Origin of the sequence: Synechococcus sp. W60.3 (assembly GCF_047502615.1) — a bacterium.
Lineage (GTDB): Bacteria > Cyanobacteriota > Cyanobacteriia > Thermostichales > Thermostichaceae > Thermostichus.
The window spans coordinates 1-56,284 of record NZ_JANSHJ010000010.1; the positions used below are offsets into that span (position 1 = coordinate 1).

Consider the following 56,284-nt stretch of genomic DNA (forward strand, 5'->3'; position numbering starts at 1 on the left):
ATCGCTTCACCGCTGAGCAGTAATGCTCAGCAGTGTTCAGCGTAAATGTATCAGAGCAGATAGTTGTTCATGATGGCGGCATCTTCGGTATAGCTGGCCGGGTTCCACAGCACCGCCTTGGCCACCTCTTCCTGCAGGGATCCCATGAACTCCCGCACATGTTGCGCCCCCACCGCCGGCGGGACGTCGAATTGCCCCACCTTTTGCAAAGCTGCCTGCAGGCGGAGAAACACCTGGCGTTGGCGGCGGCTGTGGAGATTGGCGCGAATGATGCCCTCGGGCTTGAGGACTTTTTTCATCGCCCGCAAGCCCTCAGTGGGATCCGCCAACAAATACAAAACATCGTTCAGGCTGATGAAATCGAACTGGATCCCCAGGCGATCCAGCTCCAGCACGTTGAGGACGTAGCACTGGACATCGGTGAAGCCGTGGTGCCGCAGGCGTTCCTCGGTGAGCTTGACCGAAGCCGGCGACAGATCACAGGCCACGATCTGGGCGCCCGGATTGGCCTCCGCCATCATCAGCGTCTCCCAGCCGGAGCCACAGCCGGCGTTGAGCATCACCTTGCCCTCGGACGGGACGAGGGCGTGGGTGCGTAGGTACTGGGCGGTGGTATAGCTCATCTTGAACATCTCCCCCAGGGCATTGCGGGCCGACTGCGAGAGGGGCACGTTGGGGTAGGGCAGAGCCTCGTAGAGGCTGAGGGCCCGGTCTGCAGCCGAGAGGGCGGATCTGGTCATACGCAGAGGAAAAGCTCAACAGAGAGCGAGAGAGCGGTCGATGCAAAGGCAGGATGAATTTATGATTGAGTGTAGCCGTTGAGGGATCCGCTCAGAACTGGCTATGACTGCTGCTGCTTTGCCCCGTCGCCGCTCCCGTTTCTCCCTGGCAGGCACCCTGGCCGCCGTGGGCGGGGCGCTGCTGTGCGGGATCCTGGTGGTGCGGCTGCAGGTGCCGATGCTGGAGCGGATCAACCTAGAGGCCCTGGAAAATGCCGAGGCCCGCAAAAACCGCAACATCGCCCTGGCCACCACCCTGGGCTGGCTGGGCTACCGCAACCTGGGCGCCTCCTGGCTGTGGCTGGAGCTGATCCAGTACTACGGCGACGCCCCTGCTCGTGCCCAAACCGGCTACGGCCTCGCCTACGAGTACTTCGACCACATGCTGCGACTGGATCCCAACTTTTTCTTGGGCTACCGGCTGTCTAGCTTGGTGTTGGCCTATCGGGCCGGCCAGCCGGAAAAAGCTGTCGAGATTTTGGATCGCGGCCTGCAGCAGTTTAACCCCCAAAACAATCCCGACGCCTGGCGGCTCTACGTGGATCGCGCCTTGATCAACTTCATGTTTTTGGGGGATGCGGAAGCGGGCCGCCGCGACTACTACCAAGCTGCCGCCTGGCGGGAACAGGTGGGCCTGCCCGGCGACGACTTTCGCCAACTGGGGGACAACATCGCCCGCAGCCCCCTCAGCCGCCGTTCCCGCTTCGATGTCTGGCTGAGCGTGTTCAATGCCACCAGCGACCGGGATACCCGCCAGTTTGTTCTGGAACAACTGACCCAATTGGGGACGGTGCTGCGGACGCTGCCCACCGGCGAGATCGAGATTCTCCCACCTCCTCTGCCCGATTTTCCCGAGGAAGAGCCCTACCGCTTGCGCCTGTAATTCCAATCCCCTAACTGGGCAAAGATTGCGCTCTAGGGTTGTGACGTTGCCCCAAGAGGTGAGCTAAACTCTAACCCAAATTGTCATCCTGGAAGCCGTCTTCTTCACAGGACCGATCCCTGCGTCAGAGAATCTGCTCTCTCTGGCGCAAGCGAAGTGTTGCTCCCGCTGCCTCTCCTCGAAGAAGGGGCGGCTATCGTTCTTGCTTCCGGTTCGTGAAGACGCTCCAGGCTTTCGGTAAGTTCCCGCAGCTTCCCCATTTCTTATTATTTCTTAACTTTTGTTGTTCTGCACAATAGGAGTGATCCCCATGGCCTCAAGAACTTCTCTCCTGATGATGGCGGCTGTCCTTTCGGGCAGTTGGTTTGTCCTCCCTGCAGCGGCCCAATCTTCTGGGACAGCGCGAGTACGGTCGGTGGTGGATGGGGACACCTTTTGGGCAGACTTGAACGGCAGGCCAACCCGTTTTCGTCTTGCCTATGTGGATGCCCCAGAGCTGACGCAAGGGCGCTGGGGGCGGCTCTCGCAGGAAGCTTTGCAAAGCCTGCTGCCGCCGGGATCCCTGGTGCAGGTGGATACTCTCTACGTCACGCCAGAAGGGCTGCACATTGCCCAGGTGTACAACGCCGAGGGTTTGGTGAATTTGGAGATGTTGCGCCAGGGGCAGGCGGTGGTTTATGAGCGCTTTTTGTACGGGGCCAACCGGGAGCGCTACTTGGAAGCTCAAGAATTGGCCCAGGCGGCGCGACGAGGTTTTTGGCAGCAACGCAATCCGGTGATGCCCTGGGAGTTTCGGGAGACAGCCGCGCAAACCTCAGCCTTTGCGGGATCCAACGTTTTGGACGGCTCCTTCCTGCGGGAAAACCCGGCAGCGGCTGCGGGCGTGGGCATTGCCACCGCGGTGGTGATGGTGGGCTTGAGCAAGCTGCTGTGGAGAAAGCCCAGCCGGCAGAGGGTGAGCATCCGCCAGATGGAGCGGGATCTCAAACAACTGCAGCGCAGCCTGGCCACAACGCTGGCCAGCCGCAAGCAACTGGAACGGCAGTACGATCAACTGCTGCAAAAGGCCGAGGATTGGTTTGTCAGAGCCCAAAAGGCCAGCCAACATGACCAGGACGAGCTGGCGCGCCAGGCTTTGGTGCAGCGGAACCAACACATGAGTGCTGCAGAGGCGGTTCGCAAATCTTTGGATGAAGTTGAAGCGCAGGCGGCAACCCTCCGCGAAGGCATTTCTCGCCTGGAAAGCCAGATCGCGCTGGCCAAGCTGGAACGGGAGATGAACAACTAAGCCTGGGGCGGCGGCTTAAGATGGGGGAGCATCTACCTAGTGAGCCAACTGGCAATGGCGATGAAGGCAAGAGTATCCCCTCTTTTAGCTGCCCTGCTGTTGGTGCTGCTTTGGCTTGGGATCCCCCTTGGATCTGAGTCAGCGAATGGGGCAGCGGCGGCGAGTGCCAAGATCGATCCTGAGATTGACCGGCTGTTTGAGGAAGCCTTTGCTGCCACCAACCGGGGAGATTTTGCCCGGGCAGAGGCCTTTTGGAGCCAATTGTTGCAGCGCCAGCCCGACAACCCGGCCCTGTGGAGCAACCGAGGCAACGCCCGCGTCAGCCAGAACCGCTTGCAGGAGGCTTTGGAGGACTATGCTGAGGCCATTCGCCTGGCTCCCAACGCACCAGATCCCTATCTAAATCGGGGGACGGCTTTGGAGGGGCTAGGGCGCTGGCAGGAGGCCATTGCCGATTACGAGCGGGTGTTGCAGTTGGATCCCAACGATGCGGCAGCCTACAACAACCGGGGCAATGCCGAGGCAGCGCTGGGAGAGTGGCAGCAGGCCCTGGCCGATTACCGTCGCGCCACGGAGCTGGCTCCTGACTACGCCTTTGCCCAGGCCAACTACGCCCTCTGCCTTTATCAGGTGGGAGAAACGGAAGCTGCCTTGCGCCTGATGCGGGCTTTGGTGCGCAAGTACCCGAAGTTCCCGGATATGCGGGCTGCCCTCAGCGCTGTTCTTTGGGTGCAAGGCCGGCAGGGAGAAGCAGAAAGCCAATGGGTGGCTGTGCAAGGGCTGGATCCCCGCTATGCCGACCTGGAGTGGGTGAAAACCGTCCGTCGTTGGCCACCGGCGATGGTGGCAGCCCTGGAGCGCTTCCTTTCTCTGCGTTGAAGAGCTGTCAGCAGACTCCCCTGCAACTCTGGATCGCAGCAATTCTTAATCTCATCTCAATTGAGAGGAGACATCGATCCTAGAAAGGAAAAGCCCCCACGACTCCCTCAAAAGAGGAAACGGGGCGGGCGCAGTGCCTCAGTCTAAATCGAAATAACAACATTGCCATCTTTGAGTTATGGTTTCGAACTTGGCTCTGCGCATTGGCGAAGCGGTTGCTAGGGATCCCCGCAGCCAGAGGCTCAGGTTGCAGCCTGTCTGGGGGGGCGGGGATTGCCTAAATTGGGATCAGGACAACTGAGGATCCCGGCAGCCAGCTCAACCCAAGCCCAAGAGAACGCGAAGGGATCCCGACGGTTTCGATAGACTGTGAGAGGGACAGTGTAAAAAATTGCTTCCTCGAGCTTCCTCCCGCTCTCCTGTGTTTCAGTTCTATCGCGGCGTGTGGTACTGACGTGAGTGCAATGGCCTTTTTCTCTCGCTATTCTTTCCTCTCTCCTGGTTGGAGGAGGGCACTACGAGCTCAGGGGAGCTGGGCAGGGCTGTTGCTCATGGCTCTACAGCTTGGGCAGCCCGCCGTGGCTCAGACAGAGACCCAAGTTTGGAGTGGCACTGGCCAGATCTTGAGCGGTCAGGGGCAAGGGGCCACGGTGCAACTGGTTCTGGAAACCGGTGGCGGACGCATTTGGACGCAGTCGGGGCCGGCGTTGGATGCGCCCTTTTCCGGCGGGCAGATTTCGGTTACCAGCGGCGACGGCACCTGGCAGATCCAACCGCAAGGGGATCAGTTGCTGGTGACCTTTTACCGCGGCGAGCAGATCATCCGCTGGCAACTGCGCCCCGTCGGCGAGGTTCCAGCCTCTTCTCCTCCTGTGCCATCCAGCTCCTTGATCGGCGACACCGCCCAACCGCTGGCTCTGCCTGTGCAAGAGCTGGTCGTTCCCATCCAGAATTTGCCTAACAATCGCTGAGGGATCCCGCGGGCAGGTCTCCCGGTTCAGACATAAGTAAACTACCCGGCTCCGACCGCCCCCCTTCCAGCCCCCTGCCCCTGCCCCCCTGCCCCCCCGATAACGGGGGCAGGGGGGGGGGGGGGGTGGGGGGTTTACAGCAGCCCCCAAAAGCGCAATTACATTTGCCCCGTTGTAGTCTGCGTCCCCTTCCCAACCACAAGCCGGGTTGACACAACGGAAGCGCTTCCTTTCCCGTTGCCCAATCCACAGGCACTGGTGGCAGGTCTGTGAGCTGTAGGCAGGCGGCACCAACACAACCCGGATCCCTGCTCTTGCTGCCTTGTACTGCACAAACTGCCGCAACTGGTAGAACGCCCAACTATTCGACCGCCGGCGCTCCGTCTTGCTACGCGGCTGTTGGTTGACACGCTCCCGGATCCCGGTCAGGTCTTCCAAGGCAATAAAGCTGTGGGTTGCCTGCACCCTCGACACAATCGCTTTGGAGATGCAGTGATTAACCCAGGTTTGGAAGCGTCTCTCCCGGCCAGACAACCGTTGCAAGAGCTGCCGGCACCGCCGCCGACTAGACCTTGTGCCCTTACTGGCCTTGCGTTGGAGAACCGCTCTCAACCGGGAGTAGTGGTCTCTGACCCGGCTCAACTGCTGTCCACTCCAGTTATCCCCCTCTGAGGTGTGTGCAATATCTGTTCTGCCCAAGTCCACTCCAATCGCCTTGGGGGTGTTCTGGGGCTCCGGCAGGTATGCTCGACGCAAATCTGGATGTAGTAGGAACCGTCCTGCCGTTTGACCAGGGTGGCCGCTTTTGGGTGGGTGCCGGCCAGCATGCCCCGTTGGTAGTTACCCATGGCCAGCTCAAACCGTTCCTGCCCCTCAACCGTAGTTAGCGATACCGTCCAGTCTTTTTCACGGAACGAGAAGATGCGGGCATCGTAGGTGACGAAGCCCGCCTTGAACGCCTTGACTGGACGGTTCTTTTGCTTGGCAACCTTGCGCGACCCCGCCACCCGCTTGCATACCTGCCCCGCCAGATTACTGGATAACCCAAAGCGAGCGCGTATCTCGTAATAGCAAAGGGAATGGAGTTTGACTGCGTTAACGACTTTCTCTGGTGTGCTTTGGTTGACCCAGTTCAGTGCCTGCGCAAAGGCGTCCAGAGTCGCATCCAACTTGGCGGCCTGCGCCTCAGACACCTTGAGCTTGCAGGAGATAGTCAGGGTTTGGGTCATACTGTTACTGTACCTTATGGGAACGCATTCCTCCCAGCCCTGACCGGCCCGGCCCCCGGCCCCCCACTCCCCCCGTATACGGAGGGGATATAGGGGGGTACAGGGCGGGTCTCCTGCGGTTTCTAGATGAAGGGATTAGGGGTGCTCCTGCTTTGCCTGTTGCCAGAGGGCCTCTAACTCCGCGAGGGTGAGTCTTTGGAGAGGGGAGGCTTGGCCGCTGCTAGGCAATGCCGCTTCTGCTGGTTGCCGCGCCAGCTCTTCCAGGCGCAAAAAGCGGCGGGCAAAGCGCAGGTTGGTTTGGGTCAAGGCCTGTGCGGCATCCAGCCCATACCAACGGCCCAAATTGACCAGAGCAAACAGCAGATCCCCCAACTCGGCTTCTTGTCGCGCCGGGTCAGGGGGATCCCGTTCCAGCTCTCGGCGCAGTTCGGCCTCTTCCTCGCGCACCTTGGCCCAGATCCCCTCCACCGTCGGCCACTCAAATCCTGCTCCCACCACCTTTTGGGAGATCTTCAGGGCGGCCATCAGGGGGGGCAAACTTTCGGCGTAGTGGAGCAGTTTCTGGCCGAGGGTTTGCTGCGGCTGTTCCTTCTGCTTGATGTCTTCCCAGGAGCGGTGCAACTCAGAAAGGCTGGAACTATCTGACTGCGGAGCCTCCCCAAATACATGGGGGTGACGGCGGATCAGCTTATCGGCAATCCGCGCGGCTACAGTTTCCAGGTCGAAGTGGTTTCGCTCGGCAAAGATCTGGGATTGCAACACCACCTGCAGCAACAGATCCCCCAGCTCTTCGGCAATCGCTGCCGGATCCCCGGCCCGAATGGCCGCCACCGTCTCGTAGGCTTCTTCGAGGATATAGGGAGTGAGCGACTCAGGCGTTTGGGCGCGATCCCAAGGACAGCCGTCGGGGGCGCGCAACTGAGCCACAATTGCCGCCAAGCGGCTGAGGTGCTGTGCAGACGCAGAGCGCTCCAGATAAAGATGGGCAAAAGAGCCTGTGGCCTGCGGATCCCAGCTTTGCAGCGTCAGGGGGCCGCCCACTATCTGCAAGTCTTCTGTGAGCAAGGTCAACGCTTGGACAGGGGCGCAGACCTGCTGTAAAAAACGACGCAGCTCCGCCGGATCCTTCTTCCCGCAACTTTTCAGCAGCAGGGATCCCTGCCCAGCCGCAGACCAGCGGGCCAGATGCTGTTGCCAATCGGGCTCAAGGCTATCCAGCGTTTGGAGCATGGTCGTAGGTGCGGCCCAAATCCAGAAGGCGCCTGAGCTGCTCGAGATCGATGAAACTCAGCTCCAAAAGGATCATCAGCAGCGGCCCCTGCTGGCGATGCTGCAGCTTTTTGGCCAAGCTCAGCTGCGAGCGGTCAATGATGCCCGCTTCCAACAGGTATTCTTCAAGGACAGGAGGGGGAATGGGATCTAGCATAGTCGTTTCACAGCGCTGAGAAGGACAAGTGGGAAAACTGAGAGGATGACAGACTAGTGTAATCATTCTTAACACTCTTACAGAGCTTCCGCAAAGATCTGGCCGGCAACTAAGCCAAGAGGCAGTAAGCCAGGTTTGCCGAGCGCAGCTCCGCCAGGCGATCCCTCCCGTTACCGGGACAGATGGGATCTCTGTATCCAAGAGCACAAAAAATGGATTCAGTGAGGTCAATGTATAATAGCAAGCTCGCTGCCGATTGACAGTGCCCTGATGAGCCGATTCTCTTTCCCCGACGAAAAGTACAGCCTTTTAATTTAAAATAGGGTACAGGTATTCAAGAGGAAGGAGAGAAAGGAATGCCGACTCATTCTTTGGATTTGCGGCAAAGAGTTGTAGCAGCCTACCAGGCAGGTAACACCTCCATCCGCCAGGTAGCTAAACGCTTCATGGTGACCAAAAGAACAGTACACCGCTGGGTGCGACAGTACCAACAAACTCAAGATTTAGCCCCTAAGAAAGCAGGCACCAAGCGAGTGGGCATTTTGGAACAACATCGGCAGGAAGTGATGGCAATTATTACAGAACACCCAGACTTCTACCTGTGGCAGTATCAAGAACTGTTGCGCGAGCGCTTAGGAATCAATGTAAGCATCGTCACAATACATAATTTCTTGAAAAAGCAAGGAATGACTCTAAAAAAAAGACCTACCGCAGTGCAAAAGTCAAAGAAGAGGAGGTGCAAAGGGAACGACTAGCTTATAGTCAAGAAGTCAGGAATATTCCAGCGGAGGATTTGATTGCCATCGACCAGACGGGAGTCTGGGAGGGAATGGAGCGGAGAGTATCTCGGAGTTTACGTGGTCAAAGGGCTTATCATTATCGTCAGAGATACAAGGGTGAAAAGTATACGGTTATTGGAGCTATTTCCTTGAGAGGTGTAGTTGGCTGTCGTGTCATCAAGGGTGGGATGAAGAAAGGAGACTTTTTGGAGTTTTTGAGAAGCGAGCTATGTCCGAAGCTAGATGCGAGGAAGGATTTAAATATCCACAAGAGTCGGGAAGTTGAGGAATTGATTAGGGGGACAGGAGCACGAATCCTATACCTGCCTGTGTATGCGCCGGAGTTGAATCCCATTGAGATGATGTGGTCGGTGTTGAAGCATTTTATTCGGCAGCTTTGCAGAATTGGGAAATATAGCATGGAGCAGATAGTGAAGACTTCTTTACTACTGATCAATCCATCCTCCTTCCGAAGTTGGTTTGCTAAGTGCTGCTATTGTACCCCTTGAGCCCTTAACAGACTGTATCGCCGGACGGAGAAGAAGCTGAGGCGGCTGCAAAGGGCCGTATCCCGGAAAAAGAAAGGGTCAAACCGCTACAAGAAAGCGGTAAAGAGGTTGTCCAAAGCGCACCAGAAGGTAGCCAACCAGCGCAAAGATTTTCACTACAAGACGGCAAAGGAGTTGTTAAGTAGGGGGAAGCACATTGCTCATGAGGCGCTTACTATTGGGGGTCTGGCTAGAACCAGACTAGCCAAGTCTATTTATGATGCCGGGTGGGGACAATTCCTGCAAATCCTTAAGGTCAAGGCTGAAAGAGCTGGGCTGTTAACGATTGCAGTGAATCCAAACGGCACAAGTCAAGAGTGTTCCGGGTGTGGTCAGGTGGTTCCCAAAAAACTCCACGAAAGGTGGCACGATTGCCCCTACTGTGGGCTAAGGCTGTCACGGGACCACAACTCGGCAAGGGTAATCAAATCCAGAGCGGTGGGGCATCCTGTTCTTAAAGCTCGGAAAACGTCCTATGCGGTAGCAGGAGTCACCGAGAAGCCCGCCCTCTACCCGTTCGCGTCAGCGGCGCGGAGCGCTTTAGGGTGAGGGACGGGAGTATGTCACGTCAACAAAGCCGGCCCCAACAGGCGGGCCTGGCGTTCTTCCAGTATGCGGCGCAGGCGGGGCCACTGCTGCAGCTCCGGGTCTTGGGCAATGAGCTGCTCGGCCGCCTGGCGGGCCAACTGCAGCACCTCTTGGTCGTCCATGAGGCTGGCCAGGGCAAAGTCGGGCAGCCCCGACTGGCGGGTGCCCATCACCTCCCCAGGGCCGCGGAAGCGCAGGTCCATCTCGGCAATGAAAAAGCCATCGTGGGACTGCTCCAGGACTTTTAGCCGGCGCAGGGCCTCTTCGCTTTGGGATCCCGTCATTAGAATGCAGTAGGCCTGGTCGGATCCCCGCCCCACCCGCCCCCGCAGTTGGTGGAGCTGGGAGAGGCCAAAGCGCTCGGCATGCTCCACCAGCATCACCGAGGCGTTGGGCACATCCACCCCTACTTCCACCACTGTGGTGGAGACGAGGATATCCAGCTCCCGCCGGCGAAAGGCTTCGATGACAGCCTCTTTCTCGCTGCTAGTTAGGCGCCCGTGCAGCAGGCCCACCCGGAACTGGGGGAAGACCTTCTCCTGCAGGCGCTGGTGCTCTTCAATGGCGGACTTGAGATCCAGCTTCTCAGACTCCTCAATCAGGGGCAGCACCACGTAGGCCTGCCGTCCCTGGGCAATTTCCCGCTCCATCAGCCGCACCACCTGCAGGCGATCCCCGGGTCGAGCCACCACCGTATGCACCGGCTTGCGCCCCGGGGGCAACTCGTCAATTTGGGTAACATCCAGATCCCCGTGCAGGGCCAGGGTAAGGGTGCGGGGGATGGGGGTGGCCGTCATGGTCAGGACATCGGGGTGATCCCCTTTCTGTTGCAGGGCAGCCCGCTGTTCGACGCCAAAGCGGTGCTGCTCGTCGATAACCACCAAGCCCAGGTTGCGAAACTGCACCGCCGGCTGGATGAGGGCATGGGTACCAACAACTAGGGGCAGCTCCCCGGTCTGCAACTGCCGCAGGATCTCGCGCCGCTTGGCGGGGGGGGTGGAGCCGGTCAAGAGTTCAACGGGCACTTGCAGTTGGCTCAGCCACTCCACCAGCTTGCGGTAGTGCTGCTCGGCCAAGACCTCGGTGGGGGCCATGAGGGCCGCCTGCCAGCCGGATTGAATCGCCGCCAGCAAGGCCGCCACCGCCACCACAGTTTTGCCGGATCCCACATCCCCCTGCAGCAGGCGGTTCATGGGCAAGGGATCCCGCAGATCCGCCAGGATCTCGTCAATGGCCCGCTGCTGGGCAGCGGTCAGCTGGAAGGGCAGGATTTGGTAGAAGCGGTCCAAGAGCTCTCCTCTGGCCGGCTGGTAGCGGGGGACAGCCTGAGCTTGGGCGCGGTAGCGCTGCCGCCGCTGCAAGAGGCTAAGTTGCAGGTAGAAGAACTCATCGAACACCAGCCGCCGCCGGGCCTGGGCCAGCAGCTCTTGCGTCTTGGGAAAGTGGATCTGCTGCAGGGCAAGGGGCAAGTCCAACAGCTGCAACTGCCGCTTCAGGGGCTCCGGCAAGGGATCCTCCACCAAGGCAGCTGCCGGCAGGGCGAGCTGGACGGCCTTGCGCACCAGATCGGCGGGGATCCCTTCTGAAAGGGGGTAAACGGGTAGAATCTTGCCCAATCTCTCCGGATCCTCGCCCTCTCCCCCCAGCACCTCCAGTTGCGGGTTGTCCAGCGTCAGGCCCAAGCGGCCCTTTTTCACCAGGCCGCTGGCCGCCACCACTGCCCCTTTGGGGTATTGCCGCTCCAGGGCCGCCTGCCAACTGCGCTGGGCAAATTGCCGCCCGCTGTAGAAGCGGCTGAGGGTGACTATGCCGCTTTTGTCGGCAATCTTGAGGTTCAAGATGGTCAGCAAGGGGTTCTTGGGGCTGGTGAAGCAGCTGCAGCTTTTCACCGTCCCCACCAGGGTAACGGTCTCCCCCACCTTGGCCTGGCGGATGAGCACCCGGCGGGAATAGTCCAGGTGATCCCGGGGGAAGTAGTAGAGGGCATCGCGCACAGTATGCAGGCCCAGTTGCGCCAGCTTCTCCGCTGACTTGGGGCCAATGCCTTTGAGAAATTGCAGAGGCTGCTCCAAGCTGAGGCCCTTGGGCGGGGGCAAAGCAGGGCTGGGTGGGGCGAAGTGGGCTTGTTCTTGCTGCCGCCGGAGACGCTCCAGCCAGCGACGGGTTTCTGCCACCAGGTGCTGCCGCTCCGACAGCTCTAGCTGGGGGTAGAGGCGATAGCGGGATCCCAGTTCCCGCCAGCGCCGTCGCTCTTCCCCATCCAGCTTCCAGACAGGGGGGGGATCCTGTGCAAACACGCTCTGCAGAAATTGGGAAAAGGTTTGCTCTCGCCCTCGCAGGTCGGTAAACCCCACCTCTGCTTCTAGAGAAAGGGCGCGCTGAACTCGCTGGAGATCCACCTGGGTCAAGCTGCTTCCGGGCTGGCTACCGGTAGTGTCTCTTATCCAACTTTAGCCAATGGCAACACTCACCCATTTGACCACTAAAAAGGGCCTACCCAGGGGTAGGTCCTGCAGAGCAGCCTTTTGCTGAAAACTAGCTGCGAGCCAGGGCGGATCCCAGGAGCACGGCCATCACTGCCGGCACTAGGGCAATGGCCAGGATAGTGAAAACCTGTGCGTCGGTCATAGCCAACTCCCTAAAACCCTGCCCCCCACTTTACCTTGGCCGGCGGCCAGACCCAGGGCCGAAAAACATTCTTTACAAAGCCTCCTCTGGCCCCTGGGGATCCCCTGGCCTAGCCCCCCTGTGTTACGATGTTGCTCCGTAGGACTGTTGCGACGGCAGGGCGCTGCTGGGCTTTTTTTGTCGGCAACGTTTGCTTTTGGTGTCACCATGGTAGCCGCTCCCCAAAGCTTGACCACCCCCCGGGACAACCTGGCCATCCTGGCGGAAACGGATCCCCTCGTTTACCGCCTGATTCAGCAGGAGCTGAAGCGGCAGCGGGATCACCTGGAGATGATTGCCAGCGAGAACTTCACCTCGCCGGCTGTCCTGGCGGCCCAGGGATCGGTGCTCACCAACAAGTATGCGGAGGGGCTGCCCGGCAAGCGCTACTACGGTGGCTGCGAGTTTATCGACGAGATCGAACAACTGGCCATCGACCGCGCCAAGCAACTGTTTGGAGCAGCCCACGCCAATGTGCAGCCTCACTCCGGCGCCCAGGCCAACTTTGCCGTTTTCCTGGCCCTGCTGCAGCCGGGAGACACGATCATGGGCATGGATCTCGCCCACGGTGGCCACCTTACCCATGGCTCGCCAGTCAATGTCTCCGGCAAGTGGTTCCGCGTAGTGCACTATGGCGTGGACCCCAAGACGGAGCGGATCGATTTTGACCAGGTGCGGGATCTGGCCCTGCAGCACCGGCCCAAGCTCATCATCTGCGGCTATTCGGCCTATCCTCGGGTCATTGACTTTGCCGCTTTCCGTGCTATTGCCGACGAGGTGGGGGCCTATCTGATGGCAGATATCGCCCACATTGCCGGCCTGGTGGCCACTGGGCACCACCCCAACCCCGTGCCCATCTGCGATGTGGTAACTACCACTACCCACAAGACGCTGCGGGGGCCACGCGGGGGCCTGATTCTCACCCGCGACCCGGAACTGGGCAAAAAGCTGGACAAGGCGGTGTTCCCCGGCAGCCAGGGTGGGCCGCTAGAGCATGTCATTGCCGGCAAGGCGGTGGCCTTTGGGGAAGCGCTGCAGCCCAGCTTTGTCCAGTACTCAGCCCAGGTAATCGCCAATGCCCAGGCGCTGGCGGCGACTCTGCAGCGGCGTGGCATCCGCTTGGTTTCGGGGGGCACCGACAACCACCTGATGTTGTTGGACCTGCGCTCGGTCTCGGCGGTGCTGGAGAAAAACGGGGCAGCAGATCCCGTGATGACGGGCAAGCGGGCGGATCGCCTGATGGACGAGATCCACATCACCGCCAACAAAAACGCCATCCCCTTCGATCCGCAGCCGCCCCTTGTGGCCAGCGGCCTGCGTCTGGGATCCCCGGCCTTGACCACCCGCGGCCTAGGGCCGGCAGAATTCGAGGAAATCGGGGAGATCATTGCCGATTGCCTGTTCCGACCGGAGGATCCAGGCGTTCTTGAAGACTGTCGTCAGCGGGTTGCTCAGCTCTGCCGCCGTTTTCCGCTCTACCCTCACTTGGGATAACCGCCATCCTCGCTACGGCCTGCCATGCCCTACTTGGTTGCCTTTCTCGCTGCTGCCTGTGTGGTCTTGTGGGCAACCCCGGTGGTGAAGGCGGTCGGGATCCGCAGCGGCCAGTTGGATTTTCCTGACGAGCGCAAGATCCACCGGCAGCCGATGGTGCGCCTGGGGGGGGTCTCCATCTTTTTCGGCAACCTGGTGGCGCTGCTTGTGCTTTGGGGAGCCGGAGCCTTTGCCGGCCTGCGCCCCGAGCAGGAGTACGAGATCTGGGGGGTAACCATTGGCGGCGTTTTGTTTTTTTTGATCGGCCTGGCCGACGATCTGTTCCAGTTGTCGCCCTTTTCCCGCCTGGCGATGCAGTTTGGGGTGGCTGCCGCCGCCTGGGGAGTGGGGGTGCGCATCGAGTTCATTAACCTACCGGGGATCGGCATCTGGCCCTTTCCGGTATGGCTGAGCCTGCTGGTTACCCTGCTGTGGCTGGTGGGGATGGCCAACGCCATCAACTTCATGGACGGCCTGGATGGCTTGGCGGCAGGCGTGTCGGGGATCGCAGCAGTCGTGATGCTGATGGTAACGCTGCTCCTGGATCGGCCGGCGGCGGCCATGCTGGCGGCAGCCTTGGCCGGGGCCTGCCTGGGCTTTTTGCGCTACAACTTCAACCCGGCCCAGATCTTCATGGGAGATGGGGGAGCCTACTTTCTGGGCTTTACCCTGGCCGGGATCGGGGTCATTGGGGTGGCCAAGGGGGTGACCACCCTGGCGGTGGCCCTGCCGTTTTTTATCCTGGCCGTGCCGATTCTGGATATGTCTGCTGTGATCCTCAAGCGCTTGGCCAGAGGCAAATCCCCTTTCCATCCCGACAAGGGCCACTTGCACCATCGCCTGCTCAAGGCTGGCCTGTCCCAGCGGCATTCGGTGCTGCTGATTTACGCCATGACCCTCTGGGGGGGATCCCTGGCCCTGGCCTTGGCCGGCCTGCCAGCAGGGGGCACCTATCTGGGCGGGGCCTCGCTGGTGTTGGCGGGGGTGGCTTGGGGAGCTTGGCAACGGCATCGCCAGCGGCAACAGTCTTCTGAGGATTCCGAAGTTCAAGCAGAGCCCATCAACTCAAAAAAGGATTAAGCTTGGCTTGTTCCCAGCCGCCTGCCTGCCTAGACTGGAGGGGATCCCGTCTGCCGCCTTGACCAATGCGTCCTACACCGGAGCTGGCAGCCCTCTTGCGCCGCACCGCCGATCGCCTGCAGGCTCAGCACTGGGGTTTTTGGGATCGCGAGTACTGCTGGCGGGATAGCACCCGCTGCAATTGTGGCCTTTTGGTGCGGGAAGCCCTGGGCTGGGATCAGCAGCAGCTTAGCCTGCACATCCACCGCGGCACCTGGCGCTCCATTGCCCAAACGGCCTACCGCACCGCTGCCTATGTCGCGAGGGATCCTTCCCACTGCGAGGCTACGGGCCTACGGCTGGGATATGTGTTTGAAAAGATGGCAGAGCTGGGGTTTGACCAGCCAGAAGACTTTGCCGCTCTCGAAGAGCTAAGCAATCCGGTCATCCTGGCCCGCCTGGCCGAAAAAGGGGTAGAGCCGCTGCGGCGCGACTACGCCCCCCACGTGGCCCTCTACATGCGGGAGCTGGCCGACTGGATTGAGGAGCAACTGCAGGCCCAGGCTCAGCTCAGCCCCTTGACTCAACCTCTGCCCAAAGCTAAGGCAACAGAAGTAGCCGTCCGCCAGCCGCTACGCCTGCGGTGAGGGGCAAATCCCTCAGTTGGAGTCTTCCACCATCAGCACGTGGGTTGGGATTTGTGGAGGAAGAAGCTTGCGGCCCGACAAGAAAGCTAGCTCGATTAGAAAAGCAAACCCGCCTACCTGGGCGCCACTCTGAGCCACCAGTTCAGCCGTGGCGGCGGCTGTACCGCCAGTTGCCAAGACGTCATCGACAATCACCACCCGATTGCCAGGGCGCAGGGCGTGGGCTTGTAGTTGGAGCTCGTCTTGGCCATACTCCAGCGTGTAGGTTTGGCTGAGCACTGGCGGCGGCAGTTTGCCGCGCTTGCGAACGGGGACAAACCCCAAACCCAGGTGTTGGGCCAAGGCAGCCCCCAAAATAAACCCTCGCGACTCAATGCCCACCACGTAATCTAGGGATCCCATGGTGGCAGTGCCGGCGGCCAACTGTTCGATAGCGGCCCGAAAGCCCGCTGGATTCTGCAGCAAGGGGGTTATGTCGCGAAAGAGGATCCCGGGCTTGGGAAAATCGGGCACTAGGCGGACAAGGGGGCGCAGATCCATGAGTTCTCCTGGCTCAGGGCCAGCTCAAAGGGTGTAGAAGGCCGCTCCCAGCAACCCATCATAGCCGCTCAGAGCCTTAGCGAACGGGTTTCCTTTTGGCCAAGCTGGCAAGGCCGGAGATTATAATTGCAAGGCTAGGGGCCGCGGCTCATTCTTTTTGTTCCTGACCTTGGAGATTTCCCATGCGCTATTACATGGCCATTGACTCCAACCCCCTGGCAAGTTTGCCCCTGGCGCTGTTTGGGGTGGGCAGTGAGTCGGCCTACGTTGACCTGCTCCAGGACAAGCTAGTAGTGCGGGCGGGCAACTTGTTCAACGAAACCTTTTCTCTAGGCGAGCTGGGACGCGGGGAGCGCTTCTCTTGGCCCTGGTTCTACGGCCTGGGCGTGCGCACCGATTTCCAGGGACTGGTTGGCGCGGTAACCAGCACCCAGGGGGTGATTGCCATTCCGCTGCTCCAGGAAAAGATGCTTTTCATTCCCTTGGTAGGGCCGCTGGGGCTGCAAGTACCCTGCAAAAAGCTGGTCTTCAGCCTCCGGGATCCGGATACCTTTTTGGCCAATTTCAACCAGGAGCGCCCCGATGGCGGGCCCAAGAGTGTGGTGATCGAGTAGCTAGGGCCGGCTACCTTGACAAGACCAGCACCTCGGTGATAGGACCGCGCTTGCGGCCGTGGCAGTTGATGGCGCGGCTGGCCACGATGGTGTGGATAGGATAGCCCCTGTACAGCTCTCGCACAAAAGTGCAGTCTGAGTTGGACAGCAGCACCTGCACGCCTCGGTCGGCCAGGATCCCAAAAACTTCTCGCAAGCGGATCTGCTCCGCTTGGCCAAAGGCGTACTGACTATAGGCGGTAAAGCTGCTGGTTTCTGAAACCGGGTAGTAGGGCGGATCCAAATAGACAAAATCGCCGGGCTGGGCCCGCTCCAACACCTGCTCAAACGACTGCACCAAGATCTTGGCCCGTTGCAGGACACGGCTAGCAGCCCGCAAGTTGTCGGCATCACAAATGCGCGGGTTGCGGTAGCGGCCCAGGGGTACGTTGAACTCGCCGCTGGCGTTTTCCCGGTAAAGCCCGTTGTAGCAAGTTTTGTTGAGGTAAATTAGCCGCGCCGCCCGCTGGACAGGGTCAACTGGCTTGGATGCCCGCAGGGCGTAGTAGTAGTCGCGGCTGTGGTGGGCCTGGTGGTAGGCTAGCAGTGCCACCACCTCCTCCACCCGATCCCTCACACAGCAGTAGGCGTTGACCAAGTCAGCGTTGATGTCGGATAGCACAAAACCCCGCTCAGGGTAAACCTGGGCCAGGTGGAAAAACACCGCCCCGCCACCCAAAAAGGGCTCATGATAAGTGCCCCAGTCGCGGGGGAAGAAGGGTTCGTACTGGCTTAGCAGCCCCCATTTCCCTCCTGCCCACTTGAGGAAGGGGCGGGCTTTGAGGTGCTCCCTCCCCCTCTGCAAGGAGCTCCTTCCGGCTACGTCAAAGGCCAGCTGGCTGCAGCCCCCTAGTCTTGATTCTCTTCCAGCAGCTCTTCCAGCACCTCGATCCAATGCTCCAGTTCCTCCAACCCCTGCAACACCTCCTCCGGCTCGCTCAAGTCCACCTGGAGTAACTGGGCCGATTCTCCCCAAGTCAAGGATCCAGGGGGGCTAGCCAGCCAATTTCGGTAGCGGGGCAAAAAGGTACGCGGAGACAGATGATACTGGCGGTGGCAGGCCAGGGCCACTAGGCTGGCCAGGCTGACCTGAGGGGCGCTGAAGGGGCGCAGAAACAGCTCCGGCATCCCCACCCAGCGGAACTGCTCTTCCGGCAACAGCTCCACCGCATCGCCGCACAGCTCCTGGCTCAGCTTCAGCCACTCTTCGCCGACCCAGTAGGTAGGGCCAGCCTCGGATGGGGCCAGTGGAGCGGTGTCGCCTTGCGAGATCTCCGACCGGTAGAGGAGCAGCTCCAGCCGCGCAATCAAGCTCTGGTAGAACACGGCTTGCAACTGCGCCTCCAGGTGGTGAATCAACAGGGCCTGGGCCAAGGTAAGGCTGCCGGAGCGCAAGGCCTCCGGCCCGCTTCCCCGATCGCGGAGACGAGGTGGCGCCGGCGTGCCCCGCGCCCCCTCCAGCAGGTAGTCGAGCAGCATCTGCTGTAAAAACGCGGTGTGCACCCGAATTTCCCAGGAGGGCTGGACAGTTCCTTGCAGCTCCTCCAGATCCAGCCAAACCCGAGGCCCCTCAGGCCGGAGCCGCCGGCTGAGGGCTTCAAGGGCTTGCAGCAGCAAGGCGAGGGGTTCACCCCCTAACGATGGCGTCTCTGGCTTGCCGGCGGGTGCTTCCAAGTTGGAGCGGATTTCCGGTAACCAGGGTTTGGCCTGGGCTGCACAGTCGGGGCAGAACTCTTGCAGGGCCGCCCAGACCAGGGAGGTAGCCTCGGCGGCGGTGAGGGGAGGAGCCGGATCCCCCCAGGGCGCATAGAGGTCGCAGGTACGGATGGAACGGCCCAGGGCGCGGCTTTTTAGGCGGTAGTAGCGCTGGAACAGGTCGAAGCGATCGCGGATCCCGTCCAGCAGCTGCTCCCAAAAGGGCTGGCCGAGGCCATGGCGAGCCAGGTAAAGCTCGGCGGCAGAATCGTAGCCCCGCCACTGGGCTTCCCAGAGGTGGTCGCGGATGAGGACGCTGAGAATAAATCCCCCTAGCTCTGCATGGGCTTCTAGGTGTTGGCCCAACCGCTGGTAGGCCGCCCAGCGGATCTCAGCGCTGGGGTGGGTTTGCAGGCTCTGCAGGTGGGCAAGGGTTTCAGTCGACTGCTGTTGGGGGAGAGCGGGGGAGCTAAGGGTGACTTGCCACAACTGCCGCCAGGCCAAGCGTCCGGCCAGGCGCTGCTGGTGGAGTAGACGTTCCAGAGGCTCCGCCTGCTGGTGACCTCGTTGCTGGAAGAGGCCACACAGAAACTGGCGAAAGGGGCGCAGCCCTGGATCGGCACAGGCAGCAGCCAAAAGATCCAAGCGCCGCTCCTCTGGCTCGGGCGGCAACTCGGCGGCAGGCTCGTCGGGAGAGACAGCCAACAGGGACTGCAGCTCCAGGGGGAAAAAGAGCAAGTGGCTTTGCAGGGAGATAGCCCGTTCCAGATCCCGCCAGCTTGGGGCCTGAACAGGGGTAGCCGGGATCCCTTCCCTGCCCTCTGCAAGGTGAGCTGCCAGGGCTTGTGTTAGCTGCAACAAGACTTGCAGCGCCTTTCCCAGCTCTGGTGGGCTGAGCTGGGCCACTTGCCCTCGGTAGCAGCGGGCAAACTGCTGTACCTGCTCTTCCAGCTCATCCCACGCTGGGATGGGCTCTTCCCCGGGGCCAGAAAAATGGTCAAAGGGAGGGTCGGAAGTAGGAAAGACCACTGGGATAGCCTCCTAGCGATGAGGGCCCTCCCTCCATTGCCTTGTCGGCTGAGGGGAGTGCCCCCTTTTGAGGGGCAGGGAAAGCCTGAAACGATTGTGACATTCTCCCCAAGCCCCTGCAGCCAGAGCGCAGGGATCCCTGGCCAGGGCAGAGGCCAAAACTTCTGCCAGGATTAAGCTAAAGACTTTCCTCGGGGAGGCAACTGGAGTGTTTGCTCAGGTCACTGCTGCTGCCCTGGTGGGACTCAAGGCCGTGGGGGTCACGGTAGAGGTGGATGTGGGCGGTGGCTTGCCCCAGATTACCCTGGTGGGGCTGCCCGATACAGCCGTTCAGGAGGCCAAAGAGCGGGTACGGGCGGCCATCAAGAACTCCGGCTTTGCCCTGCCCCAGCGGCGGATCATCGTCAACTTGGCCCCCGCCGATCTGCGCAAAGAGGGCCCCAGCTTCGATCTGCCCATTGCCATCGGCATCCTGGCAGCCGCAGGAGTAGTTGAGCGGGAAGCGCTGGCCAACACCCTGCTGCTGGGGGAATTGGCCCTGGATGGCACCCTGCGTCCTGTGGCGGGAGTTTTGCCCATCGCCGCCAGCGCCGCCGAGATGGGGATCCGCCGCCTGGTGGTGCCCCGAGAAAACGGCCCGGAAGGGGCGCTGGTGCAAGGGATCCAGGTGTATGGGCTGCCCTCTTTGGCGGCAGTGGTGAGCTGGCTGCAAAACCCCCAGGGAGTTGAGCCGGTGCGGATCCAGCGGGAGCAGATGCTGCCCACCGAAACGGAACCCCTGCTGGATTTGGCCGATGTCAAGGGGCAAGAGCACGCCCGACGGGCCCTGGAGATCGCGGCGGCCGGCGGCCACAACCTGTTGCTGGTGGGCAGCCCGGGAGCGGGCAAGACCATGCTGGCGCGGCGACTGCCCGGCATTCTGCCCCAGCTGCAGTGGGAAGAGATGTTGGAAATTACCCGCATCTACTCGGCAGCCGGCCTGTTGCGGCAAAATCTCCACCTGGGGCGCCAGACTCCCCTGATTACGCAGCGGCCCTTTCGGGCTCCCCACCACTCGGCTTCGGCGGTGGCGCTGGTGGGTGGTGGCCCCTACCCCAAGCCTGGCGAGATCTCCCTTGCTCACCACGGTGTCCTGTACCTGGATGAACTGACGGAATTCCGGCGGGAGGTGTTGGAGGTGCTGCGCCAGCCTTTGGAAGATGGCAAGGTCACCATCTCCCGCGCCCGCGTTTCTCTGGAGTTTCCCGCCCAAACCACCCTGGTGGCCTCCACCAACCCTTGCCCCTGCGGTTTCTATGGAGATCCCGTTCAGCCCTGCACCTGTACGCCGCAGCAGCGGGAGCGCTACTGGTCCAAGCTCTCCGGGCCGCTGTTGGATCGCATCGACTTGCAGGTGCGGGTCAACCGCCTCAAGCCAGAAGAAATTGTCCGCCTCCAGGGCGGCGAATCTTCCCAAGCGGTGCGGCAGCGGGTGGAACAGGCGCGGCAGCGCCAACGGCAGCGCTTCCAAAACGAGCCAGGGATCCACTGCAACGCCCAGATGCAACCCCGCCACCTGCGGCAGTGGTGTGCCCTGTCCGAGCCCTGTCGCAAACTCTTGGAGAGCGCCATCCAAAAGCTGGGCCTGTCTGCGCGGGGGAGCGACCGCATCCTCAAGGTGGCCCGCACCATCGCCGACCTGGAGGGTGCCGAGGCCATCGCCCCCACCCACCTCGCCGAGGCCATCCAGTATCGCAGCCTGGATCGCGGGCGGCCCTGAGCCCTCACCCCCGGCCCCTCTCCCAGAGGGAGAGGGGAGTATGGTATGGGATTGGCCTGCTTTAAGCCAAGGGGAGCGAGGCGGGGGAGGGAGCAATCTGCCCCTGGTGCACTTGCAGGATTTGCGCCCCTTGGAGCCAAGCGGCGTCGAAGGATCCCAGGTGGGTGGTGGTAACCAAAGTCTGCACCCGTTCTTGAATCGCCTCCAAGAGCTGGTTTTGGCGGTGCAGATCCAGCTCTGCCAGCACGTCGTCCAGCAGCAGCAGGGGCGGATCCCCCTTCACCTGCTCGATCAGTTCCAGCTCCGCCAATTTGAGGGCCAAGACCAAGGTGCGCTGCTGCCCCTGGGATCCATAGGCGCGGGCGGCAACTCCGTCGATGCCCAGCTCCACCTCGTCTCGGTGGGGGCCAACCAGAGAGGTGCCCAGGGCCTGTTCGGCAGCAGCCTTGGCGCGGATCGCGGCCAAAAATTGGGCTTGAACCACCTTGGGATCGGCCTGGGGATCCGGCAGGGGCACCTGCGGGCGGTAGGTGAGGCTGAGGGTCTCCCGTCCGCCGCTGATGGCCTGGTGCCAGCGGGCGGCCAGGGGTTCTAGCCGCTGCAACAGCCGGGCGCGGCGGCGCAGGATGCGGCTGCCAAGGGTGGCCAGTTGCGCGTCCCAAAAGGCCATCTGAGGTACTTTGTCGCCCGCAGCCAAGGGATCCTGCTTCAAGAGGGCATTGCGCTGCTTGAGGATCTGACGATACTGCTCCACCAGGCCCAGGTAAGCCGGCTCCAGTTGAAGCAACACCCCGTCCAGCCAGGTGCGCCGCGCTTCTGGAGCTCCCCGCACCAGCTCCAGATCCAGGCTGGAGAACACCACGGCACTCACCTGCCCCAAAAAGTCCGATTGTCGCCGTAGCCCCTGGCCGTTAACCCTTAGGGATCGCCCCCCTTGGCTGCGCAGCTCCATCGCCAGCTCGTGGGCCACCCCCAGCCGCTCCACCGTGGCGGCGATCCGGGCCTTCTCTGCCCCCTGCTGCACCAACTCCCGATCCCGACCGGCCCGCCGCGAGCGCAGGGTGGCCAAGAGCTCCACCGCCTCCAAGAGGTTGGTCTTGCCCTGGGCGTTCTCCCCCACCAGGATGGTCTTGGGCGCCTCGAAGGAGATCTTTTGATCCCGGTAGTTGCGAAAGTGCCACAGGTGCAGAAAACGCAAGTACACTCGACAGCCGTGCGCTCTTGGCTCTGGATTTCTGGGCAGAAGAACAGCCCCCGCGGCGGGGGCTTTTACTCTAACGCAACTGCCTCGGGGTCAGCAGACCCACTCAGAAGCTGCTCAGGGATCCCAGACCGCTCAGGCGCTCAGCCGCCAACAGGTGCAAGGCGGCGCGGGCCGAGTGGAAGGCGGCTTTGCTGCGGCTGTAGTCGGCGAAGGTGTAGCTAGCGGGATCGGCATTGACCCTGCCCAACAACTGTTGGGCTTGCTGCTGCAGCTCGGCTACAGGGCCGGAGGTGATGTTGGCGAAGGTCATCTCCGCTTGCAACCGGCTGAGGGACTCTTGGGCGCGGAGGGGGGCTTCGAAGAAGGAACGGCCAGGAGGGCCCCCAAAGCCTAGCTCCGCTTCGTACAGAGCTTTGGCGGCTTTGGCCAGGTTTTCCGCCGCCTTGGCCTGCTCGCGGGCGGCAAAGACATTCCCCCCTTGCAGAGCCTTCTGGGCCTCGGCAAAGCTCTGGCGGCTCAGCTCCAGAAGACGGGCCGCTTCCGGAGAGGATCCCCGCTGGGCGAAGAAGCTGGCTTCCGCCAGGTCCCGCTGCGCTTTGGCCAGGTCGTGGTTGACTCGCTCCAGCTCCCGCGGGCTCTGCCAACTCGGCTGCATTGGCACGGGGGCTGCAGTTCCAGGAGCCGAGGGCCGGCCCCGCTGGGCTTGCGCCGGGGATCCCAGCACCAGGGGAGTGAGGAGCACCAAAATCGGTAGGGAACAGCTGAGGGTACGGGTGAAGGAAGCACGCATCGTCATGGTTACAAACTCCAATCGACAGGACAAGCCGGTTTGGGGTTGGCCCGTTCGCGCTCTTTGGGCGGAGTTCTGGGGGCTTTCCCTTGCGGCTTATCTTGAGAATGGCGAAAGAAAATGACGTGAAGATGACAAGGGCAGCTCCACCGTAAACACCGACCCCTCCCCCACCCGGCTGGCCACCCGCAGGGATCCCCGATGGGCGGTAACGATCTGGTGGGCCAAGGCCAGGCCCAGCCCAAATCCCCCCGTATGGCGGGCGCGGGCCGTGTCCACCCGGTAAAACCGCTCGCACAGGTGGGGCAGGTGCTCAGGAGGGATGCCGATGCCTGTATCCTTCACGTGGATGCTAACCCAGGGAGGCCGGCTTTCCAGGCTCACCTGCACCGTGCCGCCGGCGGGGGTGTACTGCAGGGCATTGCGCAGCAGGTTTTCCACCGCCTGCCGCAGCAGGGCCGCCTCCCCCCGCACCAGCCATTTCCCGGCAGGCCCCGGCAGGTCGCATTGCCAGCGCAGCCCCAGGGACTCCGCTTGGGGCCGGTATTGTTCGCCCAGCTCCTGCACCAGCTCCCGCAAGTCCACCAGGGGCAGATCCTCCAAAGGCAGGGATCCCTGCTGGCGGGCCAACTGCAGCAGCGTATCGATTAACTCACTGGGGCGGCGGGCGCTGCTCACCACCTTTTCTAGGCGGGGCTGCGCTTCTTCCGGGGCAAGCAGAGCCATTTGAGCATTGCTCATCAGGGCGGCCAGGGGGGCGCGCAACTCGTGGGAAGCATCGGCAGTGAAGCGTTGCAACTGCTCGTAGGAGCGACGAATCGGCTGCATCGCCAGCCCCCCCAAGATCCAGCCGGCCCCGCCGATCAACGCCAGCGTCAGCGGGATCCCGATCCCCAACCCCCAGCGCAAGCGACCCAGGGTAAGTTGCAGCGGTTCCAGGGGCACCGCCAGTTGCAAGTAGCCCAGTAGCTTTTCCTCCTGCTGCACCGGCAGCGTGAGCTGGCGCAACAGTAAGCCGCTCTCTCCTTCCACCGTTTGGAAACCCAGTTGGAGATGGTGAGGCGGGCCATCCAAGTCAAACAGCTCCAGAGGAGGCCGGGATCCCGTGTACTGGCGCAGGGATCCCAAGCTTTCCCTTCCGGTGCCGGGAGCAGGATCGAACCAGCGCACATAGGCCAAGTGATGGTCGAGGGGTTGGGTTTTCCCCCCCAAAAAGGGCACCTCGTTCAACACCAACCGCCACTGCCCCTGGCGCAGCTCGTACTTAATGGCTGCCGCCATGATCCTGGCCTGAACCTGCAGCTCCTCGTCAAAAGCCTGCAACTGGTTCTCCACTTCCAAGCGGTAGAAGACGGCGGCAAACACCAGCAGGATCCCCCCCATGACCCCGGCAAGGCTGCGGGCCAAGCGACGGCGGCTGTGCTGAAACAATTCCGCCTCTTTTGTCGCGGCCTTCTGGCTCAGGTGCTGCTGAAAAGTTGGCCTCAGAGAAACCCAGTCCCAGCCCAGCCGCGGGAGAGAATGCTTTGGCCCGGCTCTTTTGGCCTCCATGCCACCTCTAGGGAACTGCTTCTATGGGTCTGCTTCCGGGGAGGGGATGCGCAGCCGGTACCCCTGGCCGTACACCGACTCCAGCCAATCCTGGGCCTCCACCTCCTTTAACCGTAACCGCAACCGCCGCACCAGCGCCGCCACGGCATTGCTTTCCGGCTCACAGCCCCACTCCCACACCGCCTGCTCGATCTGGCCCCGACTGAGCACCTGGTGGGGGTGGCGCATCAGGTACTCCATCAACTGAAACTCTTTGCCCGAAAGCTGCACTTGCCGCCCCTGCCGCTCCAGGGTGAGGCTGGCCAGGTGCAACTGCAGGGATCCGAGGCTGAGGCTGTCGCCTTGCCATTGGGGGGAACGGCGTCCCAAAGCCCGCACCCGTGCCAGCAGCTCTATCAGATCCACCGGCTTGACCAGGTAGTCGTCTGCCCCCGCATCCAACCCCTGTACGATGTCCGACGTGGCATCCTTGGCGGTTAACATCAGCACCGGTGCGCATCCCCCCGAGCGGCGGTACTGCTGACAGAGTTGGATCCCGCTGATCCCCGGCAGCATCCAATCCAAGATGAGGAGATCATAGGCTTTCTCCTCCATCAGCCAGGCAGCCGTCTCCCCTTCGCTGGCGCAGTCCACCACATGGCCGCACTTGGACAGGGCAGCCTGTAAAGGCTCCAACTGTTCCGGGTCGTCCTCCACCAGCAAAATTCGCATCGTCCTGTGCGCCGTTGACCAAGACGGCCAGTTCCCACTGCCCAGGCTAGGATGGATCACGGAAATAGCCCTCTGCAAGGGAGAGAACAACGGTGGGGTGGCCCAAAATCCATCGGTGGCAAGATCTGGGGTTTGATTTTTGGCTGGTGCTGCCCTTGGCAGGGCTTCTTTTTGTGGCGGGGGGAGAGTGGGTGACGGGCCAAGCGCTGAGCCGTCCTCGCCGGCTAGAGCAACCTTTGGCGATTCGCAGCCAGCAACAAGCCACCTTGGCTCTGGATATTCTTTCCATTCAGGCGGAGATCCGCCGCTCCCGTGGCTACACCAAGGTGGAGGTGACTACCACCAATCCCCATTTGCGCAAGCTGGAATTTGAATTTCCGGAGCTGGATCCGGATCGGGTGGCCGCCCAGATTGCCCAAGAGCTGGGCCTCACCCCCGACCAGGTGCAGCGCCTCACCCGCTACAGCTTGGACTAGAAAGATATTTCAAGATATTTCAAACAGGAAGGCTATCTCCCGCGTTCCCTTGGGTCAGCCCTCCGAAAAAATCCGGGCCAACTGCTCGCAGGCCGCTCTAATCTTCTCCAGGGTGCCGGGGTTGACCAAGCCGTAGTAGTCAAATCCATAGACCCTCTGGGTTTGAACAGCTTGCAGTTGATTCCAAAAGGGGCGGGAACGGAAAAAGGCCAAGGGATCCGCCGCCTCCGGATTGACCACCAACAAAACCTCGGGGTTGGCTTCCAGGATGCGCTCTGCCGCAAGGGTGACATAGCCGCGAAATTGCCCTTGGCTTTGCAGGGCAGCCGTCAGGTTATCGGCGCCAAAGCGCTCCAGCAGATCCCCGGCCCAGCTTTGCCGGTTGGGAGAGAGAATCGGCTGGGTGCCCACCAAAAGCAGGGTTTTGGGGCGAACTGGGGGCAGCTCCTGGGGCAAAAGCGATCCGTACTCCCGCAGCAAGGGATCCGGATCCGCCCCCAAGGCAGCAGCCAGAGTGGCGATGGTTGCTTCCAGGGCAGCCCAACTGTCCACCTGCGTGAGATAGGTGGGGATCCCCAATGCCTGCAATCGTTCTGCCAAAGCCGTGTGAAAGCCACTGGCCCCCACCACCCAGTCCGGTTGCAGGGCCACGATTTGCTCCAGGTTAGGTTGGTTGCCCAGCCCCAGCCGATTTATGCCCTGAAAGCGGGGATCCGCCTCCAACAAGCGCCCGGACGGGATCCCCACCAGCTTGTCCGGAGCCAGGCGATAGAGAATATCGGCTGTCAAGGTGGTGAGGCTGGCCACTCGCCGAACCGGAGCTGGCGGGATCTGGCTTTGGGCGCGGGCCAAGCGACCCATTCCCCAAACCCCCAGGCTGGCCAGGCCCAAGACAAGGAGTTGACGGCGAGAAAGACAAGACGGCATGGACGATCTCCAAAACAGTTCCAAAACAGTCAATTGAGGGTGAACTGAATCGGCACCGTTACCCACGACTCAATCGGGGTGTTGTTCCTCAAGGCGGGGCTAAATTGCCAGCGTTGCACCGCCTCTTGTGCGGCCCTGTCCAGGGCCGGGAAGCCGCTGGAAGAGACAATTTCCACCTGCTGCACCTGCCCTTGGGCATCCACCTTGACCCGCAACAGCACTTGCCCCTGCTGGTTGAGGCGGCGGGCTTGGGGAGGGTACTGCGGCGGCGGGTTGCGCCCCGGGATGGGGCGGGCCAGGATGTCCGGCCTGGCAGCCACTGCTGCGGGCGAGGAGGTGGGGGAGGATGCCTCCCCGGCCCCTTCTGCCGCTGTCGGCGCAGAACCCTGCGCTTGGGATCCACCGAGGCCACCCGTCCCAGGAGCGCTGGATCCAGATCCCTCGCTCCCGCCGGGGGAAGCAGTGCCCCCGCCACCCGAACGGATCCCTTGGATGAGGGGGGTGAAGCGGGGAATGGGAGCGCTCGTAGCAGCCACGGGGGGCGGCCTGTCGGCCACAGGTGCAGCCGTGGGGGTAGCCACCGGAGTTGGAGGGGGCTGCTGTGGTGAGGGGGTGACCGTCGGTGTTGGGGAGGGCGGAGGAGGGGTTGGTGCGGCCATCGGCGTGGGTGGAGGGGTCGGCTCCGGCTTTGCTGTGGGAACAGGCGTAGGGGTGGGGGGCGGCGTTTGCAAAGCCAGCTCAGACTTGGGAACGGCCGTGGTCTCTACTCTCTCCTGAGGCGCAGGAGCCGGTGGGGGTGGGTTATCCGCGGGAGGTGATTCCGGGGCCGGGTCGCTCGGCTCCCCTGCCGGCTTGGGCAAGGCCGAATCTGCCTCTGCCGCAAGCTGCGGCGGCAGCGGATCCTCCAGCCACAGCGTGACCGGGATCCGCACTTCGGGCTCCAGCAGAGGTCGAAATCCCCACCCAACCCATCCCAGCAGCCCCAGCAGATGCAGAAGCAGCGAGAGCAAAGTCTCCCAGCGCAGCGGGCGGGGCTCCCGACTTTGCCCAGGCAACTCAGGGAGATCCTCCAGCGAGGCGCAGGCAACTGAGAGGGCAAGGGAGCAATAGCCCGCCAGCAGCGCCTCCCTAAGTAGCTTCTCCCCCCAGCCGATCCAACGCAGTCCTCCAGATCTTTGGCGCCGCCCCATTGCCCACAGCCCCAGCTCCAGCCAGGCCAGACCCACCCCGTAGGCCATGCCTGCCTGCTGCCAATACCCCATCTGCAGGCGCCACAAAAGCCGAGGGTGGGATCCCCTCCCCGAAGAAGCGGATCCCCGGTTGGTGTGAGTGGGGGGTTCGGCGAGCATGGCTCGGGGCTATCTCGATGGGCACGGCTGGCGGGGAGTCCTAGAAGCGGCTGGAGAAGCTGAGGGCCACATGGCGCCCCGGCTGGGCCCGCCGCTCCACCTCAGGGCCGACAAAGAGGGTGCGGGTCTCGGAGTAGAGAAAATACTTCTCGTCGAAGAGGTTGAACACCCCGAAATTGAGCTGCCAGTTGTCGTCCAGGTTGTAGTAGCCCAGCAGATCCACCACTGTATAGCCGCTGGGCACAAAGGGAATCTGCGGGGGAGCGTTGGGGTTGGTTTGCACCACCTCCCGCTGCGGATCCCGCGGATCCGCCACCAGCGTGGCCACCAGCCTCGCCCCCCACACCTGGCTGGGATCGTCGTAGTGCAGCCCCAGCACCGCCGTCAGCGGCTCAATCGAAAGCAGGGGCTTGTTTTCTGTAAGATTGTCCCCCACCGCCCAGACAAAGCTGCCGTTTAGGCTCCAGCCGGTTAGGTCGGGGCTGAAGAAATATTGCCCTGTCGCTTCCACGCCGTAGATGCGGGCGCGGCTGACGTTTTGGCTCTGGAAGAGGATGACCGGCGGGGGCGGCGGGCTGCCGGGGGGGCCGGGGGGCGAGGGCTCAGATCCCACCCGCCGGAACGCCTCGATAAAGTCGTTGTAGGTGTTGTAGTAGGCGGCCAAACTGAAGCTGGCCTGCGGGTAGATCCCTCGCAAACCCACTTCAAAACCCTGGCTGGTTTCCGGGCGCAAGTCGGGGTTGGAGAGGGTGCGATAGCGAAAGAAGGGGCTGACCAAGTTGGTGAAGCCGCTGTTGATCTCGTTGTATTGGGGGGCCCGAAAGCCGGTGTTGTACTGGGCCGTAAAGGTAAGGTTGGGGTTTATCCTCCACACCAGGCCCAGCTTGGGGGAAACGGCATCGGCAAAGAGGCTGGCCGCTTCTGACCCACTTTTGAGGAAAGCTTCATCGGGACTGGGGGTGAGGTTGTAGGTGTCGTAGCGGATGCCGGGGATCAACGTCAAGTTGCCGCCGCCGAAATCGATCTCATCCTGCACATACAGCCCAAAACGGACGGTGTCCGAGTCGGGAAAATCTTTGGTGGGAAAGGTGTCTGGTGGAATGTTTTGGGTTACCGCTCCGGTTTGCAGGTTGGTCTGAAAACGGTTGCGGGGTCGTTCGTTGCGGGTGGTGGAAATCTCCATGCCATACACCAGGCGGTGGGAGAGATCCCCGGTTTGGAAGCGGCTTTGGGCCTGCAGGCTGGCTCCTAAAATGTTGCTGACCAGCTCGTTGAAGGTATCTCGCCGCACAGGTACGGGTCGGCCCTGCACGGTGATGGTGCGCTCTTCCACGCTGGGCTCGCGGGTGCGGGCGGGCTGGTAGTAAATCTGGGCGGTGGCCAACTCAAAAGCGGGATTCTCAGGGTTGGCGTAGCGATACTCCAAACTGAGGCGGCTGCGCTCGGTGTCGATGGTTTCCCTAAATAAGCTGATGCCGGGATCCAGGTTGCGCCGCGAGAACGTGGTGGTGGTGCGGCTGTTGAAGTACTCGCCGGTCAGGGTGAGGCTTTCCAAGGGGCTGAAGCGGTAAACCAGCTTGGCCAAAACGTTGTCCCCATCCACCGTTTGTCGATCTTTAAAGCTGGGATCCGCTTTGATATCCGGCTCCCTGGCGTCGCGGCGGGTGTAGATGAGCAGGGCTTCCAAGTTCCCCTGCCGGCCCGCCAAGCTGAGGGTGTTGACAAAGCCTTGGTTTTTGCTGTCGTACTGGCTGGAGAGGCCCACATGGCTGTCCCGTTCCCCCAGCAGATCCGCCGGGTCTAGAGTAGTGTAGGTTACCACGCCCCCCAAGGCATCGCTGCCGTAGAGGGTGGAAGCGGGGCCGCGGATGATCTCCACCGTCTTCAGGGTCTCCAGCTCAAAGGTGTCCCGCCCGATGTTGAAGGGGCCGAAGGAAAACCGCTCCGGCTGCCGGATCCCGTCCACCTGGATCAGCACCCGGTTGGCGTCGAGGCCGCGGATGTTGAAGTCCTGCAGGCCATAGCGGACATTTCGCCGCACGCTCACCCCCGGCTCGTAGCGCACCAGATCCTGGATGTTCTGGATAAGCTCCTGCCGCAGGCGCTCCCGGTCGATGACGGTGATGGTGGCCGGGGAGTCGGCCAGGGTGCGCTCGGTGCGGGTGCCGGTGACCGTAACCTGCTGCAGGTTGAAGACGGGGGTGCCCTGCCGCAGCACTTGCAGATCCGCTTGCAGCCGCTCCACCTCCGCCTGATCCCCCCGCCGGCGGGCAGCTTCGATCTGGGCTTCTAGCTCGCGAATCTGCTCCTGGATGGTGGTGGCTCCCCGAGGGGTGGCCTGGGCCAGCAAAGGAGTCTCAGGGATCCGAGCCGCGGGTTGCGCCTGGGCCAGGGATCCCCAACTCAGCCCCAGGCCCAGCCCCAAGCTCACCGCCTTCCAGCCCCAACCGGTTACTCGCATAACGTTTCACTCTCCCAAAAACCCACAAAAAACCAAGTCAAACCTTCGCCTCAACACCCTTTCCTCCCAGCCAGAGGGGCCTTGCTGGGTCTGCGCTGCGCAGGGGGCAAAGCTGCGGCCCCACCGGCGTTGGCATCCACTCCACCTCCAGGCCAAACACCTCCTGCACCCTGCTGGGGGTCAAGACCGCCTGCGGGGATCCCAGGGCCTGCAACTGGCCGGATCCCAGCAGGGCCACCCGCCGGCTGTAGCGAATGGCCAGGTTCAGGTCGTGCAGCACGGTAATCACCGTCAGCCCTTGCTCCTGCTGCAGCCGTCGCAACAGCTCCAGCAGCTCCAGTTGGTGGCGCAGATCCAAAAACGTGGTGGGCTCGTCCAACAGCAGCACCTGCGGCTCCTGCACCAAAGCCAACGCCAGGAAAGCCCGCTGCCGCTCGCCGCCGGAGAGCGTCTCCACCCGCCTCAGGGCCAGGGATCCCAGTCCCGTCTGCGCCAGCGCCCATTCCACCCGCTGCCGATCTGCCCGCGGCAACTGCCACACCCACCAGGGCTGGTGAGGAGAACGCCCCAAGCTCACCAATTGCCACACCGTCAGCCCTGCCGGGATCCGCGGCTGCTGGGGCAAAAGGGCCAACTGCCGGGCCACCTGTTGCGGGCTGAGCTGGGTGTGCAGATCCCAACCGTTCAGGTACACACGCCCCGCCTGCGGGATCAACACTCGGCTCAGCAGCCGCAGCAACGTCGATTTGCCGGAGCCATTGGGGCCGACAATGCTCAGCCATTCCCCCGCCTGCAGGCTGAAGCTCACCTGATGGATCACCTGCCGCGAGCCATAGCCCCCGCTCAGCCCCTCGGCCTGCAAAATTGGCCGGCCCTCCCTCATCGCTCTGCCCCCTGCTGCCGCAGCAGCCAGCCGAAAAACGGCGCCCCCATCAACGCCGTGACGATCCCCACCGGCAGCTCCACAGCCCCCAGCCGGGTGAGGAGATCGGCGCCGCTCAACAGAGCTGCCCCCCCGAGGGCCGAAAGGGGCAACAGCCAGCGGTGATCCGATCCCACCCCCTGGCGCACCATGTGGGGCACCACCAACCCCACAAAGCCGATCAACCCCCCCACGCTGACGGCTGCCGCCGCCAACAAAGCTGCCACCAGGCCGATGGCCACCCGCGTCCGCGCCAACGGGATCCCCAAGCTCACCGCCATCTCTTCTCCCAGGCCCAGCAGGTTCAAAGCCCGCGCCTGCGCCCAGCCCAGCCCCAGCCCGACCAGGATGTACACCCCGGCCACCCGCACCTCCGGCCAGCCCCGCCCGCTCAGGCTGCCGATCAACCACGTCAGGGCCACCTGCACCCGCTCATCGGCCATCAACAACAAGGTGGAGCTAATGGCCCCAAAGAGCGCGCTGACGGCCACCCCCGCCAAGATCAGCCGCTCCACCGCCAGTCCCGAGGGAGTACGCGCCAACCCGTACACCAACACGGTAGTCAGCACCCCGCCCACCCAAGCGGCCAGGGGCACCCAAGCCGTCCACTCTCCCAAGGTGAGCAACCCCACCGCCGCCAGGCCCGCCCCCGCCGAAATGCCCAGCAGGTAGGGATCCGCCAGCCCATTGCCCAGCATCCCCTGCAACAGGGCCCCTGCCATCCCCAGAGCCGCCCCCAGCAACTGGGCCAAGAGCGCCCGCGGCAGCCGCAACTGCCAAACAATCGTCTGCCGAATGGGATCCCCCTGCCCCCACAGGGCTTGCCAGAGTTCTGGGAAAGTCATGGGAACGGATCCCAAAGCAATCGAGACCAAAAGTACTAGGAAAATGAAACTCAATAGCAAACAGGTCAAACCGATTGGCGAGAGCAGCCGCTTTCTTTGCCCCCAGCCTCTGCCCCCCTCAACCTCTGTATACGGACACTCGCGATCGACTAGCACCGGGAAAACCTCTCGAGCTTTGCCCAGGAAGAGAGCCTTCTGAGGCCAAGAAACCCCCTCCGCCCGCAAGGGCGGGATGGAAAACTCAGCCAAGTTGGCCAGGCCTCCCTCCCGAGCTTTATTGAAAGTCAAACTCAACAAAACGTAGTCGCTAGAATAGCAAGGCTTCTTGGATGTTGCAAGTCAGTTTCAATAGCTTGTGCCTAAATTTCTCCCTCTTGCGCTTCAGGGCTTTTGGACAAGACCGGGCAGCGCCTCTGCCCAGCCATTCAGACTTACCTCAGGGGGGATCCAACTACCCTGAGCGAGGTCATTTCAACCAACTGCGAAATGGCAATTACCTAGCTTCCCTCTCCCCAGAGGAGGAGGGCTGGGGAAATGTCTCATACTTCATCTAGATCTAGAATGGCCCAAGCTGATCGGTCCGGTTTGGCCAGGCTCTCAACCTTGAGCCCATTGCTTGCAAACGTTTTGATGCCATGAGTTCTTCCGCCGAGCCTACTTGGGATGCCTTAGAGGTGGATCCCGCCCTGCTCACCCCCATGATGCAGCACTACGTGGAGCTGAAGCGGCAATACCCGCACGCCATTCTGCTCTACCGCCTGGGGGATTTCTACGAGATGTTTTTCCAGGACGCGCAACTGGTGTCGCGGGAGCTGGAGCTGGTGCTCACCGGGCGAGAGGCAGGGGCCATTGGCCGGGTGCCCATGTGCGGGATCCCTTACCACGCCTTCGACCGCTATGCCGCCCAGTTGGTGGCCAAAGGCTACGCCCTGGCCGTCTGCGACCAGATGGAGCCGGCGGATCAAGCCAAAGGCCTGGTGCGGCGGGAAGTGACGCGGGTGATCACACCCGGCACCGTCATCGAAGAGGAGCTGCTGCAGGCGCGGCAAAATAACTACCTGGCGGCCATTGTCCGCCTGAGAGGCTCCAAGCAAACGGTCTGGGGCCTGGCCTATGCCGACATTTCCACCGGCGAGTTCTGGGTCTGCCAGGGCGAGGGGCAAGAGCAGCTAGAACAGGAGCTGGCGCGGCTGCAGCCGGCGGAGATCCTGCTGCCCACCGAAGAGGGGCTGGGCCTGGGCCTGATGCGGCCCGGGGATCCCCAAGCCCCCCTGGGCCTGCCCGGCCAGTACACCTATACCCTGCGGCCAGCCGAACCCTTTGAGCTGGCCACGGCGCGGGAAAACCTGCTGCAGACCTACGGCCTGCGCTCCTTGGAGGGCTTGGGCTGCGAGGGGCTGCCCCTGGCCATTCGGGCGGCGGGAGGATTGCTCCACTACCTGGAAGAAACTCAAAAAAACCTGGTGCAGCCTTCCCCTCAGGGGGGCCATCCGCTCCTGCGCCCGCCCCGCACCTACCAGCTCACCGACTACCTGATATTGGACACCCAAACCCGTCGCAACCTGGAGCTGACCCAGACCATCCGCGAGGGGGCCTTTGTCGGATCCCTGCTCTGGGTGCTGGATCGCAGCCGCACCGCCATGGGGGGACGCACCCTACGCCGCTGGCTGTTGCAGCCTTTGCGAGATCCAGAGCAAATCCGCCTCCGCCAAGACACCATCCAGGAGCTCTTGGAAAGCCCCTCCCTGCGCACCCGCCTGGGATCCCTGCTGGACTCTCTCTACGACCTGGAGCGGCTGGCCAACCGCGTCGCCTCCGGCACCGCCAACCCGCGCGAGCTGGTGGCCCTGGGCTCCTCCTTGGGCAAACTGCCCCAGTTGGCCGAGCTGGTGGGGGAAGCCAAGACCCCTCTCCTGCAGAGCTTGCAGCAGGTGGATCCCGCCCTGGTTGACCTGGGCCGCCGCATCGAGCACACCCTCCTGCCCTCGCCGCCCCCTGTGCTCACCGAAGGGGGGTTGATCCGGCCTGGGGTAGATGCCGAGCTGGACAGGCTGCGGCAGCAGGTGGAGCAAGACCGCCACTGGATTGCCCAGTTGGAGAAAACCGAGCGCGAGCGCACTGGGATCCCCACCCTCAAAGTTGGCTTCAACAAGGCTTTCGGCTACTACATCAGCATCAGCCGCGCCAAGGCCCAGCAGGTGCCCAAGGAGTACATCCGCAAGCAGACGCTAACCAACGAAGAGCGCTTCATCACCCCTGAGCTCAAAGAAAAAGAGGCCCGCATCCTCACCGCCCAAACCGAGATCAACCAGCGGGAGTACGAGCTGTTTGTACAACTGCGCCAGGAGGCGGGATCCCAAGCTGCCGCCATCCGCCAGGTGGCCCAGACCCTGGCTGCTGTCGATGCTCTCTTTGGCCTGGCCGAGGTGGCCGTGCAGCAGGGCTACACCCGTCCCGTGATCACCGCCGATCGCCGCCTGATCATCGAAGAGGGGCGCCACCCCGTGGTGGAGAAATCGTTGCCCCAGGGCCTATTTGTCCCCAACTCGGTGCGCCTGGGATCCCCCCACGGCCCGGATCTCATCGTCCTCACCGGCCCCAACATGTCCGGCAAGTCCACCTACTTGCGGCAGATTGGGCTGATCCAGATCCTGGCCCAGATGGGCAGCTTTGTCCCGGCGCGGCGGGCGGAGCTGGGCCTGTGCGACCGCGTGTTTACCCGCATCGGCGCCGTCGATGACCTGGCCACGGGACAGTCCACCTTCATGGTGGAGATGAACGAGACGGCCAACATCCTCAACCACGCCGGCGAGCGCTCCCTGGTGCTTTTGGACGAGATTGGCCGCGGCACCGCCACCTTCGACGGCCTTTCTATCGCCTGGGCCGTAGCCGAGTACCTGGCCACCCAGGTGCGCGCCCGCACGATCTTTGCCACCCACTACCACGAGCTCAACCAACTGGAAACCCTGCTGCCCAACGTGGCCAACTTCCAGGTGGTGGTCAAAGAGCTCCGGGATCGCATCATCTTTTTGCACCAGGTGCAACCTGGCGGAGCCGACCGCTCCTACGGCATCGAGGTGGGGCGCATGGCCGGCCTGCCCCAGCCGGTGATCGAGCGGGCCAAACAGGTGCTGGCCCTGGTGGAACAACACAGCCGCATCGGCCTCGGCCTGCGCAGCCAGGGGAAAAGCCGCCCTTCTTCAAACAACCCCAAGAAACGGTTCAAGCAAGAATCCAATTCCCGCGGGATACCCGACTGCGATGCCAAGGCTGGGGATCAACTATCCCTGATCCCGACCTCCCTCTACCCCGAGGAGCTCTAGGTCTATCCTCGCTCCGGATCCCGTTCTTCCAGCCCCAAGGTGGCGGCCAGCACCTCCAGCTCCTCCCGCTGCCCCTCCACCCAGAGGTGGGATCCGGGGGGCGGAGCGGCCTCTTGCAGCTTCAGGCGGATCTGCTGCGGGCGGTGGCTGCGCCGCCAGTAGTACCAGCCCGCCCAAGGAGAGGCCAGCAGCAGCGTCCAAGGCCAGGCTCCCCAAGCCGGCTGCAGCATCTGCAGCACCAGGGCCAAACAGGCCAGCCCTGCCCCCGCCAGCCCCGTCAAAAAAACAGCCAACCCCACACTGGCCCGCGCCTGACCCACAAAGGTGGCGATCCCCTCCGGGTCAGCAGATTGCAAGCGATAGGCGCGCCCCTCCAGGTGCTTTCGGAGAAGGGATCCCATTTCTTCCAGGTTGCGACTGCTAAAATAGAGACGAGCTTCGACGCGGTCTTTGCCAGAGGCTCGCAGAAAAAAGAACAGGCCGATGGCCAGCAAGACCGTAAGCAGTAGCGTTGAAATTGTCTCCCCTTGCAAGGAAGAAGAGGCGGCTACTGCCGCACGTGCCTCGGATAGAGAGCCAAAGTTGATGGGCGGCGCAACTGCGATCGGGGCTTTCTCTCCTGACCAGAAAGAAGGAGACTTGGCAAGAAAGCAGTTCATGGAATGCTAGTTTACACGCCTGCTGACCAGTTTAGACTTCTCAGAGGAGCTGGCCGCCCCCTCCTCCAAAGAAAAACCGAGTTGCCACCTCTATCGCTTTGTAGCTCGCATGGGCAAAAAACCCCTCGGAGGGCAGTGCGCTTTTCAGCAACCTCAGTGGCAGTTCAAGAGGAGGGGAGGCTACGCCGGATCTCGTGCCTCTCGGCTGGGAAGTGCAACTATAATAAGTTATGATAAGAGGCTTCTGCTTTACTGACTCTTGTCTCTCTCCCTTTCCAGGGTAGCCTCCTTTAAGAGGGCAGAGCTCTGCAGCGAGGGTTGAGGAGGAGGGTGCCTGCCCCACTCGAGCGATGACGGCGCAAAGCAACCGCTCCAGGGAGACACCAGCCTTAGAGATTTCCTCCCAGTCCTGCCCTTTTGGTTTGCCTGCCTCTGTCGCTGTTTCAGCAATACCTTACATGTCTAACTACGAACCTGAGCTCAACGACATTTTGTTGGATGGCGATCTCCTCGATCCCGCTGAGGAAGCAGAGGTAGATCTGGCCGAGAGCGAGTTTGCAGAAGAGGAGCCAGCTCGCCGCTCCACCGATCTGGTGCGCCTTTATTTGCAGGAGATCGGTCGTGTTCCCCTCCTGGGTCGCGATGAGGAGGTGGCTCTGGCCCAAAGAGTCCAAGACTACATGAAGCTTTTGGATGTGCGCCTGCGCCTGCAGAAAGAGTTGGGACGGGAGCCAACTCTGGCCGAGTGGGCAGCTAGGGCCAACCAGTACCCCGAATGGGCCAACCTCACCCCCGAGAAGCTACAGCAGATCCAGCGAATTGGCAAGCGCGCCAAAGAGCACATGATCAAAGCTAACCTGCGCCTGGTGGTGTCGGTGGCGAAAAAATATCAAAATCGCGGCCTGGAGCTGCTGGACTTGATCCAAGAGGGCACGCTGGGCCTGGAGCGAGCGGTGGAGAAGTTCGATCCCAAGAAGGGTTATCGCTTCAGCACCTACGCCTACTGGTGGATCCGGCAGGGCATCACCCGCGCCATCGCCACCCAGAGCCGCACTATCCGCTTGCCCGTTCACATCACCGAGAAGCTGAACAAGATCAAAAAAGCCCAGCGCAAGCTTTCCCAGGAGAAAGGCCGTACCCCCACCATTGAGGATATTGCTTCCGAGCTGGAGATGACGGTGCCCCAGGTCAGGGAGCTGCTGGTGCGGGTGCCGCGCTCGGTTTCTCTGGAAACCAAGGTGGGCAAAGACAAGGACACTGAGCTGGGGGATCTGCTGGAAACCGACGACATCTCCCCCGAAGAGACGATGATGCGGGAGGCCCTGCATCGCGATCTACAGCAGTTGCTGGCAGATCTCACCAGCCGCGAGCGGGATGTGATCCGCATGCGCTTTGGGTTGGGGGATGGGCGCACCTACTCGCTGGCGGAAATTGGCCGCGCCTTGGATCTGTCGCGGGAGCGGGTACGGCAAATCGAGGCCAAAGCCCTGCAAAAGCTGCGGCAGCCGAAGCGGCGCAACCGAGTGCGAGACTACCTCGAAGCCATCAGCTAGTCGGGCCTGCCTAGGATCTGGATGGAGATCGCTGGCTGGCAATCTTGCTCAGGCGCGTCTGGATCTGGGCTGCCAGCCAGTTCACTTCCGGGATCCGCAGATACAGGGCCCCTGCCGCAAACAAGCTGAGACCGATGCCGGCGGCCAGACCGGCCCAGAGGGCGGCGGTGATTAGAGAAGAGCCGAGAATCTCGTGGGAGCGCAGTTGCGTCCACAGCCAATGGCTGAGGCCCCCGGCCAAGGCGGTGATCCCCAGCAACGGCAGCAGGGCCTGCCCCATCTCCTGCCAGGGGATCTCCGGCAAGCGCTGGTGGAGGCGGATCCCCAGCCCAATCAGAGCCATCAGGTTAACGCCTGCCGTGGCCAAGGCAATGCCCGGTGCTCCAAAGGTTGGCAAAAACAGGAAGTCCAGCAGGGCGTTGAGGCCGATGGCCAGGCCGCTGATGTGCAGGGGCGTAGCCCCATCCTCCAGGGCGTAGAAGATACGCACCAGCACATCCCGCAGCAGGTAACAGGTCATCCCCAGCCCATAAGCCATCAGCAGGGCCGCCACCTCCTGGGTCACCTCCGGCGTAAAGCGACCGCGCTGGTAGGCTACTTGAACGATAGGTTCGGCCAGGGCCACCAGCACCATCGCCAGGGGCAGGGTGAGGATGGCCGTCACCATCAGCCCTTGGCGGATACGCTGGCGCAGCTCCGGCCAGCGGGATCCATCCCCCGCCAGCTGGGCGTAGAGAGGCATCAGGGGCACCAGCACCATGTTGGAGAGGATCCCCAGGGGGGTTTGCACCAAAAGCTGGGCATAGCCCAAGTTGCCGATGGTGCGATCCCCGGGCACGAAGGAGGCAAAAAAGAGATCCACATAGACATTGATGTGGATCATGCCGGAGGAGATCACCGCCGGCAACAGCAGCAGGCCCACCGCCCGCACCGGCGGGGATCCCCACTCAAAGCGCAGCCGCAGCCGCCCCAGCCCCAGCCGCTGCTGCAGCGGCACCTGCGCCAACCACTGGGCGATGGCCCCGATGAGCACCCCCCAGGCCAGCAACGTCGGGATCCCCGTCCATCCCAACGCGAGCAGGATCCCAATGACTGACAAGCTGGAGATCAACGGGCTAAGGGCGGGCAAGAGGTAGTGCTCGGCCGCATTCAGCGCCCCAAAGCCAATGCCAATCCAGCCCGAGAGCAAGGCCAGCGGCGCCATGATCCGCAACTGCTCGGCGGCAAGAGCATGCACTTCGGGGCTGGCCCCTGGTGCGCTCAGGCGCACCACCCAGTCGGCTCCCCACCAGAGGCCCAACGTCACCGCTAAGAGCAGGCAGCCCACCAAGGTAGAAATGGACTCTAGCCAACGGGCCGGATCCTCTCTTCCCGGCTGCTGCTTTTTGAGCACGCTGACGATGGCGCTGTGAAAGGGGCCGTTGATCCCGCCCAGCAAGATCAACAAAAAGCCAGGCAGGACATAGGCTATGCTAAAGGCGCTGTACTCTGTCCCCGAGCCGTAGACTGCCGCGATTAGGGCCTGACGGATAAACCCCATGCCCTTGCTGAGCAGCGTGGCCCCTGCCACCAGCCCTGCTACCGAGAGCAAGGAACGGGGTGGAGAAGACGCGGCGGATGGGATTCGCGGGGCAGACTCTTTCATACCCCTAGCTCCCCACCGCCGCCTTGGCAATGGGCAACTGTCGGGATGCCCTAATCTTCCCAGGATTCACCCACAGGCTCACAGCCGCTACCCCCCTCGCTTCGGCATAGGGCAGCACCATTATCCCGGATTCTCCCGACCTCTGGAGGGAGGGCAAGGCAGAGCTCAGGCCAGCAGTTGTCGCTCCTGCTCCAGTTGCCGCAACAGATGCTCGTCGCCGCGGGCCTGGGCAGCGCGAATGCGCTCTTGTAGTCGCCGCAGCAGGTTTTGCCGATGGGTTTCTTCGACCAAGGTTATAAAGTCCTTGCGCGGGGAAATAGCCGCCGGCACCCTGCTCGCTGCCTTCGCCGCCGGATTGAGGACAAGGCCTCGATACCTCAAGGCAGAAAACTGTGGCAGCGACACAACCGCCGATTGGGCTGGCCAGCTCCACGCCAGGCCCCGGTAGCGCGTTGGCACCTCCTGCCGCTGGCAGGTTGCGGGGGCAGAAGGGACAAAGTCGTGGGCAATGCCCCGGTAGGTCAGTTGCATAGGAAGACTCCCCCAAATAGACTGCGGCGATCTTTAAAGAGCTAAGGAAGAAAGCGACGCCCCTGAGCCAGCTTGTTGAGAGCCGTTAGACAACAGCTTCGGCTTCCTCGGCGCAGCTCAGAGGGTAAAACCCAATTTTATTCTGTATCGAAATTAACAAAATAAGCAGTTGGGTGTCAACTTTGGGTCGAGGTCGTCTCCCTATCCAGAGAATTAGAGCAGCTCGTCGATTAGCCGTAGCACCTGGTGCAGGTCGGTGCCGGCCTCTTTTCCCCGTCTGAGGTTCAGCTCCACCAACTGCTTGAGGGCGAGCAGCTTGATATTGGCCTCCACCGCTGCCGCTGCCATGGCTTGGGCCGCCGGCAGATAGCCGCTGGCCCCCAGATCCAGCAGGGCAGCCCGCCGCAGATGGATGTTGGGGTGGCTCAACACCGACAGTAGCGGTTGGACAAAAGTGGGATCCCCTGTCAGCCGGTAACAGGCCCGCGCTGCCGCGCATTGGAGGCGAATTGAGGGGTGCTCTAGGTAAGGGCGGATCTGCCCCAGGGCGGCAGCCACCTGCAACTGTCCAAGCGCCTCGATCAAAGCCTCCAAGGCGGCAGGCGCTTCTGTCTGCAGACCCTGCTCCACCCAGCGCAGCCCTTCGAGCAACGCCACTCCCAGCTCTTCGGCTTGCCTGGGATCCCGATCCAGATTATTGGCTAGGGCGATCTCCACCAGCGCCTGGGCTGCTGCTGCCACCACTTGGCCATCGGAGCAGCGTAAAGCCTCTTTCAGAGCCGGGATCCCAGCAGGGGAGGCCACCTTGCCCAGGGCACGGGCGGCGTTGCGCCGCAGCGGATATCCCCCCTGCGTGGTGCGATCTGTCTCATCGGCCAAGGCTTCGATCAGGGCCGGGATCCCTTCGGGGATGCGCATGCGCCCCAGCCACCAAGCCGCGTAGTAACGTTCCCCCGGATCCCCATGGCGCAGCTTGGCGATCTGGCCAGCGGGGGTGAGGTCGGCGGCCGGAGGGAGATCTGAAGGAACAGCCGTGGTCATAGCATCAACAGGCCAGAGCGCCTGCAGAGGCCTCAAGCGCTGCGGACGCTGACGATCTTGGCGCCCGACTTGAGCAGCCGCTGCATCGTCGCCGAGAGCTGATCGGCAGAGACAAAGATCTGCTGGTTGGATTTGCGCACCCGGCTGGAGGTGGCCAGGGCCGAGGGCGGGTTAAGCAGCCGCGTCACCTCAATGCAGAACATGCGATCGGACTGGCCCGTTGGCGGCCCCAAGTGTTTGGTAATGGGGCTGGGGGGCAGCAGCCCCCGCACCCCGATGCGGCGGATGGCCGGGGTAAAGCCGGTGGCGAGGGGTACCATCAAGCGCGGCCTGCGCCCCTGGGAACGGTCGTTGTTGGCGTAGCCCCCGTAGAGGGCAAAAAGGTTGGTGAAGTCGCGGGTGGTATGGGCCTTGCGATATTCAAACCCGCGCGGATAGGGGACGATGTTGTCGCCAAAGGCTTCCAGGTATTCTGGGCTGTCGATGTAGGAATCGATCTCCGCGCTGTGGCCCCCAGCGTGGTAGATGTCCAGGTGTCGGGCAATATCCTTAGGGCTGGTGGGAGCTCGCCCCAGCAGGTGCTTGAAGTTGAGCTCGATGGCGCGGGTCTGGGAGTTAGGGTACAAAAACCGCCTCTTGTAGGCTTCGGACTTGGCGATTAAGCGCACAAACTCCCGCACCGTCAGGCTGCCCCGCCGTAGCAGCGATTCCGCACTGGCCAGCTCCTTCCTGTCTGCGCCAAACAGGTGATCGTTGCCCAGCACCTGGCGATAGATGGCCCGCAGGATCGCATTGAGCTGATCCTGGCTGGCATTAGGGCGCAATTCTAAGGGAGTCGTCTCTGTAATGCCCCGGATCCCCATTCGGCTTGCCGCTGTGATTCCACTCATGTTAATTCCTCATGATGAAACTGGCTGGATTAACTTTGAAAAAAGCTTGAAAAGGCTGCTTGGGTTCACCTCTCAACTCAACAACCCTCAGCAGCACAAATATGGGGTTGAAGCGAGAGCAACAGCGGCGCTTTTCCCTCTGGGGGAGAGATCCTCAGACCCAACCGGCCAAAGGGATCCCTTTCTCGCCACCGTTGCCCTCGACAACCTTTCTTCGCTATCCCCCTCAAGCGCCGGGCTGGCCACCTTTTTGGGGGATCCCAAGCTGCAGAACCTAGCTGAGCGCGTTGATGGCGTAGTCGATGTAGGTGTTGGCTTCGGTGGCCGCTTGCCCCGTCAGGCCATGGTTGGCTTTGATGTAGCGTAGCGCTTCGATAAACCAACTGGGGGAGAGTTCAAAAGCGGCGTTGATCTCGCGGATCCCGGCCAACTGATACTCGTCCAACGGGCCGGTGCCACCGGCTACCAAGCAGTAGGTGATGTAGCGCAGGTAGTGGCGCACGTCGCGGGCGCACTTGTCTTTGCCCGCTTGGGTGTGGCATTGTCCCCCAGGCTGAGTGGTATAGGGGAACTTGGCATAGACGGCCTCGGTGGCGCCGCGCACCAGCTCTTCGGCACGGCTGCTCAGGACACGGGCAGCTTCCATGCTGGCGGCAGCCCGCTGAAAACGGCCGTTGATGGCCTGCAACTCGCTGTTGCTCAGATAGCGCCCCTGGCTATCCGCGGTAGCAATGGCATCGACAATAGGGGTTTGCATGATTCAAAACGCTCCTTTACTTAAGCTCAACGCAAAAATCCAACACTGCAAAAGCGGCTTAACTGCAAAATGACTGCAAAAAAGGTTGTCTTCTCAGGGATCCCAGGCCAACCCGAGTTGAACTCCACGGCGGCCTTCACCCTAGGATCCGACTGTTCCAGGCAAAGCGATGGAGATTCCGGCCCTATCAGACCACGGCAGCAGCGGCGCGATCGAAGTAGGACTCGATTTCGGCGATCAAAGCGCTGCAATCACCCCGGGTGATGCCGTTGGGATCGCTCACCACCGCCACCGCAGCTTTTTTCATTTTTTGAATGCCGTTGGCCACAGAGCTGCCAGGGGTGCCCAGCGCCTGATAGGTTTCCCGCAAGCCGTTCAAGCAGCGCTCGTCCAGCACGCTGGGGTCAGCGGCTGCCACCGCATAGGTGATGTAGCGGAGGATGATATCCATATCCCGCATACAGGCGGCCACGTTGCGGCTGGGATAAGCAGGGCCGCCGGGAGCGTTCAAATTGGGCTCCTCGGCAAACAACTGACGGATGGCATCGGTCACAATTTTAGAAGCGTTGCTGGTGAGGCGGTTCACGGCGTCCAAGCGCTTGTTCCCCTCGGCAATCACCTGCTGCAGAGCCGCAAACTCGTTTTCTCCCAAGAAAGCGCCTTTGGAATCAGCTTGCGCAACAACTTTGCCAAATACATCGTTCATGGCTTTAAATCTCCTAGCGAAAGCAAAAGAGGTTATGAATCGTCACTCCCTGCCGCGGAAGTGGAAGCTCCCGCCAGCCAGGAATGCAGCAATGCCCCGATCCCTGATGCCGACCGGCACCGTTGGCACAGCTCCTTGTCCCAACAGACCTGCCCACGGGATCAAAGCCCGTAGAAACAAGATGGGCAAGCTAATCCTCGACCCACCTCCAGTCAAACGGCCTCGCAGGCGAAGCCGCTTGCCGACACATGTCAACGGATCCCGCTTCTTAAAGATCCTCCACTGCCGACAACCTGAACTGGACAGATGAGGAAAATCTGGCTCGCCTTGTTTCCAGTCTTTTTCTATCGCGAGGACAGGGAGCGATTGAATCAAAAAATGTAAAGGGACTTTACTTGCCGCAAAAAGTCTTGGATCCTCATCCAGACGGGCAATCCCGCCCTCTTCTCTCCATCCTTCAGGGCCTTAGTTTTTACAGAAAAAAATGTTACTTTACACAGCTTTACGACATGAAGAAAAATATAAACCGTGATTGTGGCTTTCGGCCAAGAGGCAAGCCCGCTTCAGTATCCACGCAAACCTTCTCATAAAGGATACATAATTTAACATTTGTGGAACCTCCTCGGCAGAGCAGAGGTTAGGGGAAAATCTGAGCAGGTTTTCATCGACCGCCTGGGATTTTTGGTATAAGTCCCTACGGTATTTCTGGATGCGTGGTTATGTCGAACTGGTTGGAGTCCACCTCTTCCCCTGAGCTGTTGCAGATGGCACGTTGGCTGGCGGGAGACTTCAGCAACCAAGAGCAAGCCTGGGAGAACCCACCTTTTTTTGCCTCGATCCGGGTGGCCTATCGCCCCTTGCCAACTGCTGTGCTGGGGGGAATCGGCTTTTATGTGGAGCAGGCTTACAGCGGCCATTTGGAGGAGCCCTATCGTCAGGCAGTGGTGGAACTCACTCAAGTGGGGGACGGGATCGTGATCCGCAACTACCGTCCTCTGCAGCCGCAGCGGTGGCGGGGGTGTGCTCGGGGGAGGGCGGAGCAACTCAGCCAACTGAGCGCTGCCGATCTGGCCTACCTGCCGGGGTGTGATGTGCAGGTGAAGAGGCAGGGATCCCTTTTTGTCGGCGTGACGGAGCCGGGTTGCCGCTGTTGCGTGGTGCGCAACGGTCAAACCACCTATTTGCAGACCACCTTGCACCTGAGCGAGAACGAGTTTTGCAGCCACGATCGCGGCATGGATCCGGTTACCCACCGCCAGGTGTGGGGAGCTGTGGCCGGCCCTTTTCGCTTTCGCAAGGTTGTCGATTGGCAGGCGGAGCTGCTGCAGTAGGTGGGAAGAGAATCCCTTGCCAATCTCGGCGCCGTCGGTGAAAGATGATACTTTGGGAGAAAGCAACTGCGGCCCGCTACATGTCCAATAGGGATCCTTGTCTGCCGGCTGCTCGGCAACGCTGACGCGAATGTGCGAATGAACTTTCCCCATGCAAGACGAACGAGACACGCTTCGCCAACAGCTTCTCACCCTCCAAGGTGAGGCGCTTGCCCAGGTGGCGCAGGCCGCCGATCTGGACGCCTTGGAGCAGATCCGCATCGACTATCTGGGCAAGAAGGGGAAGCTCTCCAAGATCTTGGGGGGCATGGGGAAGCTGCCCCCGGAAGAACGGCCTGCCATTGGCGCTTTGGCCAACACCTTCAAAGAGGCCCTGCAATCTAGGCTGGATAAGCGCAAACGGGCCCTGGCCGAAGCTCAGCTCCAGGCTCGCCTGGAGGCGGAGCGGCTGGACGTCACTATGCCGGGGCCGCGCCGGCCTCTAGGGCGGATTCACCCTTTGCAGGCCACCATCGACCGCATGCTCGATATCTTTGTGGGGATGGGCTACACGGTGGTCCACGGCCCGGAGATCGAGACAGAGTACTACAACTTCGAGGCCCTCAACACCCCCGCCGACCACCCGGCGCGGGACATGCAGGATACCCTCTATTTGGAAAAGGGCTATCTGATGCGCACCCAAACCTCTTCGGTGCAGGTGCGTTATATGGAGCAACACCAGCCGCCCCTGCGCATTGTGCATGCCGGGCGAGTGATGCGCCGCGACAGTGTCGATGCCACCCACTCGGCTGTGTTTCACCAAATGGAAATCTTGGCGGTGGGCCAGAACCTCACCTTTTGCGACCTGAAGGGCACCCTCAAGGAGTTTGTCACTCGCCTGTTGGGCCAGCGAGAAACCCGCTTCCGGCCCAGCTATTTTCCGTTCACGGAGCCTTCTGCCGAGATGGATGTGCGTTTTGGCTCCAAGTGGCTGGAAATTTTTGGCTGCGGCATGGTGGATCCCAATGTATTTCAGGCGGTCGGCTATGACCCGGAGCGCTACACCGGCTTTGCGGCAGGGATCGGCGTTGAGCGGGTGGCCATGCTCTTACATGGCATTCAAGATATCCGCCTGTTCTACAGCAGCGACCTGCGCTTTTTGTCGCAATTTTAGGTCAAGAGAAGGTGCGTTTGTAAACCAACTGCAGGTGCTCCAGCTCGTCTTTGCGATTGGCGCGGCGCAACAGGCGCATTTGTTCTTCGATGACCTGGCGGGCTTCGTTGCGGCTAATCGGGTCAAAGACCAATTCTTCCACAGCAGATGGATCGGCGTTGTGATCGGGGGGCTTGAAGTAAACCCGAAAAAACAGCCGTTGGGCATAAAGGGTGGTGAAGATGGCCTCACCTTCGTTAACCCGACACAGGCCGTAGAGCAAACCAAATGTAGGGTGATTTAGATAGAGCTCATTCATGCCCAATAGCGTACCACTCTTGGTGGAGAAGAGGGGCTTTCCTTCTCGTTCGGTGGCCGAGAAAGTTGCCGAAACGATTTCGCTCCGGCTCTTGAGACCGAGAGCGCAAATCGTAGGTTCCACCCAGCTTGATTTTGGTTCGGCTGTTGCAACTGGATTCGAGGTTAACAGAGTTTTTTTAGACACAGGCCAGGCTGCTACCGCCGCTGCTGTTCCCCCACCTTTTTCTTCATGTCATGCAATTCCTTCTCTACCTCTAGCCGCATCTCCAGCCGGCGAAATTCCTCCTCCAACTTATCTTCCTCAAACGGTTTTCCCCAGGGGCTGAAGCCCCAAGCCGGCTCGGCGGCAGTTTTGGCTTGGGCGGCCTTGACTTCTTGCAGCTTGGTTTTCACCTCTTGGCGGCGCCGGGCAATTTGCGGCAGCAGAGCTTCCAGTTGCTGGATTTTCTCCTCCAGAGCCTTCCCTTGGTTGAACAACCGGCTTCCTTTCTCCAAAAGCTCGGCTTCCCGTCGACGCGCCCCTTCGGCCAGGTCGGGGCGGTTGGCCCGCTCGGCTTTTTCGATGCGAAAGTGCCAGGTCTTGATCTCCTCGCCCAGCTTGGCGAGAGCTTCGCTCAGGGCTTGCTTCTGGGCCAAGCTTTCCTGCCGCAGCCGTCGAGTTTCTTCTTCCTGCTGGCGCAACTGCTCGTCGAGGGCTTGCAACTCGATCTCTGGGTGGGCTTTGAGGAATTCCTCTAGGCGGGTCTCCAAAAATCGGATGATATCTTCGATCAATTTCATGGGCCGATCCTCACTGGCCGAGCGCTCAGTTGCGTTTAGGCTAGCGCAAGCCGGCTCGTTCCCGATAGGCCCCCGTTGGATCGCAGCCTAGACCAGCAAATGCCCATCGGCAACGCGGATGATGCGCTGGGCGGCCTGGGCCACTTCCAGGTCATGGGTAACCACGACAAGGGTAATGCCCTGGCGGTGCAGCTCGGCAAAGAGGTTGAGCACTTCCTGGCCGGTGCGGCTGTCCAGGGCTCCTGTAGGCTCGTCAGCCAACAACAGTTGTGGCCGGTTGACGATGGCACGGGCGATGGCCACCCGCTGCTGCTGGCCGCCGGAGAGTTGAGCCGGGCGCTGGTGCAGCTTGCTCCCCAAGCCCACTTGTTCTAAAGCTTGCTTGGCCCGCCGGCGTTGCTCTGGCTCCGGGATCCCGGCGTAGGCCAGGGGCAGCATCACGTTCTCCAGAGCCGTCAAGAGGGGCAGGAGGTGAAACTGCTGGAAGACAAAGCCAATCTTTTGGTTGCGAATCCGGGCCAGCTCCCGATCCGTCAGAGTAGAGACTTCCACGCCGTCCAGCCAGTAGCGCCCTGAGCTGGGCCGATCCAGGCAGCCCATGAGGTTCATCAGGGTGGACTTGCCGGAGCCAGAGGGCCCCATGATGGCGCAATACTCCCCTGCCTCGATCGCCAAGTCGATATCGTAGAGGGCCTGAAAGCTGCCTTCCGGCAGTGGGTAGACTTTGTTCACCCCGACCATTTGCACCACGGGCAGGTGGGGTGTGGTAGGGCGCTCCAGGGATCCGACCAGCCCCTGGCGACGATCTGCCCAGGGTTGTTGCTCAAGCATGGTGGGTACCGCGACTGGCCCCATTCTAGCCTTTGGGCTGCTGGGGCTTCGGGGGCTGACTAACCGGAAGAGCGGATTTCCAGCGGCTGATGGTAGGGACAGCTTCCTTGCGGATCCACCCGGAGGCGGTAGAGGGGGGAGCGCTCTTGGTCGCAGCGAAAGGCTTGGGCTTGTGAGGTTAAGATCTGGCGGGCAAAGCGGCAGTTCTGGCACTTTCTGCCACCGTTATCGGTGGAGGCAGAAGGCTGTTTTGGACGCGGCACGATTCCTGCTGGTGCGGGGGCGGCCCCTGCCGGGCGGATCAGCTCCCGCGGCGAAAGGCCGCGCAACACCAGTTCGGATCCCTGCCAGCGGGCCTCCACCAAGCCAGTCTCAGCCCAGGCGGCCCAGCGGGGATCCTGGGCAATCTGAGGGGGCAGCCGTACCTGTACGCCGGCCAAGGCGCGGGGCGAGCCCTGTTCCTGCCAGATCTCTTCCACCTCCCCCTCGTAGCGCAAGGCGGGATCCCTGGGAAATTCTGACGGCTTGACTTGGGTTTGCAGGCGGCCGTCGGGCAGCTCCAACCAATGGCCGGGTTGGGGGCAGTGGACATGGTAACGGTTGCACAGCTCCGGCAGATCCGCCAGATCCTGCGCCTGCTGGGGGCTGGCGTGCACCAAGACCACATGTTGGGGGCGAAAGGTGTGGACGATCTGGGTCAGATGCCCAACGTCGTTGTGGCTGTGCCAAGCCAGCCACTCCACTCCGATGCGGGAGCGCAGCGGCGCTGGCCATTGGTCAAAGGGGGTGGCCAGCTCCACTTCCGGCAGCCGCACCAGCAGACAGGAGCGCTGCGGCTGGGCCAGCAAGCGCGACCAGATGGGATCCCAGGCTTCAGGCCCGGCATCGGCATCGCACAGCAACAGGCCCTGGGGCAGGGGATCCGCCTCCGTGAGGGGCTGCACCCGCGGCTGCAGGCGGTCTTCCCAGAACAAGGGCTGATAGGTGGCGAAATTGCGCACCGGCTCCGGCAGGTAGGGGAGCAAGCGTTCGTAGAGGTTGCAGCCTGCCGCCAGCCCCGGCGCCACCCACACGGTCAGCTCTTGGGAAGCCTGGGTAAAGCGGTGGTGGGCTTTGAGGAGGAAGAGCAGCTCCTGCCCCAGCCCCAACACCGGCAGCGGAAACAGCACCGTCTGCCCTGCTGCCACGGCGCTGATCAGACGCTCCAGCAGGCGGTTTTCCAGATGGCGACGGGGCGGATGGCGAGTGGATCCCAGCGAGGCTTCGATGAGCAGCACGTCCGGCTGCCAATGGCGCAAAGCGGTGAGATCCAAGCCGGGGGCAAAGCGGGTTGAGGCCAGGGAACAGTCGCCGGTGTAGACGCAGGTTTGGGCCGGAGTGGTCTGGGTATTTTGCAGCAGGGTTGCCGCTGCTCCCGGCAGGTGCCCGGCTGTGAAAAAGGTGAGCATCAGATGGGGCAGGATCTCTCGTGCCTGGCCAAAGGGCAGTGCCCGAAAGGGAGGAAAGCGAATTTCCCGGTCGTAGCCCGGCCAAACGCCCCGCTCCCACAGGCCGCCCGCCAAGTGGGCGGTCAGGGGAGTGGCATAGATAGGCACCTGCGGGTAGCGACGATAAAAGGCGGGCAGCCCCTGCAGGTGGTCAAAGTGAGCATGGCTGCAGATCACCGCATCCGGGATCCCTGGCAGGGCCTTGAAGAGGGAGGAAGCAGGCAAACCGCAATCGAGGAGCAAGCGGTGGGATCCCATCTCCAGCCAGTAGGCACAGCCCTGCCGGCGGGGATCCGTGCCCAGGGGAAACAGTCGAAGGGGGGGTCTTTCTGACTCCACAGATGTGTTGTTTTTAAGCTAGAAGACCACGCTCAATCCTGCAAACCACAAGGGCGGCTCGGCCAGGGATCGCCCCTCCCCCTCCGTACACCTCCCGGAAAGGCAGGGGCAACCTCTGCCGATCTAGCTATCCTATCCTTCTTCCAGCATAGCTGTTGACCACTTCCGCCGGGGCAGCCGGCCATTTTCTCTATGCTCTCCATGCAACAGCGGAATAATAGGGGGATTTGGCTTTGCCGTGTGCCTGGCTTGGCAGCCCTAGGAGTTGGAGAGCGCATCTGTTGTTTCTTCCGCTGCCGGGTTGTGGCTACGCAAGGCAAAGCCGGCAAAATCGTGATCGTCCGGGCGCACCGTTAGAACCATCAGGTTGTAGAAGGCCCAGACTAGGCCAAACAGCAGCTCTGGCCAGCAGGTTGGATCCCAGTTGCCGGCAAAGCGCAGGGATCCCACCCCCATGGCCAACAACGTCAGCACAATAGCCAGCGCCTGCGGGCCGAGGGAAAGCTGGGACGGCTGTTCGGGGTAGGGGGGCACCCCCCGCACCGCCTGCACCAGCGCCTGGATGGACTGGAAAAACTGGCTGCCCGTCTGCCGCTCCGACTGCCACGCCGCTCCCCACAGCGACGGGGGAAAAGCCAACAGCCAGGTGAGGCGCCCCAGCAGGGCGTAGGGAAGAAACCAGGCAAAGAAGACTCTATCAAAGGCCGGCACCGGCATCCAGCCTGTGCAGAGAAAGAGGATGGGCACCGCTAAATAGGCCAGCTCCGCCACCCCGCCCGCAGCCCAGAGGGCCAGCCACAGGTACTGAAAGCGCTGCTGCTGCGTGGTGGGCTTGCTCCAGAAGGGGTTTTCCCGCAGGGCAGAAAACACCGCCAGCAGAGCGACGCGGCGGTTGCGCAACGGCAACAAAATGCCAGTGACCTGGGCTGGGCGCACTAGGTGGGACTGCCAGCCGCGGCAGTGCATCTGACACCCCAACTGCACAGGGCGGCGAATGTCGATTTGCGGGATCCCCTCCAAAGCTGCCCGCCGAATGAGACAGCCAGATCCCAGCAGCGGCGCCGCCTGGTAGCCCTGGGATCCCACCGCCAAAAGCTGCTGCAGCGGGTGAACCGCCCTGGGCTGGCCCAGGGTGCGCAGCGTTGCCTGCACAAAGCCGGTGGCATTGGCAATCGGGGCCCGCTCCGGAAAGTCGTAAAACAGGGGCAACGTCTGCCACAAAAAATCCGGCTCGACAAAATGGCCGGGATGCAGCAGGAGCAGATATTCTCCCTGGAGCTGGCCGGATCCCAGCATGTAGGCTAGGGGATCGGTCGTGGGGCTTGGGCAAGACCAGTACTCGCAGGGGATGGCCCGCGCCACTTTAGCCATCTCCGCATCTTCCACCCGATCCACAATATGGACAAACAGCCGCTCCCAGGGGTAATCCAGGCGCAGGGCCGAGAGCACCGTCTGCCGGGTCGCTTCCACGGAATCCCGCTGGCGCAGCACCAGCACGTCCACCCGCGGCAGTTGAAAAAACGCCCGCCGCAGCACCTCGGGCGCGGGCACCCCCTCCTGCGGCACCTGGGGATAGCGGCTGAGGATAAAGCCCACCGCCGCCAGCCAAACGTACAGCTCTGCCCCCCAAAACAGAAGGGATCCCAGACCGGTCAGCCCCTCGCTGATGCGCCAGTAGAGGTACGCCACCCCAGCGATAAGGTGGAGCAACCCCACTCCCCGAAACAAGTACACCCGCACAGCCCTGGATCTCACAGGCGCTCCACACAGGATTGGGATTGGGCCAAGCCAGGATCCCCCCTTTGCCCAGCTGCAGGCTGAGGAATGGAACCAGTTGAGCTGTCTTGCCCAGTTGCCCAGCCAGAACGGGAAGCTCACTGCCTATTGGGCAGCCGCCTCAACCGGGTAGACGCTCACCTTTTTCCGCCACTTGCCGTAGCGCTCAAAGGTAACAATGCCGGTGGCCACCGCAAACAAGGTGTCGTCGCCGCCGCGGCGCACGTTCACCCCTGGATGAAACTTGGTGCCCCGCTGTCTCACCAAAATGTAGCCAGGGTGCACCAGCTCGCCGCCAAAGCACTTCACCCCCAGCCGCTTGGCATTGGAGTCGCGACCGTTGCGGGTACTGCCGGTTCCTTTCTTGTGAGCCATAACGCCTCCTCTGCAACTGTGTCGTCGCCAAAGATAAGTTGGGATCCTGAGTTTAGGATCTATTCCTCCGCCGCTGGGATCCCTGTGGTGTCAGTGGTCGCCTCAGAAGTGGATGGCGGAGCAGACTGGGCCGTGGCCAGGGTTGTGCCGTTGAGTTCGATGGACTCGATCAGCACGCGGGTGAGCGGCTGCCGGTGTCCTCTCTTTTTGCGGGTTCCCTTCTTCGGCCTCATCTTGTAGACGATGATTTTGTTGCCGCGGCGGTGCTGCAAGACCCGTGCCCTGACCACTGCCTCGGGAACATACGGATGCCCTAGCGTCACCTGTCCCTCGTGGTTGATTAACAACACCTGGGACAGGGCCAAGGGGCTGTTTTCCTCTGTGCCGGGCAGGCGATCGACGTCGTAAAAGCGCCCTGGCTCTACCCAAAGCTGCTTGCCACTGGTTTCCACAATTGCGTAGGTCATGCCTTTTCCTTGCCGTACAGGTGCCCCTAGGGGTCTTGCAACCTGATCCGAGCATTGACAGCGATTTTTAATCCTAGCGGAAAAACCTGCCCTCTGTCAGCTAGGGCCATTCCCTCACCCCCATCCCCTCTCCCTTTGGGAGAGGGGAGTTGGAGCATCATTCGGTCAGCTTTTCCCAGGCGGCCTGGAGGGCAGCTTGCATGCGCTGGGCGGCGCGGCTAAGGCGCTGCTGCCAGGTTGTCCATTTTTGCTGCAAAAACTCTGCCGCCTCATCGAGCAGGGAGAGGTCGAACTTGCCCCCTTTGGCCAGCTCGTCCCGCACTTGCTTGACCTTGACGCGCACCACCTCCGGCGGATCCTGGGGGCCGACCAGGGATTTGAGGCGATCCCCCATGCGCTGGATGAGCTGCTTGACTTGGCGAGACTTTTCGCTCCAAAAGTTCTTTAGGCCCTCAGTTTCTGATTTGAGGCGCTGCGGCGCATCTTCCTTGACCACCACGGCATCTACGTCGATGGCCTCTACATCCTCCGGCAACAGGACGGCGCGCCCTCCCCAGGGCTCGGCGATGCTGCCCCCCAGGATGTAGGCGGCAATCGTTCCGGTTTCCCAATCGAAGAGAAAATCCTCGATCCAGCCCACCGGCTGATCCCCAATACGCACGGTTCGCCGGTAGAGGGAGCTAAGCGGCGTTGCCGGAGTGGCGAAGACGGTGGAGTAGGTCAGCAGCGCGTCCGGCCCGATGAGAGAGATTTGCTCCAGGGGGGTGTAGCCCTGCTGGCTGGTGAAGTAGCAGACCCGCCCTTGTCCATCGACCCAGATTTCTTCGACAGTGCCCAGGGCCGTGGCAGTGCTGCTATCCAGGGCCAGCAGGCCCACCACTTGGCTGCGTCGGACGACTTGTTCCATAGAGAAGTTCTCCTGACTTGCGGGATTTAAGGGAGATGGAGGCTTGGGCTGCTTAGCCTCCGCGGTAGTAGTGTAGCTGCGCCCTGAGGCGGGCAATTTCCTGGGCCATATCCAAAACCATGGCCGCCCCAACCCAGTTGAGGCCCAAGTCCCGATGCAGGCGGATCATCTGCAGCAGGCGCCGCAGTTGTTGGGGGGTGAGGTAGCTGCTTTGCGCTTCCACCAGCCCCTGCAACAGCAGCCACTCCAGCAGGTGGGTCGGGATCCCGGCTACTTCACTGGCCTGCTCAAAGGTGTAGAGCCGTTCTTCTACCCGCACAATGGCCAAGCTCATAGCCTCACCTCCTGCAAGTAGGCGCGGGGATCCCAGCTCCGATTTTGCCGCAGCTTCTCGTAGAGATCCCGCTCAGTGGGGGAGAGGGATTTGGGCGTGACAACCTTCAGCCGCACCAGCAGGTCGCCCCGCTGCCCTTGGGGATCCCGCCAGCCCTGGCCGCGCAGCCGCAGGGTCTGGCCGCTATCGACGCCGGCGGGGATCTTCAGTTGCACCCGACCGGTGGGGGTGGGGACTTCCGCTGTGCCGCCCAAAACCGCCTCGTCAGGGGTGATGGGCAGCTCGCAGAGCAGGTTGTCGCCGTCGAAGCGGAAGAAGGGGTGCGGGGGCAGCTCCAGGGTGAGGTAGAGATCCCCCCTCGGCCCGCCAAAGGGGCTATATTGGCCTTTACCCTTGACGCGGATGCGGCTGCCCGGTTTGGCGCCGGGAGGAATGCGGATGGTGAGGGTTTCGCCATCCACGCTCAGCCGCTTTTGGGTGCCGTGGAAGGCCTCTGCCCAGGTGAGGCCCAGCGTGGCTTCTACGTCTTGCCCTGGCAGATCCACCGAGACAAACGGCCCAAACCCCGTGGTGAAGCCCTGGAAGCCGCCGCGGCGGGATCCCATGCGGCCCAGAAGCTCGTTGATGAAGTCCTCGAAGCTGGCGTACTGGGCAAATCCCTCCATGCCCGGCCCCGCCGCCGCGCCGCTGCCCACCCGTTGCCAGTACTGGCCAAACTGGTCGTAGCGCCGCCGCTTGTCGGGATCCGAGAGCACCTCGTAGGCTTCGTTGATCTGCTTGAAGCGCTCCTCGGCCGCCTTGTTGCCGGGGTTGACGTCGGGGTGATACTGGCGAGCCAGCTTGCGATAGGCGCGCTTGATCTCCTCTAAAGAGGCATCTCGGCTGACGCCCAGGATCTGGTAGTAGTCCTTGAAATCGCTCGCAGCCATAAGCTCACCCCTACGAAATCAGGTTAAGGCTTTTAGGATACCTTCAGGCTAGAGGTGCAATCGGAAAACCCAGAGCGAGGGAGAAACACTTAGCTCTGTCCTTGCCCCTGAGAGCACTCCCCTAGGGTTTGCGCCTGGAGAAAATCCCCTTGTCGTCTCTTGTGAAAACTTGTTTGACCTTTTCCCAAGCCTTGAGCAGCGCCTGGGTGACCGGGCTGCCCTCTGCCTTGGCCTGGTTATAGGCTTCCACAAAGGTTTGCTGGGCTTCTTCTGAGAGATCGGCGCGGATCTCGGGGGAGATGGTTTCGGGAGTCAGGGATCCCTCTGGCTCGCTGGGCAAGTTCAAGTCGGCAGTGGCCACCTCTTCGCCGCCGGCACTTTGCAGCAGCAAGTAGATTTCGCCCGCTTTTTCCTCCGGCACCTGCACCACCAACAGGAATTCGCCCGCCTGCACCCGCGTCTGGTAGATGGCGGCCTTCTCCTGTGGCATGCCCAGGGCAATGAGGGCGGATCCCAGCCCTGCTCCCAGCGCCCCGTAGAGAGCGCCACCGGTTGCCCCCAGCAGCGCCGCTCCTAGTGGCCCGGCGGCCACCACCGCCCCCAAAAAGGGAATAAACAGCACCCCTACCCCCGTGAGGAGCCCCAGCAGCGATCCAAACAGGGATCCGTAGATGGCGCCGCTGGTCAAGCCATCGAGAACCACATCTTTGCGAGTGATAAAGCCACTAATTTTGGCTTCCGTTTGAAAGTTGCGGCCAATGATGGAGATGCGGTCGTTGGGGATACCGCGGTTGAGCAGGCGCTGGATGCACTCTTGGACTTTGGCTTCTTCTTTGAAAACGGCAGAGACGCACTTTTTGGGGGCTTGGGCGAAGGTATTCATGAAAAAGGCTCCTGTGAAAGTTTTGACCCAAAAGGCTAAGGGAGGTTTTTTGGCAAACTTTTCCCCTCTTTGCCTATGCCGCCTATTATCTCCCTCTGTCGCCCAAGCGGGAGTCGAGGGATCGCGAAACTCCTGGAGCGATCTCCGTACTGAGGAGGCCTGCCCAAGCGCCCCGCGCCGCTGGCCTTCACCCCCAGCCCCTCTCCCAGAGGCACCCTCACCCCCAGCCCCTCTCCCAGAGGGAGAGGGGAGTTGGGAATCGAGGGATCTCACGGCCTAGAGGGATCCAAGACCCTGCCTCAAGCCGCGGCAGACCCCACTCAAAAAGGCAAGATCTAGGGTCTCGAGGGTGTCGCTCAGCTTGTGGTAGTGGGGGTTGCGCAAAAAGGCGGTGTCGGTCACCATAGCCGCAGGGTAGCCCGCATCCCAAAAGGGGGAGTGGTCGCTGAGGCGGGTAACCGGCAGGAACAAACCCCGCCGGCCGGCTGGCAGCCAGCAACACGGGATCCCCACCTGCTGAAAACCGCGCTGCAGCCTAAGCAGATCCCCCAGGGCGGGCCAGTTGCCAATGAGACCGATGTAATCTCCCCGGTCGGGGTAGAGCCGCTCCAGGCCGGCGGGGTAGCGCTGAGATCCGGGCGTGGGATCCCGGTAGCCCAGCATCTCCAGAGAGAGCATCAGCCGCAGGGGTTGGCGCTGTTGTCTGAGAAAGCGGGCGTAGGCTTTGCTCCCTAGCAGGCCCCGCTCTTCTAGGTCGAAGGCCACTAGCCACAGGGGGGAAGGGGCGGGCTCGGCGGCAAAATGGCGGGCCAATTCCAGCAACACCGCCACGCCGCTGGCGTTGTCGTCGGCGCCGGGGGTAGCAGGCGCGGCGTCGAAGTGGGCCCCGATTAAAATGGGCCTGCGGCCAGGCTGGGATCCCGGCAATTTCAAGATCCAGTTGCGGTGCTGGCAGCCATTGGCCTCAAAGGGGAAGGGCTCCACCGGGCCGCACTCGGAAAGCTGTTTTTGGACATACTGCTCCACCTGCCGATGGCCCAAAGGCGACCAGTCGGGATCGCGGGGCTGAGCTACTTGCTGCAGGTGCTCCCGGAGGCGC

The 56,284-nt window shown here is 61.9% G+C and carries 52 protein-coding genes and 1 pseudogene (1 of these 53 cut by a window edge); 16 read left to right on the plus strand and 37 right to left on the minus strand.

Annotation, left to right across the window (positions count from 1 at the left end; all coding sequences use genetic code 11):
* Positions 1-50: 50 nt before the first annotated feature.
* The gene (locus tag NW846_RS05125; RefSeq protein WP_240530959.1) at positions 51-740 is read right to left on the minus strand and encodes a class I SAM-dependent methyltransferase; all 690 of its coding nucleotides are present in this window, start codon (positions 738-740) and stop codon (positions 51-53) included.
* Between the two features lie 103 nt (positions 741-843).
* Between NW846_RS05125 and NW846_RS05130 the strand changes: the two genes are divergently transcribed.
* The 4 genes from NW846_RS05130 (at position 844) to NW846_RS05145 (ending at position 4,800) form a co-directional block, all read left to right on the plus strand.
* Positions 844-1,662: a hypothetical protein gene (locus tag NW846_RS05130; RefSeq protein WP_011430821.1), complete on the plus strand. Its 819-nt coding sequence runs from the start codon at positions 844-846 to the stop codon at positions 1,660-1,662.
* Positions 1,663-1,972: 310 nt separating this feature from the next.
* The gene (locus NW846_RS05135; protein ID WP_011430822.1) at positions 1,973-2,950 is read left to right on the plus strand and encodes a PspA/IM30 family protein; all 978 of its coding nucleotides are present in this window, start codon (positions 1,973-1,975) and stop codon (positions 2,948-2,950) included.
* Between the two features lie 60 nt (positions 2,951-3,010).
* On the plus strand, positions 3,011-3,829 hold the full coding sequence (locus tag NW846_RS05140; RefSeq protein ID WP_011430823.1) for a tetratricopeptide repeat protein: 819 nt from the start codon (positions 3,011-3,013) through the stop codon (positions 3,827-3,829).
* A 578-nt stretch (positions 3,830-4,407) separates the two neighbouring features.
* A complete protein-coding gene (locus NW846_RS05145; protein ID WP_143596971.1) occupies positions 4,408-4,800 on the plus strand; it encodes a hypothetical protein in 393 nt (130 codons plus the stop codon).
* A gap of 117 nt (positions 4,801-4,917) precedes the next feature.
* Here NW846_RS05145 and NW846_RS05150 read toward each other — a convergent pair.
* The 3 genes and pseudogenes from NW846_RS05150 to NW846_RS05160 all read right to left on the minus strand — a co-directional run.
* Positions 4,918-6,029 (minus strand): annotated as a pseudogene (locus tag NW846_RS05150) (RNA-guided endonuclease InsQ/TnpB family protein); the annotation flags it as partial.
* A gap of 135 nt (positions 6,030-6,164) precedes the next feature.
* On the minus strand, positions 6,165-7,259 hold the full coding sequence (mazG, locus tag NW846_RS05155; protein ID WP_099813021.1) for a nucleoside triphosphate pyrophosphohydrolase: 1,095 nt from the start codon (positions 7,257-7,259) through the stop codon (positions 6,165-6,167).
* Positions 7,240-7,455: a DUF2949 domain-containing protein gene (locus NW846_RS05160; RefSeq protein WP_041438447.1), complete on the minus strand. Its 216-nt coding sequence runs from the start codon at positions 7,453-7,455 to the stop codon at positions 7,240-7,242. Before NW846_RS05160 ends, mazG begins: the two co-directional genes overlap by 20 nt.
* Before the next feature lie 356 nt (positions 7,456-7,811).
* Here NW846_RS05160 and NW846_RS05165 point away from each other — a divergent pair.
* A protein-coding gene (locus NW846_RS05165) for an IS630 family transposase (protein WP_414515494.1) occupies positions 7,812-8,743 on the plus strand; the annotation gives its coding sequence in 2 pieces (ribosomal slippage) (positions 7,812-8,148 and positions 8,148-8,743; 933 coding nt in all).
* Positions 8,744-8,755: 12 nt separating this feature from the next.
* Positions 8,756-9,331 (plus strand): RNA-guided endonuclease InsQ/TnpB family protein, encoded by a 576-nt coding sequence (locus NW846_RS05170; RefSeq protein ID WP_228375518.1) that lies wholly within the window; start codon positions 8,756-8,758, stop codon positions 9,329-9,331.
* 14 nt (positions 9,332-9,345) lie between these two features.
* On the opposite strand, the gene recG is transcribed toward NW846_RS05170, so the two are convergent.
* Positions 9,346-11,769 (minus strand): ATP-dependent DNA helicase RecG, encoded by a 2,424-nt coding sequence (recG, locus tag NW846_RS05175; RefSeq protein WP_414346842.1) that lies wholly within the window; start codon positions 11,767-11,769, stop codon positions 9,346-9,348.
* A 136-nt stretch (positions 11,770-11,905) separates the two neighbouring features.
* Positions 11,906-11,998, minus strand: a complete 93-nt coding sequence (gene psaM / locus NW846_RS05180) for a photosystem I reaction center subunit XII (protein WP_414332959.1) — start codon at positions 11,996-11,998, stop codon at positions 11,906-11,908.
* Positions 11,999-12,205: 207 nt separating this feature from the next.
* On the opposite strand from psaM, the gene glyA reads away from it, so the two are divergent.
* The 3 genes from glyA (at position 12,206) to NW846_RS05195 (ending at position 15,276) form a co-directional block, all read left to right on the plus strand.
* Positions 12,206-13,531, plus strand: coding sequence for a serine hydroxymethyltransferase (glyA, locus tag NW846_RS05185; RefSeq protein WP_414346828.1), 1,326 nt, complete (start codon positions 12,206-12,208; stop codon positions 13,529-13,531).
* A 24-nt stretch (positions 13,532-13,555) separates the two neighbouring features.
* A complete protein-coding gene (locus NW846_RS05190; RefSeq protein WP_414346829.1) occupies positions 13,556-14,650 on the plus strand; it encodes a glycosyltransferase family 4 protein in 1,095 nt (364 codons plus the stop codon).
* Between the two features lie 65 nt (positions 14,651-14,715).
* Positions 14,716-15,276, plus strand: coding sequence for a hypothetical protein (locus tag NW846_RS05195; RefSeq protein WP_414346830.1), 561 nt, complete (start codon positions 14,716-14,718; stop codon positions 15,274-15,276).
* 12 nt (positions 15,277-15,288) lie between these two features.
* Here the strand turns inward: NW846_RS05195 and NW846_RS05200 are convergent, their stop codons facing one another.
* Entirely contained in the window at positions 15,289-15,816 is a 528-nt protein-coding gene (locus NW846_RS05200) for an adenine phosphoribosyltransferase (protein WP_414346831.1), read from the minus strand.
* Between the two features lie 182 nt (positions 15,817-15,998).
* On the opposite strand from NW846_RS05200, the gene NW846_RS05205 reads away from it, so the two are divergent.
* Positions 15,999-16,430 carry a hypothetical protein gene (locus NW846_RS05205; protein ID WP_414346832.1) on the plus strand — a complete coding sequence of 144 codons (432 nt, stop codon included), beginning with the start codon at positions 15,999-16,001 and terminating at the stop codon, positions 16,428-16,430.
* Between the two features lie 10 nt (positions 16,431-16,440).
* Here the strand turns inward: NW846_RS05205 and NW846_RS05210 are convergent, their stop codons facing one another.
* Both NW846_RS05210 and NW846_RS05215 read right to left on the minus strand, forming a co-directional pair.
* Positions 16,441-17,274 (minus strand): DNA adenine methylase, encoded by an 834-nt coding sequence (locus tag NW846_RS05210; RefSeq protein WP_414346833.1) that lies wholly within the window; start codon positions 17,272-17,274, stop codon positions 16,441-16,443.
* Positions 17,275-17,318: 44 nt separating this feature from the next.
* On the minus strand, positions 17,319-19,193 hold the full coding sequence (locus tag NW846_RS05215; RefSeq protein WP_414346834.1) for a peptidase M3: 1,875 nt from the start codon (positions 19,191-19,193) through the stop codon (positions 17,319-17,321).
* A 208-nt stretch (positions 19,194-19,401) separates the two neighbouring features.
* On the opposite strand from NW846_RS05215, the gene NW846_RS05220 reads away from it, so the two are divergent.
* On the plus strand, positions 19,402-20,952 hold the full coding sequence (locus tag NW846_RS05220; protein ID WP_414515498.1) for a YifB family Mg chelatase-like AAA ATPase: 1,551 nt from the start codon (positions 19,402-19,404) through the stop codon (positions 20,950-20,952).
* A gap of 61 nt (positions 20,953-21,013) precedes the next feature.
* Here the strand turns inward: NW846_RS05220 and recF are convergent, their stop codons facing one another.
* The 4 genes from recF to rppA all read right to left on the minus strand — a co-directional run bounded on the left by recF (position 21,014) and on the right by rppA (position 25,208).
* Positions 21,014-22,156, minus strand: coding sequence for a DNA replication/repair protein RecF (gene recF / locus NW846_RS05225; protein ID WP_011430838.1), 1,143 nt, complete (start codon positions 22,154-22,156; stop codon positions 21,014-21,016).
* 103 nt (positions 22,157-22,259) lie between these two features.
* On the minus strand, positions 22,260-22,952 hold the full coding sequence (locus tag NW846_RS05230; protein WP_414346835.1) for a DNA-binding protein: 693 nt from the start codon (positions 22,950-22,952) through the stop codon (positions 22,260-22,262).
* Positions 22,953-23,042: 90 nt separating this feature from the next.
* A complete protein-coding gene (locus NW846_RS05235) occupies positions 23,043-24,497 on the minus strand; it encodes a sensor histidine kinase (RefSeq protein WP_414346836.1) in 1,455 nt (484 codons plus the stop codon).
* 21 nt (positions 24,498-24,518) lie between these two features.
* Positions 24,519-25,208 (minus strand): two-component system response regulator RppA, encoded by a 690-nt coding sequence (rppA, locus tag NW846_RS05240; RefSeq protein WP_414346837.1) that lies wholly within the window; start codon positions 25,206-25,208, stop codon positions 24,519-24,521.
* Between the two features lie 92 nt (positions 25,209-25,300).
* Here rppA and NW846_RS05245 point away from each other — a divergent pair, with 92 nt between their 5' ends.
* Positions 25,301-25,684, plus strand: a complete 384-nt coding sequence (locus tag NW846_RS05245; RefSeq protein WP_099813018.1) for a hypothetical protein — start codon at positions 25,301-25,303, stop codon at positions 25,682-25,684.
* A 54-nt stretch (positions 25,685-25,738) separates the two neighbouring features.
* On the opposite strand, the gene NW846_RS05250 is transcribed toward NW846_RS05245, so the two are convergent.
* From NW846_RS05250 to NW846_RS05270, 5 genes are read right to left on the minus strand one after another with little or no spacing between them, the layout of a single operon-like run.
* A complete protein-coding gene (locus NW846_RS05250) occupies positions 25,739-26,611 on the minus strand; it encodes an ABC transporter substrate-binding protein (RefSeq protein WP_414346838.1) in 873 nt (290 codons plus the stop codon).
* A gap of 29 nt (positions 26,612-26,640) precedes the next feature.
* Positions 26,641-27,960, minus strand: a complete 1,320-nt coding sequence (locus NW846_RS05255; RefSeq protein WP_011430844.1) for an energy transducer TonB — start codon at positions 27,958-27,960, stop codon at positions 26,641-26,643.
* Positions 27,961-28,000: 40 nt separating this feature from the next.
* Positions 28,001-30,421: a TonB-dependent hemoglobin/transferrin/lactoferrin family receptor gene (locus tag NW846_RS05260; protein ID WP_414346840.1), complete on the minus strand. Its 2,421-nt coding sequence runs from the start codon at positions 30,419-30,421 to the stop codon at positions 28,001-28,003.
* Between the two features lie 37 nt (positions 30,422-30,458).
* Positions 30,459-31,304, minus strand: coding sequence for an ABC transporter ATP-binding protein (locus NW846_RS05265; protein ID WP_011430846.1), 846 nt, complete (start codon positions 31,302-31,304; stop codon positions 30,459-30,461).
* Positions 31,301-32,344 (minus strand): FecCD family ABC transporter permease, encoded by a 1,044-nt coding sequence (locus NW846_RS05270; protein WP_414515512.1) that lies wholly within the window; start codon positions 32,342-32,344, stop codon positions 31,301-31,303. The genes NW846_RS05265 and NW846_RS05270 overlap by 4 nt, the downstream gene beginning before the upstream one ends.
* Positions 32,345-32,823: 479 nt before the next feature.
* On the opposite strand from NW846_RS05270, the gene mutS reads away from it, so the two are divergent.
* Complete coding sequence (gene mutS, locus NW846_RS05275; protein ID WP_414515502.1) at positions 32,824-35,511, plus strand: DNA mismatch repair protein MutS; 2,688 nt, start codon at positions 32,824-32,826, stop codon at positions 35,509-35,511.
* 2 nt (positions 35,512-35,513) lie between these two features.
* Here the strand turns inward: mutS and NW846_RS05280 are convergent, their stop codons facing one another.
* Complete coding sequence (locus NW846_RS05280; protein ID WP_099813015.1) at positions 35,514-36,170, minus strand: cofactor assembly of complex C subunit B; 657 nt, start codon at positions 36,168-36,170, stop codon at positions 35,514-35,516.
* 449 nt (positions 36,171-36,619) lie between these two features.
* Here NW846_RS05280 and sigC point away from each other — a divergent pair, with 449 nt between their 5' ends.
* Positions 36,620-37,723, plus strand: coding sequence for an RNA polymerase sigma factor SigC (gene sigC / locus NW846_RS05285; RefSeq protein ID WP_041439130.1), 1,104 nt, complete (start codon positions 36,620-36,622; stop codon positions 37,721-37,723).
* A 10-nt stretch (positions 37,724-37,733) separates the two neighbouring features.
* Here the strand turns inward: sigC and murJ are convergent, their stop codons facing one another.
* The 6 genes from murJ to NW846_RS05315 all read right to left on the minus strand — a co-directional run bounded on the left by murJ (position 37,734) and on the right by NW846_RS05315 (position 43,293).
* Entirely contained in the window at positions 37,734-39,368 is a 1,635-nt protein-coding gene (murJ, locus tag NW846_RS05290) for a murein biosynthesis integral membrane protein MurJ (protein ID WP_011430852.1), read from the minus strand.
* Positions 39,369-39,533: 165 nt separating this feature from the next.
* On the minus strand, positions 39,534-39,899 hold the full coding sequence (locus tag NW846_RS05295; protein WP_011430853.1) for a DUF4278 domain-containing protein: 366 nt from the start codon (positions 39,897-39,899) through the stop codon (positions 39,534-39,536).
* A 213-nt stretch (positions 39,900-40,112) separates the two neighbouring features.
* Positions 40,113-40,940, minus strand: a complete 828-nt coding sequence (locus tag NW846_RS05300; RefSeq protein WP_099813014.1) for a HEAT repeat domain-containing protein — start codon at positions 40,938-40,940, stop codon at positions 40,113-40,115.
* Between the two features lie 32 nt (positions 40,941-40,972).
* The gene (locus NW846_RS05305) at positions 40,973-41,830 is read right to left on the minus strand and encodes a phycobilisome rod-core linker polypeptide (RefSeq protein WP_011430855.1); all 858 of its coding nucleotides are present in this window, start codon (positions 41,828-41,830) and stop codon (positions 40,973-40,975) included.
* A 274-nt stretch (positions 41,831-42,104) separates the two neighbouring features.
* Positions 42,105-42,587: a phycocyanin subunit alpha gene (locus tag NW846_RS05310; protein WP_011430856.1), complete on the minus strand. Its 483-nt coding sequence runs from the start codon at positions 42,585-42,587 to the stop codon at positions 42,105-42,107.
* 187 nt (positions 42,588-42,774) lie between these two features.
* A complete protein-coding gene (locus NW846_RS05315) occupies positions 42,775-43,293 on the minus strand; it encodes a phycocyanin subunit beta (RefSeq protein ID WP_011430857.1) in 519 nt (172 codons plus the stop codon).
* Positions 43,294-44,012: 719 nt separating this feature from the next.
* Between NW846_RS05315 and NW846_RS05320 the strand changes: the two genes are divergently transcribed.
* Both NW846_RS05320 and pheS read left to right on the plus strand, forming a co-directional pair.
* A complete protein-coding gene (locus NW846_RS05320) occupies positions 44,013-44,624 on the plus strand; it encodes a chromophore lyase CpcT/CpeT (RefSeq protein WP_041438454.1) in 612 nt (203 codons plus the stop codon).
* A 151-nt stretch (positions 44,625-44,775) separates the two neighbouring features.
* Positions 44,776-45,777 (plus strand): phenylalanine--tRNA ligase subunit alpha, encoded by a 1,002-nt coding sequence (gene pheS, locus NW846_RS05325; RefSeq protein ID WP_414345949.1) that lies wholly within the window; start codon positions 44,776-44,778, stop codon positions 45,775-45,777.
* Position 45,778: 1 nt separating this feature from the next.
* Here the strand turns inward: pheS and NW846_RS05330 are convergent, their stop codons facing one another.
* The 12 genes from NW846_RS05330 to NW846_RS05385 form a co-directional block, all read right to left on the minus strand.
* Positions 45,779-46,075, minus strand: a complete 297-nt coding sequence (locus NW846_RS05330; RefSeq protein ID WP_099834822.1) for a PipX family protein — start codon at positions 46,073-46,075, stop codon at positions 45,779-45,781.
* A gap of 197 nt (positions 46,076-46,272) precedes the next feature.
* Complete coding sequence (locus tag NW846_RS05335; protein WP_011430861.1) at positions 46,273-46,857, minus strand: TIGR04376 family protein; 585 nt, start codon at positions 46,855-46,857, stop codon at positions 46,273-46,275.
* An 87-nt stretch (positions 46,858-46,944) separates the two neighbouring features.
* Positions 46,945-47,688, minus strand: coding sequence for an ABC transporter ATP-binding protein (locus NW846_RS05340; protein WP_011430862.1), 744 nt, complete (start codon positions 47,686-47,688; stop codon positions 46,945-46,947).
* 59 nt (positions 47,689-47,747) lie between these two features.
* A complete protein-coding gene (locus tag NW846_RS05345) occupies positions 47,748-49,514 on the minus strand; it encodes an MBL fold metallo-hydrolase (protein ID WP_414515505.1) in 1,767 nt (588 codons plus the stop codon).
* Positions 49,515-49,772: 258 nt separating this feature from the next.
* Complete coding sequence (locus NW846_RS05350) at positions 49,773-51,269, minus strand: cellulose synthase (protein ID WP_414345944.1); 1,497 nt, start codon at positions 51,267-51,269, stop codon at positions 49,773-49,775.
* A gap of 126 nt (positions 51,270-51,395) precedes the next feature.
* A complete protein-coding gene (rpmA, locus tag NW846_RS05355; RefSeq protein WP_011430865.1) occupies positions 51,396-51,665 on the minus strand; it encodes a 50S ribosomal protein L27 in 270 nt (89 codons plus the stop codon).
* 59 nt (positions 51,666-51,724) lie between these two features.
* On the minus strand, positions 51,725-52,132 hold the full coding sequence (gene rplU, locus NW846_RS05360) for a 50S ribosomal protein L21 (protein WP_011430866.1): 408 nt from the start codon (positions 52,130-52,132) through the stop codon (positions 51,725-51,727).
* Positions 52,133-52,289: 157 nt separating this feature from the next.
* The gene (locus NW846_RS05365; protein ID WP_011430867.1) at positions 52,290-53,039 is read right to left on the minus strand and encodes a photosystem reaction center subunit H; all 750 of its coding nucleotides are present in this window, start codon (positions 53,037-53,039) and stop codon (positions 52,290-52,292) included.
* Positions 53,040-53,091: 52 nt separating this feature from the next.
* On the minus strand, positions 53,092-53,373 hold the full coding sequence (locus NW846_RS05370; protein ID WP_011430868.1) for a chaperone modulator CbpM: 282 nt from the start codon (positions 53,371-53,373) through the stop codon (positions 53,092-53,094).
* A complete protein-coding gene (locus NW846_RS05375) occupies positions 53,370-54,302 on the minus strand; it encodes a DnaJ C-terminal domain-containing protein (protein ID WP_011430869.1) in 933 nt (310 codons plus the stop codon). The genes NW846_RS05370 and NW846_RS05375 overlap by 4 nt, the downstream gene beginning before the upstream one ends.
* Before the next feature lie 121 nt (positions 54,303-54,423).
* A complete protein-coding gene (locus tag NW846_RS05380; protein WP_011430870.1) occupies positions 54,424-55,185 on the minus strand; it encodes a ChaB family protein in 762 nt (253 codons plus the stop codon).
* 276 nt (positions 55,186-55,461) lie between these two features.
* Positions 55,462-56,284 carry the 3' portion of a M28 family peptidase gene (locus NW846_RS05385; RefSeq protein ID WP_414345938.1) on the minus strand. The gene runs 26 nt beyond the window's last position, so the window shows 823 of its 849 coding nt (coding positions 27-849); its start codon lies off the right edge, out of view; it ends in the stop codon at positions 55,462-55,464.

Excerpts from the sequence above, each read along its gene's own strand:
- NW846_RS05125 (WP_240530959.1), bottom strand. The coding sequence starts at position 740 with ATGACCAGATCCGCCCTCTCGGCTGCAGACCGGGCCCTCAGCCTCTAC.
- NW846_RS05130 (WP_011430821.1), top strand. The coding sequence starts at position 844 with ATGACTGCTGCTGCTTTGCCCCGTCGCCGCTCCCGTTTCTCCCTGGCA.
- NW846_RS05135 (WP_011430822.1), top strand. The coding sequence starts at position 1,973 with ATGGCCTCAAGAACTTCTCTCCTGATGATGGCGGCTGTCCTTTCGGGC.
- NW846_RS05140 (WP_011430823.1), top strand. The coding sequence starts at position 3,011 with ATGAAGGCAAGAGTATCCCCTCTTTTAGCTGCCCTGCTGTTGGTGCTG.
- mazG (WP_099813021.1), bottom strand. The coding sequence starts at position 7,259 with ATGCTCCAAACGCTGGATAGCCTTGAGCCCGATTGGCAACAGCATCTG.
- NW846_RS05160 (WP_041438447.1), bottom strand. The coding sequence starts at position 7,455 with ATGCTAGATCCCATTCCCCCTCCTGTCCTTGAAGAATACCTGTTGGAA.
- psaM (WP_414332959.1), bottom strand. The coding sequence starts at position 11,998 with ATGACCGACGCACAGGTTTTCACTATCCTGGCCATTGCCCTAGTGCCG.
- glyA (WP_414346828.1), top strand. The coding sequence starts at position 12,206 with ATGGTAGCCGCTCCCCAAAGCTTGACCACCCCCCGGGACAACCTGGCC.
- NW846_RS05190 (WP_414346829.1), top strand. The coding sequence starts at position 13,556 with ATGCCCTACTTGGTTGCCTTTCTCGCTGCTGCCTGTGTGGTCTTGTGG.
- NW846_RS05195 (WP_414346830.1), top strand. The coding sequence starts at position 14,716 with ATGCGTCCTACACCGGAGCTGGCAGCCCTCTTGCGCCGCACCGCCGAT.
- NW846_RS05200 (WP_414346831.1), bottom strand. The coding sequence starts at position 15,816 with ATGGATCTGCGCCCCCTTGTCCGCCTAGTGCCCGATTTTCCCAAGCCC.
- NW846_RS05205 (WP_414346832.1), top strand. The coding sequence starts at position 15,999 with ATGCGCTATTACATGGCCATTGACTCCAACCCCCTGGCAAGTTTGCCC.
- NW846_RS05230 (WP_414346835.1), bottom strand. The coding sequence starts at position 22,952 with ATGACGATGCGTGCTTCCTTCACCCGTACCCTCAGCTGTTCCCTACCG.
- NW846_RS05235 (WP_414346836.1), bottom strand. The coding sequence starts at position 24,497 with ATGGAGGCCAAAAGAGCCGGGCCAAAGCATTCTCTCCCGCGGCTGGGC.
- rppA (WP_414346837.1), bottom strand. The coding sequence starts at position 25,208 with ATGCGAATTTTGCTGGTGGAGGACGACCCGGAACAGTTGGAGCCTTTA.
- NW846_RS05250 (WP_414346838.1), bottom strand. The coding sequence starts at position 26,611 with ATGCCGTCTTGTCTTTCTCGCCGTCAACTCCTTGTCTTGGGCCTGGCC.
- NW846_RS05255 (WP_011430844.1), bottom strand. The coding sequence starts at position 27,960 with ATGCTCGCCGAACCCCCCACTCACACCAACCGGGGATCCGCTTCTTCG.
- NW846_RS05260 (WP_414346840.1), bottom strand. The coding sequence starts at position 30,421 with ATGCGAGTAACCGGTTGGGGCTGGAAGGCGGTGAGCTTGGGGCTGGGC.
- NW846_RS05265 (WP_011430846.1), bottom strand. The coding sequence starts at position 31,304 with ATGAGGGAGGGCCGGCCAATTTTGCAGGCCGAGGGGCTGAGCGGGGGC.
- mutS (WP_414515502.1), top strand. The coding sequence starts at position 32,824 with ATGAGTTCTTCCGCCGAGCCTACTTGGGATGCCTTAGAGGTGGATCCC.
- NW846_RS05280 (WP_099813015.1), bottom strand. The coding sequence starts at position 36,170 with ATGAACTGCTTTCTTGCCAAGTCTCCTTCTTTCTGGTCAGGAGAGAAA.
- murJ (WP_011430852.1), bottom strand. The coding sequence starts at position 39,368 with ATGAAAGAGTCTGCCCCGCGAATCCCATCCGCCGCGTCTTCTCCACCC.
- NW846_RS05295 (WP_011430853.1), bottom strand. The coding sequence starts at position 39,899 with ATGCAACTGACCTACCGGGGCATTGCCCACGACTTTGTCCCTTCTGCC.
- NW846_RS05300 (WP_099813014.1), bottom strand. The coding sequence starts at position 40,940 with ATGACCACGGCTGTTCCTTCAGATCTCCCTCCGGCCGCCGACCTCACC.
- NW846_RS05305 (WP_011430855.1), bottom strand. The coding sequence starts at position 41,830 with ATGAGTGGAATCACAGCGGCAAGCCGAATGGGGATCCGGGGCATTACA.
- NW846_RS05310 (WP_011430856.1), bottom strand. The coding sequence starts at position 42,587 with ATGCAAACCCCTATTGTCGATGCCATTGCTACCGCGGATAGCCAGGGG.
- NW846_RS05315 (WP_011430857.1), bottom strand. The coding sequence starts at position 43,293 with ATGAACGATGTATTTGGCAAAGTTGTTGCGCAAGCTGATTCCAAAGGC.
- NW846_RS05320 (WP_041438454.1), top strand. The coding sequence starts at position 44,013 with ATGTCGAACTGGTTGGAGTCCACCTCTTCCCCTGAGCTGTTGCAGATG.
- pheS (WP_414345949.1), top strand. The coding sequence starts at position 44,776 with ATGCAAGACGAACGAGACACGCTTCGCCAACAGCTTCTCACCCTCCAA.
- NW846_RS05330 (WP_099834822.1), bottom strand. The coding sequence starts at position 46,075 with ATGAATGAGCTCTATCTAAATCACCCTACATTTGGTTTGCTCTACGGC.
- NW846_RS05335 (WP_011430861.1), bottom strand. The coding sequence starts at position 46,857 with ATGAAATTGATCGAAGATATCATCCGATTTTTGGAGACCCGCCTAGAG.
- NW846_RS05340 (WP_011430862.1), bottom strand. The coding sequence starts at position 47,688 with ATGCTTGAGCAACAACCCTGGGCAGATCGTCGCCAGGGGCTGGTCGGA.
- rpmA (WP_011430865.1), bottom strand. The coding sequence starts at position 51,665 with ATGGCTCACAAGAAAGGAACCGGCAGTACCCGCAACGGTCGCGACTCC.
- rplU (WP_011430866.1), bottom strand. The coding sequence starts at position 52,132 with ATGACCTACGCAATTGTGGAAACCAGTGGCAAGCAGCTTTGGGTAGAG.
- NW846_RS05365 (WP_011430867.1), bottom strand. The coding sequence starts at position 53,039 with ATGGAACAAGTCGTCCGACGCAGCCAAGTGGTGGGCCTGCTGGCCCTG.
- NW846_RS05370 (WP_011430868.1), bottom strand. The coding sequence starts at position 53,373 with ATGAGCTTGGCCATTGTGCGGGTAGAAGAACGGCTCTACACCTTTGAG.
- NW846_RS05375 (WP_011430869.1), bottom strand. The coding sequence starts at position 54,302 with ATGGCTGCGAGCGATTTCAAGGACTACTACCAGATCCTGGGCGTCAGC.
- NW846_RS05380 (WP_011430870.1), bottom strand. The coding sequence starts at position 55,185 with ATGAATACCTTCGCCCAAGCCCCCAAAAAGTGCGTCTCTGCCGTTTTC.